A 56,299-nucleotide genomic window follows, 5' to 3' on the forward strand; every position below is an offset into this window, starting at 1 on the left:
CCGCCCCCCGGGGGGGCGTCCCCGCCGGCCCCCTCTTCATGGGGGCCCCCACCCAGGCCCCCGCCTACGCAGAGGACGGCCGGGGCCTCTTCCTCATCGAGGCCCTCACCGACCACGTCCACTACCGCAACCGCACGGGCCGCCGGGGCGCGGTGGTCAGCTTCGACAAGATCCTCAAGTGGCGGGAGGGAGCGGCGCTGCCGATGGCGTCGTGAGGGGTCGGGTGTGAGGGTCGAGCTCTGACCTGCTGAAACCCGCTGATCTGGGTTGATTGAGCGGCGACCGGGCAGTCCACCGCGGACTGCGATCAGGCGGCCAGGGCACACGCAGGGCACATGGCGGAGGGTTCTGCCCCGGTCGGCGTGCCCTCGGAGTTCGCGGGTGCTGCGGTCGGAGTGTCTGTGCCAGCTCGGGCGAATGCCGCATCCATCGCCCGTCGCGTACGGGACTCGCTGTTCGGCATCAGATGCGTGTACGTGCGCAGCGTGAAGCCGGCGTCCGAGTGGCCGAGGTACTCGGACAGCGCCTTGATGCTCTCCCCGGCGTCGAGGAGGACGGACGCATAGGCGTGGCGGTAGGCGTGCATGCCGTCGTCGGGAGCGGCGGCGTAGCGCGGTGAGCCCTTCTCACGCGGCGGGATGACTCCGGCGTCGGCGAGGGCGCCCTTCCAGACGTACTGGTTGAAGACGCTGCGGTGGTAGGCGCGCCCCTGGTCGTCGATGAAGAGCAGCCGGTACGTGCGCGGCTCACCGTCGGGTTTGATCCACGGCAGCGCCACGGGCACCGGCGGGTACTCCTTCATATGGGCCTTGAGCGCGGCAGCGAGCCGGTCCGACATGGGGACGGTGCGAAGCCGATTGCCCTTGGGCGGGGCGAACACCATAGTCGAACGGACCAGCTTGATCTGCTGGTTGATGTGAACCACGCCGCGGTCGAAGTCGAGTTCGTCCTCGCTGAAGCCGAACACCTCGCCCTGGCGCAGCCCGCAGCCGAACGCCAACTTGCCCCCGCACTGCATGCGGTGGGGCAGCGCGGCGGTGACCGCGTGCACGCGCTCCAGACTCCACGGGATGATCTTCCGCTTCGGCTTGCTGGGTAGCTTGACCGAGCTGGACTTGCACGGATTCTTGGGCAGCAGCCCGTCCTCCACAGCGGCGTCCAGCATGGCGGAGAGTACGGAGTTGACCAGGCCGATGGTGGACGCCTCAAGGTCGGCGCCCTGGAGCTTCTTCACCCAACTCTGGATGAGCGAAGGGCGGTTGAGGGCGCGCAGCTCCAGGTGGCCCAAGTGCGGCTCGATGTGGTTGCGGACGATGCCCGTGTACGCGTCCACCGTGCCGATACCGGCGGTCGCGTCGCCGAGCCACTCGCGGGCGTACGTCTTGAGCGTCTTCTTCGCCTCCGTGGGGTCGACGTACTTGCCCTGGCGCAGGTCGTTGTCGACGGCTGCCGCAGCCGCCTCGGCGTCGACCTCGCGGTCGTAGTTCTCCTTGCGCTGCTTGCCGAACGGGTCGCGGTAGCGCAGCTGCCAGCGCTTGCCCTTGCCGTGGTCGGCCGTGGGGACCTTGCCCTTGTGCTCCGGGCACTCGTCGTCGCCTTTTTTGGGGAAGGTCTTGTGCCATCGGTCGTACACCTCAGCCAAGGAGGGCCCCCTGTATGCGGTTGAGGGTCCGGGCTGCGGAGGGAGAGACGACGCCGTGGGCTGTCCACGAGGGCAGCAAGGCAGCTGGCGGCACACCGAGGGCGGTGGCGATGGCGACGAGGTCGTCTACGTCGCAGCGGCGTCGGCCGCGTTCAGTGCGGCTGAGGGCGGTGTTGGTTATGGGGCGCCCGAGGGCGGTGCAGCGCTCGGCGAGCTGCTGCTGGGAGAGGCCGCGCGCGAGGCGCAGGCGCTCGATATTGCGCGCGGTTCGGATTCCGGCGGGGCCTATTTCAATTGGTCGGGTAGCCATGACGGATAGCTGTAACTCGAAAAGACCGGCCATGGCAAGGGGTTGCTCAAGCATCCTGGAAAACTTTTTGGCGCCGGTTATTTAGGCAGCTCGGCGAAGCCGGATTTTCATGGTATGGTCCCGCGCTGCGAAATCGGGGAGGCGTCTGATGGCCTCCGGTCTGGGGGGTCGTGGTGGTTCTGGCCTGGTGCTTCGGTGCCGGCTGGCATGCTCCGCGGGGTGGAGATGATCCGGGAAGAAGCCAGGCGGAGCCTCTCGCTTTCCGGCGTGATTTCGGCAACCGGGGATTCGGGTCTACGGTTTTGATCCCACTCGGTGAAGTGCCGTTTGGTGCGGCCGTGAAATTTCCGCACAATGCCGCTGGACGTCGCAGGCAACCTGTGGCTGTCTTGTCCATCCCGCCATTCCCGTGAAGGAGCCCCTTGCCCCGAAACCCCCACCCCGCAGCCGATGCCGGTGGTGCGGGCCGTGCGCCGCTGGCCACGCCGGAGGAGGTCGCGGTCTACCTCGGCGTGCCGGTGAAGACCCTCTACCAGTGGCGCCACCGCCGGATCGGCCCGAACGCCCTCAAGGTCGGCCGACACCTCCGCTACCGCTGGACGGAGGTGGATGCGTGGCTTACTGCCCAGTCCGCGTACGACCTCACGGCGTAGCCGGCGCCGGAGCAGCGCGGCCCTCGGCGCGCCAACGCCGAGGGCCGGAGATTCCCCTGCGCAGCACCCATCCCTGAACGAACGAGCCTGCAAGGGGCGGGACCTAGCCCGTCCTGCCCCTTGCCAGAGAGGAACGTCTATGGAGGACCCTATGTCCCCCAACACCACGGACACATCCCCCACGGTCTGGCCCACGGCCGCAATCCCCGGCCAGGGCATCCCCCAGCGTCGCGGGGACCAGGCGGATACACAGCCCCCTGCACCGGAAGGTGCGAAGCGATCGGCGGGCGTGGAAGCGCGCGGGAACCAGCGTGCCGCTGACGCGGCGGCGGGGGACCGTCCCCGCAATGTGCCCGGTCCCCGAAAGCCGCGGTCCCGATCTCCACGTCCGCTGGAAACGTGCAGGACAGCGGCGCGAAAACGGGGACCGCTCCCCAAGATGCGGGCGTTGCACCAGGGGACCGCAACGGGGACCGTGAGCCTGATCCGCGGCAGTCGCTGGGGACCGGCGGTCCCGTGGAGGAGACCGTGCAGCACAACGCCTCGGTCCCCGATGAGGGATCGGGCATCGGGGACCATTGAAGGTGCCGGCGTCGAGGCAGCCGGTGACGGTGCCGCGCTGCTGGATGAGTTGCGGGCGGCGATCGGCAAGTACGTGGTGCTGCCCAGCCAGGAGGCGCTGACCGCGGTCACTCTGTGGGTGGCGGCCACGCACATCCAGACCGCTCTGCAGCACGCGCCCCGCCTGGCGGTGATAAGTGCGACCAAGGGATGCGGCAAGTCCCGCGTGCTGGACGTGCTCTACGAGACGGTCCACGACCCGATGATGACGGTGAACACCTCTCCGGCGGTCGTCTTCCGCACGATCGGCAAGATCCCGCCCACCTTGTTGGTGGACGAGGCGGACACCATCTTCGGCCCCAAGGCGAGTGGCGACAGCGAGATCCTGCGCGGTCTGCTGAACGCGGGCCATCAGCGCAACCGGCCCGCCTGGCGGATCTCAGGTCCGGAACACAAGCCCACCCCGTTCCCACCTTCGCGATGGCCGCGATCGCGGGGATCGGTGACCTGCCCGACACCATCACAGACCGGTCGGTCGTGCTGCGGATACAAAAGCGCAAGCCCGGCGAGAAGGTCGCCCCGTTCCGCTCGCGGTACGCAGCACCTGAACTCAACGCGCTGCGCGGCCGGCTGGCCGCCTGGCTGGGGCCGCTGCGGAGCACGGCGGCCCGTACGGTGCCGCAGATGCCGGTGGAGGACCGGGCGGCGGATACCTGGGAGCCGCTGGTCATCATCGCCGACCTGGCCGGCGGTCACTGGCCCGCCCAGGCCCGTGCCGCGTGCGTGGCCATGACCCGCTTCGAGGCGGTCCAGGACGAGCAGACCAACGTGAAGGTGCGGCTGCTGCGCGACATCCACCGCATCTTCGAGCGGGCGAACAACCCCGAGGTCCTGTCCAGCCAGGACCTGGTCGCCGCGCTGATCCAGAACGCCGATGCCCCGTGGGCGGAACACGGCAATAAGGGACTGAACGCCCACCACCTGGGCTTCCTGCTGCGGGACTTCGACATCCGCCCGGCAAACTACCGCTTCGCGGGCGGCAGGCAGGCCAAGGCGTACACACGCAACCGGTTCCTGGACGGCTGGGCCCGCCACTGCCCCCACCTCACCGGGGCGACATCCGAGCCCGCACACGGCGGCGCGCCTGCCTGTCCGGCCCAGGGCAAGCCGCCTGCCGCCCCGGCAGGTTCGTTGCCCGTCGGCCCGCCAGGTGGTCCCTCCAGGGCGAAGCGAACTCTCTGATCCCACCAGGGGCGTAGTCCGTAGCAGTGCGTCGCAACCGTCCCCGCGCAGGTCAGCGCGGGGACGGACTTTCTCGCCGGGACGCTCTTCTCCGTACCTGGGCTCGTGTCCGTACCTGTGCTGACCAGGCATGGGACGCATGCAACGGACGTGACACAGCCCCACCCCCATTGCCACTGGAGCACCACCATGCACACTGACAACGACACCGACCCCGCGTCCTCCCGCCGCTGGGGATGGTTCGGCCTGGCCCGACGAACAGCAGCAAGCTGGAGCGAACGAGCCTCTAACGAGGCTTCGTCCGCGCTTGCCCCCGCCCCAGGGGTGGCGGAGGAAGAGGGGGCCGGGCGCCAGCGGGCACCCGAGCCTGGGGAGGGGAAGGCCGAGCCCAACGCCGCGCCCCACGCCGACAGCGCCGAGCACCCCGCTGTCCCGCATGCCGGCGTGCCTGCCGATGAACGACTGCCTGTCGAGCAGCCCTCGTGGCGTGAGCCTGACGCCCCGGTGCTGCCCACGCGGATGAACCGCAAGCGCACCACCGAGAAGCGCGACCGAGACAAGACCATCCGCTTCACCGCGACCGCCGTACAGACCATCGGTGACGAAGCCAAGCGGCGCGGCCAGACGTTCGCCGGGTTCGTCGGCGATGCCGCGCTCGCGGTCGCGCTAGGCAAGGCGAACATGGTCGGCAGCCCAGAGGACGACCCCATCCGCCCGCTGGTGGAAGCCATCGAGGCACACACCAAGGCGCTGAACCGGATCGGCACCAACCTCAACCAGATCACCATGGCCGTCCACTCCGGTGCGATACCCGAGCGCACCGAGGCCGTACTCGACCACATCGAGCAAGCCGCCGCGGCCAGTTACCGGCTGATGGACCAGCTCGTAGAGGAAGGTGCCGCTCATGGTGCCTGACGTCTCCACCGGCTCCGATACCCGCGGACTGATCGCTTACCTCTTCGGCCCCGGTCGCCGCGACGAACACACCGACCCCCACATCGTCGCCGCCTGGGACCTCACCGGCGCCCCGGACCCCGGCCGCGACCCCGAAGTCACCTACACCCAACTCGCCAACCGTCTCGACCACCACGTCGACCTGCGCACGCGCGAGCTGGGCGGCAAGAAGCCGCCGCAGCACGTGTGGCACTGTCCGGTGCGCACCGCGCCGGGTGACCGCTACCTGACCGATGCCGAGTGGGCCGAGGTCGCCCGCCGCGTCGTCGCCGCCACTGGCATCGCGCCCGAGGGCGACGAGAAAGCCTGCCGGTGGATCGCAGTACGGCACGCGGATGACCACATCCACATCCTGGCCACCAGCGTCCGGGCCGATGGCCGCCGGCCTCGGACGAACCGGGACGGCTGGCGGGCCCAGAAGGAGTGCCGCAGGATCGAGGCCGAGTTCGGGTTGCGCCGCCTGAAGTCCGGCGACCTCACCGCGCCCCGCACGCCGACCGGGGCAGAGCGGGCCAAGGCTGAGCGCCTGGGGCAGGACGTGACCGCGCGGGAGTGGCTGCGCGAGCAGGCGTACGCGGTCGCCGCCTCCGTACGCAGCATCGACGAGTACTTCACCGTGCTGGGCTCGCTCGGCATCCAGGTCAAGCCGCGCATCAGCGCCAAGACCGGCGAAGTGGACGGCTACAGCCTGACCGCACCCGGCGACACCATCTGGTACGGCGGCTCCAAACTCGCCCCCGACCTGTCCTACAACCGCCTGACCGAACGCCTCCCCACCCAGGAGGTGGCCGACCGACCCCAGCAGGTGGCGGACCCAGCCGGCTCGTGGCGCCGTACCGAATCCGCCGTGCGCACGGCGCGCACGGTTCTCGACGCGGGCGACGACGCCGTGGCCCAAGGGCACCTGGAAGCCTACGGTGACATCCTGCACAACCTCGCCCGCGCCACACCCGGCCCGCACCAGGAGCAACTGCAAGCGGCAGCCCAGGCGTTCAACCGCGCCCGCCGCTCGGCGATCCGGGCCGACCACCAAGCCGCCACCGAACTGCGCCGAGCCGCCAAGGAACTCGCGTACGCCCCCAACCTTCCCGGTGGCCTGGCCATCGCTGTGGTCTTCGCGGCCCTGCACGTGGCCCGCGCCGCCGCCAAGTGGCACGCACAGCGCGGCCACGAACAGCAGGCCGCCGCAGCCGAACAAGCCGTCCGCCACCTGCAGGACAGCTACCGCCAAGCGGCCGAGCCGGTCCTGGCGGACCTCACCCGCCGTGCACCCCGCCCTGCCACAGCCCGGCAATTCGAGGCAGACGTGCGGGCAGCTGTCCCCGACCACGCCGACCGCATCCTTGCCGACCCTGCCTGGCACGCCCTGGCCACCACCCTCGCCCGCGCCGAGACCGCCGGCCACCGCCCCCGCCACCTCCTGGCCGAAGTGGCCGCCCACCGAGAACTCGACACCGCAGAACGGCCCGCCGAAGTCCTCAACTGGCGCATCACCGCCCAGCCGAACAGGCGCGCACAGGCCGCCCGCGCCAGCAGCACCTGCCGCACCGCACGCACCACGCTCACACCACAGCCCGCACCCGCGGCGATGGGCGAACAGCTCGCGGATCGCCGCCGACGTCGATGACGAACACGGCCTGCCTCTTCAGCTCGACCTGGCCGAGGACAGCGCGGCCACGAGCTCGTCCTGATCGCCGGTGTAGACGATCACCTCTTCGTCTTCGGCCGGTGGGTCGAAGCGGGCGAAGAAGTCGTCGAGTGCTTCGGGTGTCACGGTGAGGGCATTGGCGTCCTCACGTTGGTTGCGCTCGGTGAGGCGCCGGAGCAGTTCCTCCCGGTCGGCGGGGAGGTAGACGACGAGGGGGTGGCCGCCCGCTTCACGGGCGGCTTGCCTCCAGGCGTCGCGGGCGCTACGGCGCCACAGCCCATGGTCGAGGACGACGTCGTGACCGGCCTCGATCTCCTTGATGAACCGCTCCCGGGTCGCCTCGACGACAGGGCGTTCGCGCTCGAAGTAGGTGTGCTCGGGATAGTCCACGCCGTACCGGCCGTGGAGGCGGTGCACCTCCTCGTCCACGGACAGCCGGATGTAGCCGTGGTCGGCCAGGGTCTTGGCGACGGTGGTCTTCCCGGAGCCGGTCAGGCCGACGAGAAGAACGGCGAGGGGCACGTGGTCATCCCTTCTGTGAGGTATCCGCGAGCTGGGCATTCTCTCTAATCCTGGCCGGTGTGCGCGTACGGCCGCCAGGTGGTGAAGATGCTGCGGGCCTCGTCAGGCCAGCTGAAGGGCATCCGGTCCAGGCTGACCCGGCGGAAGGCGAACCGCGGGTCGCTGGTGTTGATCACGCCCCGATGCTGGCCGACGTGGGCGAGCAGGCGGCTGGCCTCGTCTCGGACGGCTGGCGTCTGTTCCTGCCAGGTGCCGGAGGTGAAGTGGTGGACGCGTCGTCGGAGGTCGTCCAGGATGCCCGAGCGCCACTTGAAGTGGTGAACCGCGCAGATGCGGTCGGTGTCCGGCCGGCGACCGGGTGCCCGGTGGTTTCCGGAGGCCACAGTGACGTCGTGGCGGGCGAGGACGATCTTTCGGGGGTCGCCGTGCAGGAGCCGGTGGGTGAGGTGGCCGCCGAGGGGGTAGGCGAGGTCGAGTCCGTCTTCGGGGCTCCAGCCGGCCAGGTGTCCGCCCGCGGCCACGCGGTCGAGCATCAGCCCACCGACCACGCGGTGGCCGGACCTCTCGGCCTGGGTGATGACCTCCGGGAGCGGGGCGGGGTACTGCTGGAACTCGTCGGCGTCGGCGAGCAGATGCCAGCCCGGTCCGGCCTTGTGGCGAAGAGCGTCGCGGAGCTGGGTGTTGGTGTGCTCGTGCCACGGGCCGGTGCTGGTGCCGGTGGGAATGATGCCCAGCTCGCGGCTGGCGGCCTGGAGTTCGTGCCGACGGGCGTCGGGGACGTGATCGGGGAAGTGGAAGGCGATCAGGATTCGCTCGATGCCCAGCCGCTGGTAGTGGCGGACCCAGGCGGTCAGTAGAGGCGGCTCGACGGGGCCGATGACGGCGATCAGAGCGGGAGGCGTGCTCAGCATCGGGACTCCTTCGTACGCAGTGAGGCGAAGGTCCGGGTGAGGAAGTCGGCTTGCTCGGTGGCGGTCCACATCCCCAGCAGTCCCGGCGCCTCGGGTCCGGGCCGTGCGGGTGGCTGGCGGATCACGGCGTGCAAAGCGTCGGCGAGGCTGTCCGGGTCGCCGACGGGGAAGGTCAGGGCCCAGGGCTGCTCGCGTAGACGGGCAGTGAGATGCGGGTCGTGGTCGGAGACGATCAGGGGGACACCAAGGCGGGCGGCGTCCATCACGAGCCCGGATTCCTTGCCGACGCCTGGGTGCCGGGCTACCAGGGCAGCGTCGGCGGCGCCGTACACCAGCCGCAGCACGCTTTCCGCGACGGGGCCGACCACGAGATGCAGGTGAAGATTAGGCAGGTCCCGCCATCGTTCCAGTACGGCTGTGTCGAGTGGTTGGCCTGTGACCACGAGATGCAGCGGCTCGGTCAGGCGGGTCAGCGCAGCATGGACGGTGGCGATGTCTTTGTACGGCCACCAGCCGCCCATCAGGCACACCACAGCTTCGGCGGCGGGGATGTTGAAGGCCGCCCGGCCGCCCTCGCGTTCGGCGTCGGTCAGGCGGCGGCCGTCGTCGACCGCGAAGGCCCTCAGCACTCCGGGCAACTCAGGGAAGGCCGTGGCGAACTGATCAGCGACGGCCTGAGTCGGGTACACCGCGACAGTCCGCCCCTCGCCTCGGCGGGCGAGCCGGCCGAGCAGCCGCACGGCTGCGTCCTCGGTGGTGACCTGCTCGTGGACGAACCGCAGGTGCGGCTGGCCGCCGAGGAGGGCAGCGGCTCCGTGCAGGGCCTCGCTCGCGGTCAGGATCACCACCGCCTCGGCGCCGGGTTCCAGGTGGCGGGCCGTCCGCAGGACGGACGCTTCGGTCAGGCAGCGGGCCACCAGGGTGACCTGGTGCGGCAGCCTCCGCAGACGGCGGGGCCAGCGGCGCGAGCAGAAGACTCTCTGCCCGATCGTCGAGAGCCCGGCCGCGAGCCGGGAGGCGGCCAGCAGCACGGTCGCCAAGCGCCCAGTCGGTGCGGTCACCAGCCGGGCGCCTGCCTCGCGCAGGGCCGTGACCGCGTCGCGGGCGATCCCGTTCGGAGCGATGACCAGGCTGCCGGGCCGAGCCTGGGCGAGTGCCACCAGCGTGCGCTGATGGTGCCCGCCCAAGCGGTCGGCGTACGGCTCGATGAGTACAAGGGGGCCGCCGGTCATCCGGCCACCGCCTGATCCCCGTGGGCGGCGGCGAACCTGCTCCACAGCCAGGACGGATCGTTGAGGTGGTCGAAAACCTTTGGATCCCGGGCAGCCGCGCGGGCGAAGGCGACGCCCTCACGGGCCCCTGCCGCGGCGTAGGTGGCGAACTCCCCGTCCCGGCTGTTGATCCATGCCGCTACCCGGTGGCGGGCGTCCTCGCCCGCCATGCCGTACTCACTCCCACGCGCGAGCATCGCGCACTCGCGGAAGCCAGCCTTCCAGGCATGGAAGGGGCTCTGATTGAACTGAGTGACACCTGCGGCCTGTTCGGCGAACTCGACACGGCCGGGCAGCGCGGCCAGCACATCCACCGCCTCGCCCATCTCGCGCAGGGCACTGCGGCGGATCAGCTTCAGCCCGCCGTAGCCGTAGGTCAGGCCGTTGACCGGATTGACCGCCCGCCACACCCGCATGGACACGCCCTCGCCCAGCGGCTCGACGGCGGCCGGGTCGAAGCCGGTGTCGACGGCGAAGTCGCCGTCGGCGAGGAAGAACTGCTCGCGGTCGACGACCTCGGCGCACAGCCGGTAGGCCCGGTGCATCCCGTGCACGCCGTGCAGACGCTTGACCGTGCCGCCGAGCGTCCGCTGAAGCCGGGAGCGCAGGCGGTCGGCCATCGGCTCGTCGTAGGAGAGGAAGACCGCATCGAATTCGGTCACGAGAGGGCCTCCAAGTAGCGAGCGGCGACCAGGGCGGGAGCGAAGTCGGCAGTGGAGGCGTGAGCCCGCTTGGCGTGCACGGCGTGGAACTCGTCGTCCGTGGCGAGGCGTTCGGCCAAGGCAACGGCCTCGGCCGGAGTGGTGAAGCACAGCTCGGGGTCGATGTGCTCGGCGAGCCAGCCCAGGCGCGGGGCGATGACCGGCAGGCCCATGCCCTGGCAGTCGATCACGCTCATGGACCACGGGCAGCCGGGCCTGAACGGAGCGATGCCGAAGCGGGCGTCGGCCAGCAGGTTCCTGTAGCGGATGCGGTCGCCGCGGTCGGAGACGATCTGGAGGTGCGGCAGGGCAGCGAGCTGGTCACGCATCCGCTCGGGGCTGTCGTCCAGGCCCGTACGAGCGGCGCGGCGCTGGCCGAACAGATCCATGACCTGGAGATGCACCGCACCGGAGGCCACCAGATCTCGGGCCAGGTGTACGAACTGCTCGGTCCCATAGTGCGCGTACAGCCGGTGGTTGTAGACCCCGATCGCCGCAGCGCCTTGCTGACGGCAGGCCGTGACGGGATCACGAACCAGCCGCTCGTCACGCGGCGCGGGAACGACCCGCAACCGGTCAGCGAGGTCCACCGCCATACGGGCGGCGGCGGCCGACAGCCATGAGGCGGCCGTAGAGGAGTGCACCATCACCCGGTCACAGGCCGCCATCCCGGCGGCGAACGCCAGCAACACCGGGCGCCCCAACCCCACGTCGTTCAGCGACGGATCGAGCAGGAGCTGACCGCCACCGCTGAAGGAGAACGGCAGGTAGTGGCAGTAGCCGGCCAGCAACGCGTCAGATCCGACCTCCAACAGGGCCGTGCGGATCGCCGGCGCCTCCTCAATCTGGTTGGCCACGACGACATCCGGCTTCTCAGCGCGGACCAACGCCACCAACTCGTCGATGTCCGCGGAGAACCGGGCGCGGTACTTCGTTCCCGGCACCTTCGTCTGGTGGAAGCCGCAGCGAGCATCCCCGGCCGCAGCCGGAGCCGCGACGGTCACCTCCGCGCCAGCATCGGCCAGGGCGGGGGCGAGCAGATCCGCGAAGATCCATCCCGAATCCGCGGACAGCTGGTCAGGGTTGGAGATGTTGAGCAGGTACAGCACGCGCATGGAGCGTCGCCTCCTTCGTCTGCCCGGAAGGGTCGATCCGGGTCGGTGAGGGAAGGAAACCGGAGACGTGAGCCGTGACGGGATGATGAACTGGGATCACTCACGGTTCACTCATGCTCACCAACGAGGACGCGGGGCGGGGCTTCGATGGAAGCGCAGGACGACGACATCACCGTCGAGCAGGCGGCCGAGAATTTCGCGGCAGAGGTCGCGCGGTGGCGGGAAGTACGAGGCATGTCCAAGCGGGCCTTGGCGCAGGCCATGGGCTTCGACCCGTCGTACGTCAGCCATGTGGAATCCGGCCGCCACCGGCCCCGTGAAGAGTTCGCCCGGCTCGCCGACGAGGCCCTCAACGCAGGGAAGGCAATCTGGCGACGGTGGTGCGACTACGAGCAGGCCAAAGCCAGAGCGAAGCAGGCCCGGCGTCACCCCGCGACCCCGCCGGCTCCGCGCAGGCCCGAGCAGCCGTACGCGACCGGCTCTGCCCTCGTCGTCGAGCACGACGCCGCCCAACTCCATTACGACGGTCGCTCCTACCGGCTCACGATGCGACGGCGGCTGCGGAACACCGGCGAGGAGCCGGTGACCCGCTACCTGATCCGCATCTCCGTCGACCGCTACCCTGGCGACCCTGAACGGTCGAACGCCCACTACCGAGCACACCCGCTGACCTGGGACGAACTAGACCTCACCGCCACCTGCCGGGGCGAGGCGATGCGCTGGCAGGCCAAGCACGACCGCGACGCCTTCAAGGAAGTCTGGCTGCTCTTCGACAACGAACACGGCCGCTTCCCGCTCTACCCCGGCGAGTCCGTGTGGATCGAGTACGCCTACACCGTCGGCCACGACAAGTGGGGCAACTGGTTCCAACGAGCCGTCCGCCTCCCCACCGAGCAACTCGAAGTGCAGCTCGTCTTCCCCTCCGACCTCGACCCGGCGGTGTGGGGCACCGAGACCTCCATGACCGCCGAAGCCACCCCGCTACGCACACCTCCTGTCCGCAGTGACGACGGCGACCTACGGCAATTCACGTGGATCACGACCACACCCGCCCTGCACGCTCGGTACCGTCTGGAATGGCGGTTCCGGGCACAGCCCGAACCCGACACACAACAAGGGGAGTTCAGGTGATCGACGTGCGGCCCAGCCAGCAGATGCGAGACCTCGGGGTCGTCCAGCGCGGCGCCGGCATCCTCGCCGAACCGGCACGCGCCTTCGAGCTGCCCGCCGAGCGAGACGTAGCTGAGCACGTCGTGGACGAGCTGTTCGCTGCCATGGAGCGGATCGGTCAGGTCCACCCCTTCGCCAAAGGCATGGGTCTAGCCGCCCCGCAGATGGGCATCGGCCGCGCCGCAGCCGTCGTCCAGCCACCCGGCAACGCCCCCGCCATCACCCTGCTCAACCCGCAGATCATCATCCACTCCGAGGAGACGGACGAGCAGTACGAGGGCTGCCTGAGTTTCTTCGACGTCCGCGGCCTCGTCCCCCGACCACTGAAGATCACGGTGGAGACCACGGCCCTGACCGGAGGGACCGTGACCACGGTGTACGAACGTGGCCTCGCCCGCCTAATCCACCACGAGATCGATCACCTCGATGGACTGCTGTACATCGCCCGGATGCGAACCGGCGTCGCTCCGATCCCTGTGGAGAAGTACCGGCAGACCGGCCGAGGCTGGGTATATGACGGTGCCTGATCCAACAGCCGCTGTCCATGCATTACACGTTTGTCAACGGCCACGACGTCCGTCGGACAGGAACTGAGCCTCTGCCATGAGGTGCCATGCAGTGGCTCCTTCTCGGAGGTGAGTCGGTTCGTTGATCAGTTGTCTGAAGCGCCAGCCCATATCCCGGAGTTGCTGATTCACTATCCGTCGAAAGTGCGGACACAACGGGGAGGGGACACCGTGGACCCGACACTCATCGCCTTGGCCAGTGCGGGAGGTACCGCCGTGGTATCGGCGATGGCAACGGACGGATGGAACACGCTTCGATCAGGCGTCGTCACATTGTGGCAACAGTTTCGCCCGAACTCCGCTGGTGAACTGGAACGGGAACTTGAGACGACCCGTTCGACTCTTCTCGCAGCCCCTGCCAGCGAAGTCGAACAGGTCCGTCAGGCTCTTCAGTCCGCCTGGCAAGGGCGGATGCTGACTCTCTTCCTGGAGGATCCGGTGGCTGCATCGGAGTTCGAAGCCTTGCTGTCGAGGCTCGGGGAAGCTGGCTCGCCCCGGACGAATACCAGTTTCCACGCCGAGGTCCGTGATCACGGACGCGTGTATCAAGCCGGTGGGAATCAGTTCATCAGCGAGCGATGAGCACGGGCCACTGGGACCACGAAGACGACGCCCCTTGGCACATGCGCGCCAGCGCCGAGGATGAGGGGCGCGTCTACCAAGCAGGCCGTGATCAACACATCACGGAGTTTCACTTTCATGGCTCACCTCCTGACGTAGACGACGATGACGACGAGGATGAAGACGACGACTGGGGCTACTACGAGACGGGAGGCAGTTCCTGGGGCGGGATCTGGGAGACGTTGCTTAGCGTCCTTCTCGCCTTGGCCCCACTGCTTCCACTTTCGATCGCGGGCGCCAGCACGCGCGCCGTGTGGACCGACAAGTCCGACCCATCGACTTGGTGGTCCGTGCTCTACTCGCTGGGAGCCGTCATCGTGGGTGCAACGTGCTTCATCGTCCTTCGTGAACGCCTGTCCTACAGGTCGCACCTGATCGACAGGTTTTCCTGGCTGTACGTACCTGTGGGCCTTGGCGTCTTCGCCTACTACATCATTGGGGACCCTGCCGGGCTTCAGCTCAAGTTCATCGGTGACATCGGCCTGGAGTGTGCTCGTAAGCTCGGCTCTCTGTGATCCCCCCAAGCAAGTGCTGGCTGTCCACCAGCATCAGGAGAAAGCAGCGATGAAGGCGAAAGGCCGGCACGGTGAAGAGCACTCTCGGTGGAACATGCATGCCCAGGCCGAGGGCGAGGGACGCGTGTATCAAGCCGGTGGCGACCAGCATCTGACGATTCACGTTCAAGGAGTGGAGCCAGACTCCGGGTCAGAACCACACAGGCTGGGCGCACTAATGCCGCTCGTCAGACTGGCCCAGTTTGTATTAGTCCTCGCCTTCGTCGTCTGTGCCATGGCCACCGGTCTGGTCCTCTACAGTGGCGGCTTCACAGTCGAGTTCCTTAAGGGCCTAGGGCTCACCTCAGGAATCCTGGCGCTGCTGTTGGTCGTCGAGCGAATGACAACGGGTCGCTGGCACAGGTGGTCACGCCCGCGCCGGTGAGCAGCGCGCCGGTAGGTGCCTTCCGTGAACTGATCGTTCGAGGGACGATACCGGGTCTCCGACACGGGCGTTCCGGGGGCTTGGGGACTATGAGCTGGTCGCCGGGTCACCGCTCCCAGTACTTCGCCACCGCCTGCGCGTACGCTACCCGGTGGTCGAGCCCGTCACCCGGGACACGGAACCGGCCGCGCGCGGACTCGGTCAGGGCCGCTCGGCTGAAGGGCTCACCCGGTCGCTTCCAGGCCGTTCGCAGTGGGGAGCCGATGCCGTCGAAGGGGACGTCGGAGAGCGCCATGCCAACCAGGTAGAGCAGGACGAACGGCAGCAGCACCAGCCACAAGAGCAGGGATGGCGCAGTCCCTTCCCGACCGCGCAGCACCGTGCCGTCGGGCAGGTGGATCTCGTACGTGGGCCGCCGCCGCTTCTTGCGTGGCGGCAGGCGCAGTTCAGCCAGGTGCTCGTGGTCCGGGGTGAGCACGGCGAGGTGGCCGCCGTTCTGCCGGACGATCACGGCGAGTGGCTCGGCACCGGCAGGGTCGGCGGCGAGGGTGAAGCGTGGCTTGCATCCGTCGGGTAGAGGGTGACCGTTGGGGGCGCCATGGTGTACGTGGACGGCGGCGGCATCTCGGGGGCGCAGTTCGTAGCGCTTGGCGTCGGGGTGGCGGGTGAAGGTGAGCGTCATGGAGTGTCTCGTCTCGTCATGTCGGATCTCCTAACCGAACACCGCGCGCACGTCGCCGGCCGCTGGCGGCTCCGGAAGGTCGTCCGCCTGCTCCGCCGGGCGGATGACCAAGGACTCACCGATCTGCCGCAGGATGCCCGTGTACCGCGGCAGGTCGTCGAAGCACGGCGTCGTGAGAGCGAGCACCACCAGCCAGCCCCGGACCGGAGCGGGTATGTACAACTCGACGTGGGCGAACCCCAGTGACGGAAGGACGGCCTCGCCCTCCGTCTCGGTGGCGTGCAGGGAGAGCACGGCTGGGCCGCAGGGCAGGTCCACCCGGGCGACGCTGCGGTGCTCGTCGAAGGAGAGCGTCTCTTGGAATGATGCGGCGACGATTTCCGGCTCCTCCGGGTCCACGGCATCCGCCCGTACCAGGAGGTGGGCGGTGCTCGCGGCGCCGTCCTCCGTCTCGTAGAGGGCGACGGACGCGTGAAGGACGTTGTCGGCGGTCAGAGCCGTCGTGAGGTCGGAATAAACGACGGCGGTGGTCTCGCGCTGGAACTCCGTACCGCCCGGCCAGATCTTCTCCGCCAGCTCCCACAAGGCGGCGTCGAGAACGTCCGGCGGGAGGTGCAGCGGCAGCTCGTGGAAACCCTCTGGAGTGTCCAGGGTGAGCGACACATTCTGCGGGTACGCGGACATCAGAGCCTCCCCGCAGCCGGCGTACTGGGATCAGTGAGCTGGCTGTGGGCGTCGATGGCCACACCCGGCACCTGCTGGGCCAACTGCGGGCCCTTGGACCACCAGGAGAGCGGGTCGATGGATCCATCGGCTCTCATGGCCCCGCGCAGGGACGTCTTGACAGCTTCGGGCGTGAGGCCGCTGTCGAGAACCTTGGTGAGGCCCTTGCTGAGCCCCGCCTCCTTGAGGCTCGCCCCCGCGACATCCTGGACGTGGCTGGTCCACGCCAGCTTCATGCGGTTGCCGAACCCGGTGGTGGTGAAGACCTCGCTGCCGTGCACGTACTCCGGACCCCTCCCGAAGACTGACCTGCCCGTCAGGGCCCGGCCGGTGAATCCGGCGTCCCGCAGGGCCTCGATCTTCTTGACCTTGTCGATGGAGTTGATGGTGCGGCCTTCAATCTGCGCCACTTTCATGGACACCTTGGCCCCCTTCGCCGCGACGGTGCCGAACTTCCCGAACGGGATCACCCCGATACCGTCGCCCACGAGGTCCATCACCCCTACGTCCGCGCCGCCGAGCTTCGCCGCCCCGTGCGTGGCGAGGGCTCCGAGGGAGGCACCCGCGCTGGCGAGGGCCAAGGCGCCGGAGAGCGGCGGGCACCACAGGGTGAGCAGTGAGGCGACACCCAGGATGCTGGAGGCGATCGAGAGCCAGTCGCCGATCTCTTTCAGCAGGTCGGCGTGTTTGGTGCACCATTCTTGGATGCTGTGGCCCATGCGGGTGAAGAAGTCGCCAAGGCTTTCCCAGAACCCCGGGTCAGGTGCGTTCTCCGTGGCTCGCCGGATGCGGTCGGCGACGCCCCGAGCCTCGTCCTGGTGGTTGCCGAGGAGTTCCTCGGCCTTCTTGACGATCGCCTCCAGCTCGTGGGTGGCGGAGTCCAGACGGCTGCGGGCGGAGTCGAGGGCCGTGTCCGCCTTGTCCAGACGATCGCTCGCCGCGTCTATCCTCTTCTGCGCGGAGTCCAGGGCAGCCTGGTCGGTGTAGTAGGCGCCCGCCAGGCGCAGGTCCGGGTTGGCGGCAGCCTCGTTGTACGCCTTGACCGCGTGCTCGCTCTCGGTTTTTCGGGTGGCCACCGTCTGCTTGGCCGCGGCAGCCTCCGATTCGTACTGACGCCCCTTGGTCTGGTACGAGGAGAGTGCGGTATGCCAGGAGCGGAGCTGGGTGACGGCGTCGCGCATGGCATCGCGGCTGTCGCTCACGTACTTCGGCAGATCGCCGACCTTCTCCGCGAACGCCTTCGCCGCGTCGCCCTCCCAGTCGCCGCCGCCCTTGCCGATGCGGGACAGGACGGCGTGGGCGGAGTCCAGGGAACGCTTGGCCGTGTCGAGCTTGCCGGTGAGGGAGTCGATGGAACCCAGCTCGCCGGGCGCCGGGTTGAAGCCGAGGGCGGGGAAGTCTCGCGTGGTCATGGAGGCACCTGCCGGAGGTCAGAGAGAGGGACGGTTCGGGTGAACGCGAACTGTGCGGCGCCTACTTGGCGTTCTTCGCGAAGGCGTCACGAAGTGCGTGCTCCAACGACTCGTAGTTCTGCTTGACCTGCTTCAGCTTCTCCTCGATCGCCTGGGTACCATCGGCGATCTTCTTGATGGCGTTGTCCCAGCTGTCGTGGAACTCGTCGCAGGCGTTGTCCAGGGCCTCCGCTCCCGTCGACTTCGGGCCGGTGTCCTTCATCGCGCCGAGCGCCTTGCGCATGTTGTCCTGGCTGTCGTGCAGGTCCTTCAGCAGGCGTCCGAGATTGTCCGCCTCGACCTTGAAATAGCCCCCCATACGCCCTCCCCGGCGTTCCCCGTATCTGTGCACAGTCGCCCGACACGCTACCGTCGGATGGATGTTCGGTCGCGCGGGGGTTGTTGGGACTCTGCGGAGTCGAGCAAGTGGCGGGTGTGCCCTCGCAGGGCACACCCAGGGCACAACACACCGAAAAACCGTGCGGACCGGTGAGAACTACCGAGCGTAGTTTTCCCTGGTCCGCAGGGTTTTCGCGGCGAAGTCGCAGGTCAGCCCCCGCCCCACCCCATTTGATCCTCAAGTGGCGCGAGGGGGCGGCGCTGCCGATGGCGTCGTGAGGGGAGCTGTCCGCCACCGGCCCCGCGAAGAGTTCGCCCGGCTCGCCGACGAAGCCCTGAACGCAGGGAAAGCGATCCGGCGACGGTGGTGCGACTACGAGCAGGCCAAGGCCAGGGAGGGGCAGGCCCGGCGCCCTCCCGCAGCCACACCGGCTCAGCGCAGGCCCGAGCAACCGTACGCGACCGGCTCTGCCCTCGTCGTTGAGCAGGACGCCGCCCGGCTCCGGTACGACGGTCGCTGTCACCGGCTCACGATGCGACGGCTGAAGGACTGCTGTACACCGCACGGCTGCGGACCGGTATCGAGCCGATCCCGGTGGAGGAGTACCGCCAGACCGGCCGAGCCTGGGTGTACGACCGCGCCTGACCCTCCTCGCTGTCCCTGCGCAGGCACCGTCCAATCCCACGGAACAGGATCTCGACGAGCTGTGGTCGTAGTTCCGCCTCCTCGATCCGTCCCCCAGCGCGGTAGCGGGCCCGAGCGTACGGTGGGTGGATGGGCCTGACGATGCGTGTGGTCGAGCTGGAGTGCACCGATCCCCTCAAGCTGGGCGAGTTCTGGAGCGCTGTCCTGGAGGCCCCTGTCGGGCCGGGGAAGGACGGGGTGAACATCGCCCCGCGCGGTGGGGGAGAGATGCGGCTTTACCTGGTGGAGGAGCGCGCACCGGGGCATCCGCGGAGCCGAACGCGTCTGTGGCTCAACCCCGTTGAGGGAGCATGGGAGGCGGAGGTAGCCCGACTGACGGGCTTGGGCGCGAGGGTCGTGGAGAAGTACTGGACGAACCGGAGCTGCGGACTGGCCGTGGTGGTGCTGGCCGATCCCGAGGGCAACGGATTCTGCGTCGAGTCCAGCGACAGGGAAGTCGCTGAGGTCGTGCGGCGCTTCGAAGACCCGTCAGATGATCTCGACGGGCTGGGACCCGGGCCCGAGTCCACCGGCTTCGTCGGCATCGATGTCCCCTAGGCAGCCGGCAGCGCCGGGTCTGCGGGGGAACCTCAGAGTACGAACTGAAGGTCGACGGCAAGACGGTCAGCAAGGAGTTCCGTGACTGCTACGGCAAGGGGGGCGAGTCCGCCGGTGACGGCCGCTTCGACGGCTAGCGTGAGGACAAGACCAAGAAGCCGTGGGCGCTGATGGGAGACAGGGGTGGCAAGGACAATCTTTTTGTCACGATGCAGAGCTATATGCCACCCACCCAGCTTGCCTTCTCGGTGAACACCCCTTGCTTCCTGCCGCCCGGCACGAAACAGGAGCAGGTATCCGCCCCGGCACCCGACGCCATCGCCGTCGTACCGGAGGACCCTCGCCGCGCCCCGGCGGAGCCCACCGGGGCCGCATACCCCGACAGCCCCTTCGGGTAGACCACCCGTGCACCGGTCCCGGACCGCCCCGGAGCCGTATGGCACGGACCGCGCGGCGGCCATGTCCTCGGGACATGGCCGCCGGTGGGACTGCGGGCGCTGGGCGGTGGCGGGGTCAGGCGTGCAGGCGTAGTCGCTGGCCCGGGTAGATGTGGTCCGGGCCCTCGTCGAGGGTGGGTTTGTTCAGGTCGTACAGGGCCTGGGTGCCGCCCGGGACGGCGGTGCGCTGGGCGATGGTGGAGAGGCAGTCGCCCGGCTGCACGACGTAGGTGTGGTCGGTGGTGGCGCCGGGTGTGGTGGGGCGGCGGTGGTGCGTACGGGGTGCCGACGGGGACCGGGGAGCGGTGGTGCCGGCGGTGCTTTTGCCGGTGGTGTTACCGGTGTTGCCGCCGGTACTCGTCGCCTGGGGGGACTTGGCGCTCGGTGCGCCGCGGCGTCCGCAGACGGGCCACTGCGTCAGACCACGGTCCTGGGCGATGCGTTCGCCGACGGCGATCTGCTGCTCGCGCGAGGCGAGGTCGGCCCGGGGGGCGTAGCGCTTGCCGCCGTAGGCCCGCCAGGTCGCGGGGGCGATCTGGAGGCCGCCGTGGTAGCCGTTGCCGGTGTTGGTGTGCCAGCGGCCGTTGCTCTCACAGGCGGCGATGGACTCCCAGTCGACTCCTGGTGGAGCGGATGGTCCGAAGTCCGCCGCAGCGCTGCGGCCGGTGGGGCCGAGGACGCTCAGCAGGGCCAGCAATACGGACGCGCTCGTTCCGACGGACCGCTTGGCGAGGGGCGACGACATGAGACTCCTTCGCTGTGCTCCGGCAACACCGTGGCGCAGTGCTCGCCACGGCCGATGGGCACACACCAAGTAACCCGCCAATACGTTTTTCGGCATGTCTGGTGAGTCCGACGGAGCGTGTTTCACTCGGGTGGCCGCATGGATCTGACAGGGCGTCATGGGCGTGGTAGATGCGTTGACGCGGTGTCAGGGCAAGGTGTCGGTGCGCGGCGTTACGGGACGAACGTCACGGGATGGGCGGTAGGGGGTGCGCGGTGCGACACGGGGCGGGCGACGGGGATGGAGGCGGGAACGGGGCGACCGGGAACGGAGGACACGGGACGGGCGTTACGCACAGGTCCCCGCAGGTCCCCGCAGGTCCCCGCAGGTCCCCGCAGGTCCGGGAGCTCGCGTAGGCCCGGAAGCCCCCGCCCGCCCCGCCGACCCCGTAGGCCCCATGCGTCCGTGTCCCCGTCACACCAGACCTACCGGCCCGGCAGCCCCGCCGCGCGGCGCCGGTAGCGGGGTGGTACCAGCCGCTGTGCCCAGACGGGGGCCCGTGGGGTGAAGCGCGGCAGCAGGAGCAGGACCAGGCCGACCGCGCTCAGCAGCACGATGACCAGCACTATCCAGATGCTGGCGTTCCGTACGGAGTAGGCGACGGTGCCGAACGCGAAGAGCGCGGACCAGAAGTACAGGATCAGCACGGTGCGGCTGTGCGAATGGCCGATCTCCAGCAGCCGGTGGTGCAGATGCCCGCGGTCGGCGGCGAACGGGGACTGGCCGTTCCACGTACGGCGCACGATGGCCAGGATCAGGTCGGCGGCCGGGATCGCGATCACGGTGAGCGGCAGCAGGAGCGGGATGTAGACCGGAACCATTCCGCGGGTGGCGGCGCGCTCCGAGCCGGCGAACAGCTTGAGCGCGTCCGGGTCCAGCTGGCCCGTCAGGGAGATCGCGCCCGCCGCCAGCACCAGACCGATCAGCATCGACCCGGAATCGCCCATGAAGATCCGCGCCGGGTGCATGTTGTGCGGCAGGAAGCCCAGGCACATGCCCATCAGGACGACGGAGAAGAGGGTCGCCGGCGCGGCCTCCTGGATGCCGTAGCCGAACCACATCCGGTACGCGTACAGGAAGAACGCCGCGGCAGCGATGCAGACCATGCCGGAGGCCAGCCCGTCCAGGCCGTCGACGAAGTTGACGGCGTTGATGGTGATGACGATCAGAGCGACGGTCAGCAGGGTGCCCAGCGGGCGGTTGAGCGAGACGGTGCCGAGGCCCGGTACCGGGATCCACAGGATCGTCAGCCCCTGGAACACCATCACGCCCGCGGCGATCATCTGGCCGCCCAGTTTCGCCAGTGCGTCCACGCCCCACTTGTCGTCCAGGACCCCGAGCAGCCAGATCAGCGCGGCGCCGGTGAGCAGTGCGCGGGGTTCGTTGTAGTCCTCGAAGACGCGGCGCAGGCCGGGGAGATGGGAAGCGACCAGGAATCCCGCGCACAACCCGCCGAACAGGGCGATCCCGCCGAGTCGCGGGGTCGGCTCGCGGTGCACATCACGCGCCCGGATCTCCGGCATCGCGCCGGCCGCGATCGCGAACTTCCGCACCGGCCCGGTCAGCAGGAAGGTGACCGCAGCGGTGACGCAGAGCGCCAGCAGGTATTCACGCACGGGAACCTCGTGGGTGGAGGGTAAGACGGGTAAGTCGGGTGTGCCGGGTCGGCAGGTAAGACGTCGGTCGTACGGGGATGGTTCGTCTGCCGCTCGTGATCCGGGGTGACGGTTGGCCCGGAGCGCGGTCGGCAGGGGACGTTCGGTGATCGTGGAGGATACGCCACGGCACTCGCCGGGACGGGGTGTACGACACCGCGGCCGGCACCGGCGCCACCGGGCCACGCCCTGCCGAGCGGCGTCTCGCGGTGCCTCGCCGGGCATCGGGCGCCGGTCCGGGGCCGGCCCGAGAGTCATACCTGAGGGTCATCCCCGAGGACATGTCCGGGGGTCATACCTGAGGGTCACTGCGGTGGCATGTCCAGCGGCATACCTGGGGCATGTCCGGCGGCACACCTGCGGATTCCGCACCGACAGGGAACCGGAGGGGACGGGCGAGGGGACAGGCGTGAGGACAGGACAGGGGAGGGGACAGTGGGGGAGGGCACCGGTCCGGCGCCCTCCCCCACTGTCCCCTCTTATCCCCTGCCCGCTTTTACGGCGTGCGGCCCCGACGTTCACGGCTGCACGCAGTCGGGCTTCACCCCTCGGTGCCCGGGGTGACGGCGCTGACGGTGAAGACGCCGCCGCACACCCGGAGCCCCTGGGTACGCAGGGTCATCGCGTCCTTGGAGTTGGGCGCGTAGACGTGCACTATCTTCCCGGTGGTCCAGCACGGGGTGTCGTTGAGGCCCTCGTTGATCGTGCGCAGGGTGGCATGGGCGCTCTTGCCGGGGGCCAGTTCGACCGTCTGCCCCGCAGCGCCCTCGCGGGTCGCGGGCGCGCCGATCTTCTGTCCGTCACCGGCCAGCAGCGAGACGCCGGGGAAGCCGCGGAGCGAGCAGGTGTTCTTGCCCTTGTTGGTGAAGACCAGCGGGTAGCGGATGTTCCCGGCGCCCGGGTCGGAGTCGCCGAGGCGCAGGCCCAGGTCCTTGGCCGCGCAGGTGGCGGACGCGGGCTGCGGGGCGCTGCCGGACTGCGCGGAGGCGGTGCCGGCGGTGACCGCGAGCGCCGTGGCGGCGATCAGCGAGGCGGCGGCGACACGGTGGCCGCGGCGGAAGGCGCTGCTGGTGAGCGACATCAAGCTCTCTCCATGGGGGTGCGTACGTGCTGTCCGTCGGGTTGTGCGCGCCCAGCTTGATCACCCCCGCTGACGATCGGCTAACGCTTCACTAACGGGAACGCGGGACCGAGGGGAAACCGGACACGGCACCAACGGAACGCGCCAACACGGGAGTTGACGGCAGGCGCCCGCCCGGGATCGGGCGTCATGCGACTACCGCTGATCCGGCACGGTGAGTCCGCGCGTACGCGGCTCGGTCGGGTCGCGGGGGAGCGCGGCTGCCCCGGGCCGACCCCGTTCCGCGCACCGCCGCCGCGTCACCCGAACGGCCCCGCTGTGGTCGCCGGGCCGGCCACCCGGTCGCACCGTGGGAGGCCACTGACAGGAGGCCCGCCATGGCCGGTACATCCCCCACCCCGGAGACGCCCGGACCCGGACCCGGAATGGGACCCGGACCCGGAACGGGACCCGGACCCGGAACCGGCAGCAGTGCCGAGCGCGGCAGACACGGCGGCGGCAGGCACGGTGCCGGCCGCCGCGCATGGGCGAGTGGCGGCACGATGTTCGCCGGTGTGCTGATGCTCGTGTACGGCGTGATCGCGGTGCTCGTCGGCATCGTGAGCATCGTCGAGACCGACGTGTACGCCCGGGTCGGCACCTACCTCTTCCGGTTCGACATCGCCATCTGGGGATGGATCCACCTGATCATCGGCGTCATCGTCGCCCTCACCGGACTCAGCATCCTGCGGCACGTACCCGGGGCGAAAACGGTCGGTGTGGGGATCGTGAGCATCGCGCTGATCGCCAACTTCTTGTGGCTGCCGTACCAGCCGCTCTGGGCGCTGGTCGCGATCGCGATCGACATCTTCATCATCTGGGCGCTGTGCACCGACCTCGATCTGCCCACCGCGGACCGTCCGTCCACCGCGGACCGTCCGCCTACTGCAGAGAGCTCGTCCACTGCCGACCGTCCGCCCACTGCCGAGAGCCCGCCCACTGCCGACCGTCCGCCCACCGCCGAGAGCCCGCCCACTGCCGGCGGTCCGCACCCCGGCTGACGGTCCGCACCCAGCCCGAGGGCCCGCAGGCCCGCACTCCGACCGAGCATCCGTATCCTGCCGCGGGCCCGGACTTCCTCCGAGCGCCCGGCCTCCCCCTCCCGATGGCCGTCGTACGCGTATCTCGCCGTACGACGGCCATCCGCACGTTCGTACGGAGTCGCACGGCCCGCGGGTCACGCCGGAGCCCCCGGTCCTTGACCCGGATGGGCCCGGACGTGCCGGGTGATATATGGCGATTGGCGCAATTTCTCTCCCTAACGGGTGGAAGTTCGTGTCGCGTGCACAGTGCGGGGCGTCGCGCGGTATCGATCAACTGTCCGATTCCTCCAACCAGGAGAGACGTATGAGTAAGTTCATCGGCCGCTATGCAGCCGCCGCGGCGCTCGCCGCCGTCGCCATCGTCCCGCTCGCCGGTATAGCCCAGGCGGCCCCCCAGGCCGCCCCGGCCTCGGTGGCGGGTGGCGACCGCGATCGTGACTGCCGCTGGGACTACCGCTGGGACGATTTCCGAGGTGACGGCGGCCGTTTCGATGGTCGCTTTGATGGCCGTTTCGACGGTCGGTTCGACGGTGGCCTCTTCGGTGCCTTCGACGGTGGTCGCTACGGCCGCTTCGACGACGGTCGTTACGGCCGCGATGACGGTCGTTATGGCCGCGATGACGGCCGTGGGTGCCGTGACGGCCGTGAGGGCCGTGAGGGCCGTGACGGCCGCGGTCGCGGTGGCCTGCTCGGCCTCGGCCTGCTGGGCATCCTCTAGCGGTACCGCACCACCTCCACAGACGGGCCGCCGTGGCGAGGCACCTCAGCCTCCGCCAGGGCGGCCCGTCGCATGGAGCGCACATGGCGAGTACGGCCGCACGCGTCGCACGAGCCGTCTCCCGTATCCGTCGCGGACGGACATCGGCGGACGAACGCCGGCGGCCGGGCAGCGGTAATCAGGCAGCGGCAATCAGGCGTCAGCAGTCAGGCACCCGGCGGCCGGGGCATCCAGTGGCCGGAAATCGCCTCATGGGGCGGCGCGCGGCGCGGTCCCGCCGGGAGAGGACCTCCCCCGCGGTGTCCCCGCCCCCGCGGGACCGGCGCGCGTCATTAACGCGAGCTTGCTCGCGTTAATGTGTTTCGGACAATACTTGGCGTGAACTCGCACTGCAATACGGAGCCGCCGTGACCACAGCGCACCCCGCCCCACGGGGCACCCGCCCCGGAGGGCGTACGGCCCGGACCCGGGAGGCCGTACTGGCCGCCGTTTTCGAGGAGTTGGGCGACGGCGGGTACCCCGCGCTCAGCATGGAGAAGATCGCCCAGCGCTCGGGAGTCCATCTCGCCACCCTCTACCGGCGCTGGCGCTGCATGGAGGGCCTGGTCTGCGAGGCGCTGATCGACCGGAGCGCCGCCGTACCGCTGCCCGACACCGGGACGCTGCCCGGCGATCTGCGCGCGCTGGCCCACGCGATCGGCGCCTTCTACGGGGAACCGCGGATGCGCGGCCTGATCGAGGCGGTGGTCGCCGCCGCGGCCCGTGACCCGGAGTCGGCGACGGTGCTGCGGAGCTTCTTCGAGGACCGGCTCAGGACGACCGGCCAGATGGTGGACCGCGCCGTCGCACGCGGCGAACTGCCCGCCGACACCGACGCGGCGGAGGTGCTGGCGGCCCTCGGCGCGCCCTTCTACTACCGGATCCTGATCGCCCGCCGCCCGGTCGACCGGGCCCTGGCCGAGTCCGCGGCCACCGCGGTCTGGGCGGCGGCCCGCGCCGGCGCCTACACCCGCGCCCGCCCGGCCGACGACTGACGCCACACCGGCCACGTACGGCGCCACGCACCTCACACACAACGCAGAACACACAACGCAGCACACAGAAAGCAGAACGCATCGGGTGTGGCGCGCCCCCTGACATACACACCGGCCGGCGCCCCGTCCTCCGAGGCGCCGGCCGGTGTGCGGCGGGGCCGGGCGCTGCCGCCCGGCCCCGTTCCGTCAGCTCTGCTTCCCGAGCAGGGCGGCCATCCAGGACTCCACCTCGTCGGAGCGGCGCGGCAGGCCGGCCGAGAGGTTCCGGTTGCCGTCCTCGGTGACGAGGATGTCGTCCTCGATCCGGACGCCGATACCGCGGTACTCCTCCGGCACCGTCAGATCGTCCGCCTGGAAGTACAGACCGGGCTCGACGGTCAGCACCATGCCGGGCTCCAGCGTGCCGTTCACATACGCCTCGGTGCGCGCCGCGGCGCAGTCGTGGACGTCCAGGCCGAGCATGTGGCCGGTGCCGTGCAGCGTCCAGCGGCGCTGCAACGCGAGCTCCAGCACCCGCTCGACCGGGCCCTCGACCAGGCCCCACTCGACGAGCTTCTCGGCGAGCACCCGCTGCGAGGCGTCGTGGAAGTCGCGGAACTTCGCGCCGGGCCGGACCGCCGCGATGCCCGCCTCCTGGGACTCGTACACCGCGTCGTAGATCTTGCGCTGGAGTGCGGAGTACCGGCCGTTGATCGGCAGCGTGCGGGTCACATCGGCGGTGTAGAGGCTGTTGGTCTCCACGCCGGCGTCCAGCAGCAGCAGGTCGCCGGAGCGGACCTCGCCGTTGTTACGGACCCAGTGCAGGGTGGTGGCGTGCGGGCCCGCGGCGCAGATCGAGCCGTAGCCGACGTCGTTGCCCTCGACGCGGGCGCGCAGGAAGAACGTGCCCTCGATGTAGCGCTCGCTGGTCGCCTCGGCCTTGTCCAGGACCTTCACGACGTCCTCGAAGCCGCGGACGGTGGAGTCGACGGCCTTCTGGAGCTCGCCGATCTCGAACTGGTCCTTCACCGCGCGCGCCTCGGAGAGGTACACCCGCAGCTCTTCGTCCCGCTCGGCGGTGACCTTGTCGGTCAGCGCGGTCTCGATACCGGCGTCGTGCCCGCGTACGACCCGGACCGGGCCGGTGGCCTCGGACAGCCGGCCGGTCAGCTCGCGGACGTCCTTGCAGGGGAGGCCGAGCAGCGCCGCGGACTCGTCGAGGCTGTTCCGGCGGCCGACCCAGAGCTCGCCCATGCCGTTGAGCCAGAACTCGCCGTTCTCACGGTTGGAGCGCGGCAGGCGGTAGACCGTCGCGTCGTGGCCCTCGGCGCCGTTCGGGCGGGGCTCCAGCACCAGGACGCTGTCGTCGGTCTGGTCGCCGGTGAGGTAGACGTACTCCGTCGAGGCACGGAAGCCGTACTCGGTGTCGTTGGAGCGGGTCTTGAGGTTGCCCGCCGGGATCACCAGGCGGTCGCCGGGGAAGCGCCGGGACAGCGCCGCGCGGCGCCGGGCGGCGTGCGGCGCCTGCTCGATGGGCTCCAGGTCGCGCAGCTCGGTGTCCGCCCAGCCGCTCCGCATGCTCTCCGCGAGCTCGTCCGAGACGCCCGGGTAAAGGCCGTTCTTGCGCTGCTTGATCGGCTGCTCGTCCTCGTCCGGGGTCTCCGGTGTGAGCTCGTCGGTCACAATGCCTCCTTTTAAGACTGAACCGCGTTCCATCGTATGTGCGGATCGAAAACGGTCCAGAGGCAGGAACATGTGACCTCTCCGGCACACGGGCACCCCGGCGCACCTGCGCATCGGCACCCGCGTCGGGCCCGTACTCCTCTTACTCCTCGAAGTGGACCGCGAGCAGCACCACGTCCTCCTCCGAGGCGGGGTCGTCCAGGCCCTGCGGCAGCAGGGTGCGCAGGATGTGATCGACGATGGCCTCGGGATCGCGGCGGCTCGCCCCGGGGACGCTCGCGGCGGCGGCGTGCAGCCGGGCGAAGGCGTGGTCCATGGCCTCACCGGTGCGGTGCAGCAGCCCGTCGCTGTAGAGCAGCAGCGTCTCGCCGGGAGCCGGTTCGATCTCCACGCTGGGCGCCTCCCAGCAGGCGAGCATGCCCAGCGGCGCGGAGAGCGAGGTCTCCACGAACTCGGTCCGCAGCGCACCGAGGATCAGCGGCGGGCAGTGCCCCGCCCCGGCGAGCACCAGCTTGCGCGGGAGGGCGCCGGCGAGAGCGCCCGGCAGCGACGGCGCGGGCGGCCCGTCCGGCGCGCCGGACGGCGGCTCGGTGAAGGCGAAGAGTGCGGTGGCGGTGCGGGCCGGTTCGGTCAGCCGCATCAGAAGTTCGAGGTCGGACAGGACCGCGACCGGATCCTCGCCCTCCATCACGGCGTACGCGCGCAGCGAGGCCCGCAGCCGCCCCATGGCGGCCAGCGCGCTCGGCCCGGAACCGGTGACCGAGCCGACGGCCAGGCCCAGCGCGCCGTCGGGCAGCGGCAGCGCGTCGTACCAGTCGCCGCCGCCGCGCGGCCCGGTGCTGTGGCGCACCGCGAGCCGTACGCCGGGAACCTGCGGCAGCCGGCTGGGCAGCAGCTCCTCGCGGAGGGTCGCCGCGGCCCGCTCCCGGCGGTGCAGCGCGAGCAGGCGGGCGAGGTGCTCGGACGCGTGGGAACGGTAGAGGCCGAGGAGGTGGCGCTGCCGCTCGGTGGGGCGGGCGGGCTCGTCGTAGAGCCAGACGGCGGCGCCGGTCCGGCCGACCGGTTCGGCGGTCAGCAGTACGGCGTAGCTGGCGGCGTAGCCGAGCCGCGCGGCGACCTCGCGCAGCCGGGGGTCGAGGTCCTGCCCGCCGGGGATGTCGGGTTCGGCGATCTCGGTACGGGCACCGGCCCCCGGGTACGGGGCCCCGGTGCGGGCGTCCGTCCCGTCGCGGCCCTCGCGTCCCGTACGGGCGCCGCCGGCCGTATCGGCGTCCGGCTCCGGGAAACCGTCCAGGATCCGGCCGTACGACAGCGCGCGGCGCGGGACGGTTTCGAGGTGGCCGATGTCGGCGTGGCCGAGGCCGAGGCCGATGGTGGTGACCGGGCCGAGCCCGTCGGCCGGTTCGAGGACGATCAGGCCGCGCCGGGCGCCGATCAGGGACGCGCCCGCCCGCAGCGTCTCGTGGAGGGCGTCCTCCAGGGTGCGGGTGCGGGCCAGTTGCCCGGTGAGGTCGTGCAGTGTGCTGAGGTCGGAGATCCAGCCGGCCAGCCGGTCCTGGACCGCGGCGATCCGGTCGACGGGCGAGAGGTCGAAGGTGGTGTCCCGCGCGGCGCCGGGGCGGGTGCCCGGGGGCGCGTCCGGGGAGCGGGCCGATGAGGCGTCCGTGGACGCGTCCGGCGAGGTGTCCGCACGGGTTTTCGGCGCGGGCGGATCGGCAGTGTGCGACGGGGCGGGAAGTACTGGTTCGATTCCAGCCACTTTCGGCACATGGGAGGCGGTCATGGCTGGCAGCTATCGTCGGACCAGGTATTTCCCCAGGTCAGGCCGCATTTTGGTGGGGAGTGCGGCTTTTTGTTGAGTGATGTTGTGCGGTGCGCTCGACCGCTCAATTCCCTCAATAGCATCGCAAACCCCCATGTCATGCTGCTCCGCTATCAATGCCTCCACATCTACACGCACCGACGATGTAATGTCCAGCATTGTCCCGATGGGGTTTGTGGTGTCAACGAGGTTTGTAGATTGGCCTGAAAATGGCCCCATGGATGTCAATTTGAGGTCGACTGACCGCGATCAACAGCGCGTCATATGCACGATGGCGGGTACGTACTCGGAAAGGTGCGGGGCCAGTTGGGGCCGCGCCGGAACTCTCCGGCGGACACGGGCGTCCTAGAGGACGACGACCGCGACGCACTCTCAAGTGGCGGGATTGCACCACGGAACGGCAAGCGCCAGTCGCCCGCCAACCCGCCGCCACGTTCCACGCTCGGCGTACGGCGTGATGCGCTGCCCTGTACACGCGGTGACCAATGATGATCCATGTGGCGTGATCGACTTCCGGATTGCATGACCAGGTCGCATGAATCGCCACACAGTGGCATGAACCGGCATGTAGTGCGAAGGACATAGCCCTCGGCGTTACGGAAAGGAACGAGCGCTCATGCGCGAGATCCTCGGAAGGCGACGCAAGCTCCTGTTCCGGCGCGGCGGAAGGTCGGCACTGCTCGGTGCGGCGCTCCAGTGCGCCACCGAGTGGCAGTGGCCCGTACTCCCGGGTGTGGGACTCAGGTCCGGCGGCCGGCCGTCGGCGGGTGAGCGGCTCGGCCTCGGCGAGCGGACCGCCCGGCGGTGCAGCTGTCCCGACCCCGACTGCGTGGTGCCCGGCGCGCACCCCTTCGACCCCGGCCTGCTGGCCGCGACCACCGATCCCCGGATGGTGCGTTGGTGGTGGGCCAACCGGCCCGATGCCCCGGTGGTGCTGGCCACCGGCGGCCACGCGCCGTGCGCGGTGAGCCTGCCGGCCGTCGCGGGCGCGCGGGCGCTGGCGGCCCTGGACCACTTCGGCGTCCGCCTCGGCCCGGTGGTCGCCACCCCCACCCGCTGGTCGCTGCTCGTATCGCCCTACGACCTGGCGGAGTTGGGCGAGCTGCTGCACTCCCGGGACTGGGTGCCCAGCTCGCTGCGGTTCCACGGCGAGGGCGGCTATGTGGTGCTCCCGCCGTCCCAGATCGGCGCAGGCAAGGTGCGCTGGGAGCGCCCGCCGGCCGCCGGCCCGGCCGGACCCTGGCTGCCGACGGTGGCCACGATCGTGGACGCCCTGGTCACCGCGAGCACCAGCACCCCGGACGGCGGCAGCCGGCTCGCGTACTGACCCGCCGGGACGGACGGACCGGAGGAGTCGGGTCGGGACGGGACGGACCGGAGGGGGCCGGGAGCACGGGGACGGCGCCAAGCTCCCTTTCGCGACGGGGCGTTGCGCCTCGGGGAACGGGACACGGCGCGAGGAGAGGACCGGCGGCGCGGGTCGTTGGCGCACGCCCGTAGCGCACGCCCGTGACCCAGAGCCGAGGTCGCGGCCGAAAGGGCGGCGGAAGCCGGCGCCGCCCCGCCCGCCCACCTCGCCGCACGGCTCGTACGACCCGTACGGGCGGATTCACCCGTACGGGTGCGAGCGGCCCGGACGGCTACGGGAAATGGGTGTGCGGACCCCCGGGGACACCGCCGCCGACCGATAGGTTCGGCCCACCGTCAAGCCGCCGTCGTCGGCACGTCAATCGCAGGTGGGGCCCATGCAGCGTGCGCAGAAATTCCGTCTGACCGCGCTCGCCGGCGCGGCCGCGCTCGCCGCCGCCGTCCCCCTGGCCGCCGCCACGGCCGGCCCGGCCGACACCGCGGCCCCGGACGCCCGCCGGACCTCCGCCGCCGCACCGCACGGGTTCACGGGGCAGCGGCCGGGCCGGGACGCGGACGCCGGAGCGGCCCCCGGAGCGGACCGCCGGGGAGACGCCGCGGACGCCGCACGCGCCGAGGACGGGAGCGCCCCCACCGGCCGCCCGCGCACCGCCGCGGCCCCGGACCGGCACCCGCCGCTGCGCGCCGACGGCCGCCGCACCGTCCGCTGCGGCCCCGAACTCGCCTCTCCGCAGCGGATCGAGGCGCAGACCTGCGTCCTCGCCGAGGGCGGCAGGACCTGGGCGGGCACGTACTACCGCAACCCCACGGGTGACCCGTTGCGCGCCGTGCTGACGCTGCTGCGGCCGGACCGCAGCAGCGTCCAGGTGCACTGCGAGCTGGCCGCGGCGGACGGACCGGGGGTGTGCGAGACACCGGCCGCGGCGACCGTAGGGCCCGCGGACGCGCGGCAGGACCGGTGGCCGTACGACGCGGTGGCGGAGTTCTCCGACGCGGCGGGCGAGCGGCTGCTGCTCCGCGCGGGCAGCAACTCGGCCTAGCGGGGCGGTGGTTCGGCGAGCCGAGGGCCTACGCGGTGGTTGGACCAATGACGGTGCCGGGGCGCTGCGGGGGCGGGCTGCCGGTGGAGCTGCGACCGGTCCGGCCGGGGAAGATCGTCCGGCGCCGGACATGGAAGCGCCCGGTCGCTGGCGACGGGGGATGCACCAGCGACCGGGCTCCTAGAACGGTAACAAGAGATTGGCGGTTCGCAAATTCGATCGTGGAATTCCGGACGCTCAATCAGGGGTGTGCACCGGGTGTTGTGACGGGTTTCACGTCCCGGGCGGCCGGAACGCGACCGCCACGGGCACCGTGACCGCCGCCATCAGCTCAGCGTGATCTGACGGTTGGTGAGGCCGCCGCGGGCCCGGCGCTCCTCGGCCGTCAGCGGCGCGTCCGTCGCCAGGGCCTTCGCGAGCCGCTCACCGAACGCGGCAGCCGGCGCCGCGACCTCGTCGGCGCCCATCCCGGACGGCAGGTCCCAGACCGGTACGACCAAGCCGTGGGCGCGGAACGACCCGACGAGCCGGGTGTCCTCGCCGAGCGCGGCGGTGCCGGCGGCGTGCAGCCGGGCGAGCGCGTCCAGCAGCTGCTCCTCGGGGTACGGGGTGACCCAGCGCAGATGGTTCTTCTCCGGGGCCTCGCACCAGTAGGCGCCCTCCAGACCGGGGATCCGGGCGGTCGGGACGGCCGCGGCGTTGGCCCGCTCCAGGGAGGCGGCGACCTCGCCCGTCGCGTTCTCGGCGTTCTCCACCCAGAACTCGAAGCCGGTGTGGACGATCGGCTCGAAAGCGGCGTCCGGGTCCAGCAGATCCTGGAGGCGCGGTCCGTCGGCGGCGGGCCGGCCGGCGGCGACCGGACTGCCCGGCTCCGCGGTCAGCGCGCGCCGCAGGGTGTCCGCGAGATCGCGGCTGAGGTCGCCGGAGGCGGTGTCGTTCTGGAGGCCGAGCAGCACCGCGCCGTTGTCGCGGCGCAGCGCGGGCCAGGCCATCGGCAGCACCGTCGCGAGCGTCACCGAGGGCACGCCGTCGGGCAGCCCGCCCGCCAGCTTCAGCTCGGCCGTGGCGGCGGGCACCAGCTCGCGCAGCGCGACCCAGTCGCACTCGCCGGCCAGTCCCTCGAAGGGGCGCTGGACCAGTTCGGTGGCGGCGTGTGCGGCGCTGCGGCCGTGGCACGCCTTGTAGCGGCGGCCCGAACCGCAGGGGCAGGGCTCACGGGCGCCGACGACCGGGTAGTTGCCCTCGGCGGCGGCACCGTCCTTGCGTCGGGTGGCTGCTGCGGCCTGGGGCTGGGGACGGCGCTTCTTGGCCATGGCGGCGGTGTCTCCTGGTCGTTCCGGGGCGTGCGGACGCGTTTCGGCGCGAGCCTAGAGGATGCCCGGAGCGTTGCGCGGCAGGGCCGTTGCACCCCGCTCCGTACCGTTCAGACCGTCCCCGCCCGCCCCTGTCCGGAGCCGCCTGCCCCTGTCCCGGACCCGCACCGCGCTGCGGCCCGGTGGCCGCGCGGCGCCCGTCACACCGGGTCGTCGAGGTCCGCGAAGGCCAGCTCGGGCGGCAGACCGGCGGCCGGCCCGCGGCCGAGCGCGGGCGACAGGCCCATGGGTCCGTGGACCAGTTCCGGGGAGAGGCCCACCCGCGCGGCGAAGGCGTCTTGGAGGGAGAGGACGGCCCAGACCGTCACCTCGCCGGCGGCGGCGTCCCGTACGCCCCAGTCCTTGGCGAGCGAGCGGATGATCGCCAGCCCGCGGCCACCGCGGGCCGTGACCGAAGGAGTGGCCGGAAGTGGCCGGGTCGGGCCGCCACCGTCCGTCACCGAGACCGTCAGTCCGCCCTGGGCGTCGATGCGCCAGGACGCGCGGACGGACTCGGGCGGTGTGCTTCGGCCTGCGGACCGTGCGGAATCCGGCGATCCGTTTTCGTATATCGGACGCGCATGCCGACACGAATTGCTCAGCAGCTCCGAAAGAATAAGAACCGCGTCATCGACGACTGTGTCCTGAACTCCACTTGCCAACAGCTCTTCACGCATGCGCCGTCTGGCCATGCCCACACCCGCTGGACCATGGGGTACGGCCATGATCGACGACGTCGGCACCTCTTGTGCCACCATCAACGCCACCCCCGAGACCTCCTTTGCCCCACGCCACGGGATGAATGCCCCATTGGACTGGACCGGAAACCGGCCAAGCGTTACGTGGTGACGCATTCGACACGATCGCCTACAGGCCGAATGCGCCGGTGCACACCCCGTAAGGGATCTCAGCCGAGCCCGAGCTGATTTCGTACCTGTTTCGGGCGGTTTGTGATGACGGCGTCCACGCCCAGGTCCCGGCACAGCTCGACGTCCGCAGCCTCGTTCACCGTCCAGACATGGACCTGGTGGCCCGCGCGATGGGCCCTGGCGACGTAGTCGGGGTGCGCGCGCAGGATCCGGATGCCGGGGCCCGCGATACCGACGCCGGGCGGCAGCCGGCCGTCGCGGTACCGGGGCGTGAGGAACTGCATCAGATAGACGGCCGGGATCTCCGGCGCCGCGGCCCGCAGCCGGTGCAGCGAGCGCGCCGAGAAACTCATGACCCGGACCGGCGGCGGCACCGAGGCGTCTTTGGCCGGATCTGTGTGCCCGAACCGGCCGAGCAGTTCGACCAGCCGCTCTTCCACCTGTCCGGCCCAGCGGGTCGGATGTTTGGTCTCGATGGCCAGTTCGACCCGGCGGTCCGCGTCGGCGACCAGCTCCAACAGCCGCTCCAGGGTCAGCACGGACGTCCGCTCGGGATCCTCGTGCTGCCGGTCGGGGGCCTCGTGGTCGTCCGCGTCCGCCTTCCAGGAGCCGAAGTCGAGGGTGGCGAGATCGGCCAGTTCCAGGGCGGAGACGGCGCCACGCCCGTTGGAGGTGCGGTTCACCCGCCGGTCGTGGACGCAGACCAGATGGCCGTCGGCGGTCAGCCGGACATCGCACTCCAGGGCGTCCGCGCCGTCCTCGATCGCCTTGCGGTAGGCGGCCAGGGTGTGTTCCGGAGCGTCTTCGGAGGCGCCCCGGTGGGCGACGACGGAAATGGCGGAAGGCCCCGGACGGGCGTCCTGGACGGGGCGTGCAGAGGTCACCGCGTTATCGTGCCATCCACCGCCGCCGGCGGCCCGCGCGCTACCGGGAGGCGCGGACCAGGGGATGCGCCGGGCCCGCCCGGCACCGATGATCCGGCGTAACGGGCGAGCGCGGGAACCGGGGCGCGCGCCCCCACGGGAGACCCGGACGCGCGGGGCAACGGAGGGTGCGTGGTGATCAGGGACGGTCCGCCGCCGGGGAAGAGCCGCGAAAGCCCGTAAACGGGGCGCGAGAACCCGTGTACGGGGGCGCGCCCCGGAGGAAAGTCACAGCCTCGGCTTACGGTGCCCTGACGCACGGTGGGAAAAGCTGGGGGACGGAGACTCGCCCGTACCGCCCGGATCCTGAATCCTGGAGTACCGGGCCCGCACTCCCGGGGCACCGGGCCGAGGAACCGACCGAGGAACCAACGGCCCGGAAGAAGACAGCAAGGCCGCAGAACCGCAGTACCGCAAAACCGCCGGACACGGCCGCGGGCCGTGGGCCGGCACCGTCGTGAAGTTGAGGAGAGAGCTGTGAGCACCGAGAACGAGGGCGCCGCCGTCCCGCCGGAGGCCGAGCCGCCGGCGGCGGGCCAGGCATCGGACGGCGCGGCCGCGTCCGCCTCCGGCGCCCGGACTCCCCAGACCCCGCCGGCCGCGCCCCCGCCGCCGGACTTCGCTCCCGCCGTCACCACCCCCGGCGGCGCCACCCCGGCCGACCAGGACCGTACGGCCGCGCACCCGCAGCAGCCCGCGCCGCAGGGATACCCCCCGCAGCCTCCGCAGCCCGCGCAGTCCCCGTACGCCGGAGCCGCCCCCGCCGGTCCGGGTGGTCCGGCGGCACCGGGCGGGCCGGCCGACCAGACCGCTCAGGTGCCCGTGTACGGGACCGCGTACGCCGCGCCCGGTGGCGGCTGGGGCCAGCAGCCTCCCTACGGGGGCGGCGGTGACCCCTGGGGCGCGCCCGGCCAGCAGGCGCCCAAGCCGCGGCGCAACGGCGGACTGATCGCCGCCGTCCTGGTGGCCGCGCTGGTCGCCGGCGGTGTCGGCGGCGGTATCGGCTTCTGGGCCGCGGGCCGCGAGGACTCGACGACGGTCTCCGCGTCCGGCGACCCGGAGGCGCTGAACCGCAAGCCCACCTCGGTCGCCGGGATAGCGCGCAAGGCGCTGCCCAGCGTCGTCACCATCGAGGCGCAGGGCGCGTCCGGCGAGGGCGGCACGGGCACCGGCTTCGTCTACGACAAGCAGGGCCACATCCTCACCAACAACCACGTCGTCGCCAGCGCGGCCGATGGCGGCAAGCTCACCGCGACGTTCTCCAACGGCAAGAAGTACGACGCCGAGGTCATCGGCCGCGCCCAGGGCTACGACGTCGCCGTCATCAAGCTCAAGAACGTCTCGGACGCCTCGCTCAGCCCGCTGCCGCTCGGCAAGTCCGCCGATGTCCAGGTCGGCGACGCCACGATTGCGATCGGCGCGCCCTTCGGCCTGTCCGGCACGGTCACCACCGGCATCATCAGCGCCAAGGACCGCCCGGTGGCCTCCAGCGACGGCGGCCGCTCCAGCGCCTCGTACATGAGCGCCCTCCAGACGGACGCCTCGATAAACCCCGGCAACTCCGGCGGCCCGCTGCTGGACGCCGGCGGCAACGTCATCGGCATCAACTCCGCCATCCAGTCGGCCGGCAACGGCGGAGGCGGCGGCCTGGGCGGCGAGGCGCAGCAGTCCGGCAGCATCGGCCTGGGCTTCGCGATCCCGATCGACCAGGCGAAGCGGGTCGCACAGGACCTGATCAAGACGGGCAAGCCGGTCTATCCGCAGATCGGCGTCCAGGTCGACATGCGGGGCTCCGGCAACGGCGCGACGATCGCCCAGGGCGGCAACGACGGCTCCGACCCGGTGACCGCGAACGGCCCGGCCGACAAGGCGGGCCTCAAGCCCGGCGACACCATCACCAAGCTCGACAACACGGTGATCGACAGCGGCCCCACCCTGATCAGCGAGATCTGGCAGCACAAGCCCGGCGATCAGATCACCCTGACCTACCAGCGCGGCGGCAAGGAGCACACCACCCAGGTCACCCTGGGCCAGCGCACGGGCGACAAGTGACGCGCTAGTCTGAACCCCGCGACACCGCCGGGCGATGTCGCGGGGAGGCTTGCCCGAGCGGCCTAAGGGAACAGTCTTGAAAACTGTCGTGAGGTAACCCCTCACCGTGGGTTCAAATCCCACAGCCTCCGCACGTGGACGGCCCCCGACCAGGGGAAATCTGGTCGGGGGCCGTTTCCTTTCCCGGTAGCCGTTGATCTGTGGCTGACGCGTGCTTGGCCGTGTTTGGCCGCGCTGTCCGGCACGGGGTCGGCCTCCGCGGCCGCCGCGTGCGCGTCTCATGGCCAGGCTGTGGACGGCAGTGGTCCGTGAGGGCCGGCCGCCTTGGCTGACGCATCGTCGCAGTGGTCAGGCACCGAGTACCTCGTCGGCGCTGCGCGGCTCCGTTCGCGGCTGCTGGTTGAGCTTGTGGCGCGCGATGGAGGATCGCCGGTAGACCTCCTTGCGGGCCCGCATGATGTTGCCCAGGGGCGCGTGCTCGGCGGTGACCCGCCAGGGCGTGAAGGACAGCGCGTCCATCTTCTCCAGGTTTTCCGGGCCGGAGATGTCCTGCCGCGGCAGCCGCAGCTTCGCCACGGTGACGGACGGCGAGAGCTGCTCGGGCCACTCCACGGTGGTGTCCTCCACCGGCATGCGCTCCAGGTCGGTGCAGAGCTGGACCTGGATGTCGAAGGCGTAGGGCCGCTCCTGCAACTCGGCTTGCAGGGCGGGTCGGAAGACCTCCGCTGCCGAGGCCGGGTCGATGGTGTGCCGGACCACCGCGGCGGCGGAAGACGGGTCGGGGGTGATGCGCACCTTCGCGATGTAGTCCCCGTGCCGGACCGCGCCCATCGTCCAGTAGCTCGACAGCAGCAGGTTTTCCGGAGGGGTTTTGGACAGGCGCAGGAAGGCCAGGAACTCGTCCCACGCCCAGTTGTCCTGGTCCAGCGTTCCCTTCCCGGTCACGAACTCGGTGAAGAATCGACGTGCACCGGGTCGGCCCTGCGAGAAGTAGGCCGGCGCGTTCAGGAACAGTTCCTGGATGAACAGGTAGTGCTCGACCGTATTGCAGAAGAAGACCGGTCCGTTGATGTTGGCGTAGTCGAAGGTGCCGGTGTCCGGCTCGTCTTCCAGCAGGGTCGGGCCGGGGATGTCGAACATCTTCAGCGCCAGTCCGGTGGCGGCGCCCAGTCGCGCGTCCGATCCGGCGTGCGGCGAGCCGTTGGAGAAGCGGATGAGCGCGTCGTGGATTCCCGGTGTCGCGTAGATGCCCTGGGCGTACTCGGGGGGCAGCCCGTCCAGGATCTCCACCTGCCCTCGGACCAGCCCGTAGCCCTTGGCGTGGGCGTCGCGGAGGGCGCGTCCGGTGCCACCGGCGCCGACCGACTCGGCGATGTAGCTCTCGGTCTTTTCGATCACCGTCTGCACGTTGCGGTCGAAGTCCGGGTCGTCGTCTTCGACGTCAGGCGTGTAGCGGACGAACTGTGCTGCCATGACTTCGACCTCTCCTCGGAGAGCGTGATCGGACCTCAGGGTGGGAATCGCCTTCAGCCCTCCAGTTCGGTGAGCCATCGCAGGGCGCGCAGGCCCGGGAGGAAGCAGTATTCGCCGCCGCGGGTGACCACGAAGCCGGGCAGGTTCTGCAGGCGGCGTCGGACCGGTTTCTCCGGGATGGTGACGCTGCCGGTTCCGTCGTGATGCCCGGCCACCGGGTCCTTCTCGCCGGGGTAGCCGATGAAGTTGCCGTCGTTGACCCACTCGGCCTTGATGAATTCGAATTGCCGTTGCAGATGGGCTCCGATGAAGACGCCGACGAGGCCCCGATCGGCGCCGTCGTCCTCCAGCACGCCATCCGGCAGAGGTGGGCCGTAGGTGGTGCCGCGGCGGATGAGACGGTGCATCCGTGCGTCGCCGATGATGGTGGCATCGCGGGGGTTGGTGCGCCGGATGTGCGCACCGGCGGGGCACCGGAAGCCGCGATCATCGTTCTCCCGGTACAGGAAGTTGTTGTTGCGGTGGGGATCGGCCGCCAGTTCCGGGTCGTCGTGTTCCGGGGTCAGGGTCAGTGGCGCTCCGCTGGGCCAGCGTCCGACCATCTTCGCCGCCAGGAGCGCCTCCTCCTGGGCGCTGGAGGTGTTCGCGCGCAGGTACCGGCGCCAGGCCGCCACGTTGGTGTGGAGCTTGCGCACGGCCACGTAGGTCCCGTTGCGTCCCAGCACATCGGGGCTGGGCATGGGCGGCAGACTGCCGGTTTCGTCGGGGTAGCCGAGGAGGAACTCACCGGCCTTGATGGGCACTTCCTGCGGGTTGGAACCGGGCAGTCCTACACCCTCGATGTTCGGATGGCTGATGCCGTCGCGGAAGCCGAAGGTGGTGCGCCCGGTGGGGAGCTGGTGGACGTCCTGCTGCCAGATCACCTGGACACCGGGCGTGTCCTCGTAGGCGACGCGGGCCCGCTCCAGTTCCTTGTCCAGCAGCGCCGAGTCGGAGGAGAGAGCGCTCAGCGCGATATGGACATCGCCCGTTCCGAACGGTGTTTCCCAGTGGGCGGGAGCGCTTTGGCCCACGTCGCCGATCAGCTCCGCGCGGGCGGCCATGCCCTCACGGAACGCCCGCGGAAAGCTCTCCAGCGACTCCTGAGGTACTCCCAGGGCCCTCAGCCCCTGGTAGGTGAACGCCACGGCCACCCAGGCGTCCCGGCTCCGGTCCGCACTGGGCAGACCACCTGAGGTCACCGGGAGCAGCCGCCGCAGCAAGGCACGCCCGGCGTGCCGGTCATCGACGCGCAGGAAGATGAACCTTCCCTCGTACGGCACCGGCCGTGGACGCAGTGCCCCGCTCTGGACGTCGTCAATCTCGACGTGCACGCCGACCGTGCTGCTGCTGTCCGTGGTGTCCATGATCCGTTGTGCCTCCGCATCGGTCTCTGCCGGGCAGCCCTGCACCGGCCTGCCTGTGCCCGCCGGCGCGGTCCACCGATGGGGGCGGCTCTGAAAATCGGTTGTGTCCGGGCTCTAGGCAGCGGCCTCCTCCAGCAGCTTCTGGAAGGCGGGCGTGGCCACCAGCTCCGCGTTGGCCGGGTTGTCCAGCGCCGCCCGGAACTCCGGGGTGTCCAGCACCTCCTGGAAGGCGTCGTCCACGCGCTGGTCCTTGTAGATCTGCTGAACGGTCAGATCGGGATAGGCGCTGACGAAGACCCCCGCGGGCGCCTGGTGGGCGACGAACCAGTCCTTCGCCCCTGGATCGCTGACGCCGGGGAACCCTTCGCTGTGCGAGAAGACCTTGTCGAAGCGGGCCCCGACCACCGTCTGGGCGAAGTCGTCGATGTAGGTGTCCCAGGAGCCGTCGAAGACGCTGGCGAACATGAACCGGGTGTCATTGTCGAAGATCACGTGCCGTGCGTCGTGCAGGGTGCCGATCTGGCGCACCGCCGCATGGACGCGTTCGTCGTCCGCCGCGTCGGCGAGCGTGGCGAGATCCTCACGCAGCGCATCGGCCTCGCCCGGCTTGATCTTGGTAAATACGGTGAACTCGCTGCACACCCCGTCCGACCGGCCTGGCCGCTCGGGGTGAGCTGACTGGGCTGCACCTGTCGTCGCAGTCATCGTGAGATTCTCCTGCCACGGATCGGTGCGAGGGTCACCCAGCGCCCGAATACGGGCCGCCATCGCCCCCACCTCTTCATCCTCACCGCCCGTGCGCTGCCTTGCATCTTCGGCCCGGGGGGATGCGGAGCGCAGCCTCGGGCGCCGGCCGGTCAAGGGTCCTCGCGTGCTGCGGAGCTCCCGAGGACAGATGCGCAGAGGCGCGGGAAGATGACAGGGAACGTTCCGGGTGCGACGTCGTCACGCTCCCGGGCAGCCGCTTCCGCCTGGCCGAGAAGCCGGGCGCTCGGCCGGCCGAGTAACAGCCTGCGGCTGCACTCTGGCGCCGTTCCCGCCGCCCCGTGAGCGGAGTGGTGAAGGCGCTCAGCGGTCCGGATGGCTGAGCGCCGGAGAGACCGCCGTTCGGAAGAGCCGGTTCCGGGACGGCGGCGACCGCGCCGGGGCTCTTCGCCAGGCCCGGGGCACGTCCACGACAGGCCGGCGGCTGCCCGCGCCGGCCTTCCTCGACCCGGTCGCCGCCCCGACCCCGCTGGAGGTAGCCATGGGCAAAGTTCTCGGTGACGTGCTGGGTCTTGCGGCCGGTGTGGCGATCAGCCCGCTCCCGATCATCGCCATCATCCTCATCCTCGCCACGCCTCGGGGACGTCTCAACGGACAGCTGTTCGCCGTCGGCTGGATCCTGGGACTTTCGGCGCTGGGCGCGGTGATGCTGGCGATCGCTTCCCCTGCGGGTGCCTCCACCCCTCATCACCCGGCCACCTGGGCGGGAGCTCTCAAGCTCGCTCTGGGTGTGCTCCTGGTCCTCTTCGGTGCCCGGCAGTGGCACCGGCGCCCGGCGGATCCCTCGCAGGCCCAGCTGCCGAAGTGGATGGGCGCGATCGACCGCCTCACGCCGGTCAAGGTCTTCGGACTCGGACTGGCCCTGGCCGCGCTCAACGCCAAGAACGCCCCGCTGACCATCGCCGCGGGCGCCTCGATCGGCTCAGCCGGACTGCCGGTCGGGCAGCAGATCGCATCGCTGGCGATCTTCGTCTTGATCGCCACCCTCGGCCTGCTGGCACCGCTGGGAGTCTTCCTGCTCGGAGGTGAGCGAGCGCAGACCACGCTCGGCGGTTGGAAGGACTGGGCAGCCCAGCACAATGTCGCCGTGATGGCGGTCTTGTTCTTCGTTCTCGGGCTGAAACTGCTCGGAGACGGCATCTCCATCCTCGCCTCCTGACAGTGGCCCACGCGTAGTGGTGTGGTTCGAACGCGGTATTCCTTCTGCGTTCGGGGTGTAAGCGGCGGGCACGGCCGTGCCCGCCGCCTGTACGTCGCAGGTGCGGTCGGCTCCGGGGTGGGGCAGAGGCAGGGTATGAACTCCGTGCGCAGCATCGAGCCGGGGGCGGGCGGCGGGCCCTCGCCGGGGCGGGTCTGGTACATGTCGTACGGGTCGAACATGTACCTGGAGAGGCTTGCCTGCTATCTCGCCGGGGGCCGGCCGCCCGGGGCGGCGCGGGGGTATCCGGGGTGCCGGGATCGTGGCATGCCCGCCGCGTCGGTGCCCGTCGAGGTGTCCGGGGCCGTGTACTTCGCGACCGAGTCGCCGGTGTGGGGAGGGGGCAGGGCCTTCTACGACCCCGGGGCGGCGGGGCGTGTTCTCGCGCGGGCGCATCTGGTGTCGGCGGGGCAGTTCGCCGATATCGCGGCGCAGGAGATGTACCGGGAGCCGGGCGCCGACCTGGACCTGAGCGAGGTGCTGGCGCGGGGGCGGGCGGTGCTGGGGGAGGGGCGCTACGAGACTCTGGTGTGCGCCGGGCAGTTGGACGGCCTGCCCGTGCTCACCTTCACCGCGCCGTGGGGTATCGACGAGGTGGCCTGGGTCCCGCCGTCCGCGGCGTATGTGCGGTTTCTGTGTCTGGGGCTTCTGGAGGCGGGGGCGTGGGACGCCGAGACGGTGGCCGCTTATGTCGCGAGCCGTCCGGGGGCGGCCGGATATTGGACGGCGCGGGCGGTCGGAGAGCTGATCCACGGGTCGGGGCCGGGGGGAACGGTGGTCTGAAGCCGACGCCGGGAGCCCGAGCCGTCGGCGGATCAGAGGGGTTCAGAAGCAGTTCAGAGTTTCAGAGGGAGCTGCGCGTCCCCCGGTAAGTGACCGTCGCGAGCGTGAGTACGGCCAGGGCGGCGGCGCCGATGAGGATCGCGGGCGGGGAGAAGGCATGGGCGAGCAGGGTGATCGCGTACGGGGTGATGAAGCCGAGGTAGCACAGGGCCCAGAAGCGCGCGGTGAGGCGGGCCAGCCGGTGGGCGGGGGCGAGGGCGGCGACCTCGGTCAGGCCGTACGCCACGCACAGGCCGTATCCGGCGCCGAGCAGCGCCGCGGCGGCGAGGGCGACGGCGGGCTGGGTGTGGACGACGGCGAGCGCGGCGACGAGGAGGCCGAGGGCGATGGCGGCCAGTCCGGCGGCGGCCGTGGCGATGCGGTGCCGGGCGGCGAGGCGGCGGGCGAGCGGTGCCACGAGGAGGCCGGCGCCGGGGGTGACGGCGGTGGCGACACCGGCGTAGATGGTCTGCCAGCCGTCCAGATGGGCGTCGACGAGGCCGGGCAGTGTGGCGAAGGCGATGGTCGGGGCGGCGAACACCCAGGGGGCGACGGGCACCACGAGGCGGCGGAAGGCGGTGGCGGAACCACCAGACACGGGAGCAGGAGCGGGTACGGGAGCGGAGGCCGGAGTGGTGGCGATACGGGCCGCGGCCGGCTCCCCGGTGGTGCGTGCGGAAACCGCCGCGCAAGCGGGTGCGGAGGTGGGTTCCGAAGTGGTGGCGGTACGCGCCGCGGCGGAATCCCCGATGAGGTGTGCAGGAGCCGCTTCCGTCGTGGGGTGTACGGGAGCCGCCTCCCCGCCGACGCGTGCGGCAGCCGCAGCCGCAGCGGCGATGCGGACCGGCGACGTTTCCGGCGCGTGGGCGGCGAAGCGGGCGGCCGCCGCGGCGAGGGCGAGGTGGGGCAGGTACGCCGTGATCATGGGGTGTGGGGCCCACTGGGCGATGAGCGCGGCGGCCAGGCCGCCGGAGGCGAAGCCCGCGGAGAGGAAGAGGCCGGCGCGGCGGGCCGCGGCGCCGGGGGTGGCGGCCGTGCCGTACGGCGGGGTGGAGAGTTCCTTGATCCAGACGCTGCCGGCGGTGAGCAGGGCGCCCGCGCCGAGGCCGGTGAGGAAGCGTCCGGGCCAGAGCGCCCAGGTGGCGGCGGGGCCCGCCATCAGGAGGCAGGTCGCGAGGACGGAGACGGCGAGGGCGGTGAAGACGACGGGGCGGCGGCCGCGGCGGTCGGCGAGCGGGCCGCCCAGGAGGAGGCCCGGGATCAGGCCGAGGACGTAGACCGCGAAGAGGGCGGTGGTGGTGGCGGTGGTCAGGCCCAGATCGGTGCGGTAGGCGCCGAGGAGGGCGGAGAACTGGTTGGCGCTCCAGCCGGAGGCGGTCATCAGCCAGCCCGCGCGCAGCCAGTGCCGGTGCGCGGACGGGGCAGGCCCGGCGGATGTGCCGGATATACCGGATGAGCCAGATGTGGCGGACGTGATGAACGTAGCGGACGCGATGGATGCGATGGAGGCGCCCATAGGGCCGTGAAGGGGCGGCGTGCTCATAGGGACGTTTCTACGGCCGGGTGGGCGTGGGCACCGTCCCCGTTCAGGAAATGTGAACGGCCCCGGACCGTTCCCGGGCCGCGGCCTATCGTGGGCCGTATGGATCTGCGACGGCTGTCCTCCTTCCTGGCGGTGGTCGAGGAGGAACACTTCGGGCGGGCCGCCGCGCGGCTCTTCCTGTCACCGGCCGCGGTCACCCAGCACGTTCAGCAGCTGGAGCGCGAGTTCGGGACGCGGCTGCTGGACCGCGGGCACGGCCCGGTGGTGCCCACCGCGGCCGGGCAGCGGCTGGTCTCCCACGCCCGTACCCTGCTGGCCGCCGCGAACGCCGCCGTGGAGGACGTGACCGAGGCCGCCCACACCACGTCGGCGGCGGTCGCCGCGGCGGCGCGCGGGCTGCGGGTCGGGGTGATGGGGCACGGGTCGGCCGAGGTCACCCCGGCGGCCGTCAGCGCCTTCCGCCGCGCCCGGCCCGACGTACCGCTGCGACTGGTGCAGCTGACCTTCACCGAGCACGTCAGCGCGTTGCGCGAGAACCGGGTGGACGTGGCCTTCGTACGGCCGGCGGTGACGGCCGACGGCATCGAGGTGGACGTGCTGACGACCGAGCGGCGGATCGTGGCGGTCTCGGCGGGCTCACCGCTCGCGGACGCGGCGCGGGTGGGGGTGCGGATCGCGGACGTCATCGATCTGCCGTATCTGCGGCTGCCCCGGCACACCCCGCGGCCCTTCACCGACTACCTGTACTTCGACGCCGGGGAGCGGCGCGCGCCCGACTGCGCGCTGACCCCGCACGATGTGCTGACGAGCGTCGCGGCGGGGCGCGGCGCGGGCTCCGGGCTGAAGTCCTTCGCCCGCTACTACCCCTGGCCGGGGACGGTGTACGTACCGGTGCTGGACGCGCCGTGCGCGCACAGCGTGCTGGAGACCCGGGCCGCGGACACCAACCCGGAGGTACGGATCTTCCGCGCGCTGACGGTGGCGCTGGCGCGTGAGCTGGGGCCGCTGGCCTCGCGGTAGCCGGTAGCCGGCCGGTGGCACCCGTCGGCCGTGGCAGCGTGGGAGAGCCCCCGTCGCGGGGCGCGAGGCACCCACCAGCCGCGAGTACGAGCCGACCACCAGCCGCGACTGCGAGCCGACCACCAGCCGCGAGCACGAGACGACCGCCGGCCGCGGGGCGCGAGGCGACCACCGGACCCGGGAACAGGCGCACCGGCCGGATATGGCAGCGTGGGAAGCGGCCGCCGGACGGTGGCCTCATGGAGACGGGCACGGAGACGGGCACAGGCATGAACATCAAGACGGGGGCGGCGCGGACGAGCCGCGATGCGGTGGAGATCCGGCGGGCCGTGGCCGGGGACTCGAAGCGGCTCACGCGGATGGTGCGGACGTCCGGCGCCTACGAGGGGCACTACGCCTCGATGGTGGCCGGGTACCAGGTGGGGCCCGACTACATCGAGGCGCATCCGGTGTTCGTGGCCGTGGCGGGGGACGGCGGGCCGGGCGACGGGGGCCGGGTGCTCGGGTTCTACGGGCTCCTCCTCGACCAGGCCGAGCTGGACCTGATGTTCGTCGCGGACGATGCGCAGGGGTACGGGATCGGCCGCCGCCTGATCACGCACATGCTGGGTGAGGCGCGGCGGGCCGGGCTGACGGACGTACGGGTCGTCTCGCACCCGCCGTCCGAGGGCTTCTACCGGAGCGTGGGCGCGGTGCGCACCGGGACGGTACCGCCGAATCTTCCGGTGGTGCCGTGGGAACGGCCGGAGCTCTCCTTCCCGGTGGGGGACGAGCCGCGGTAGCCGCCCGCAGCGGGGTGCCGCGGCCCCGGCGTCCGGCGAGGCGTTACGGCCCGGCGTCCGGTGGGGCGTCGTAACGGCCCGGCATCCGGTGAGGCGACACGGCCCGGCGTCCAGCGAGGCGATACGCCCCGGCGTCCGGCGGGCCGCGCGTTGGCGCATTCACCCGATTGCCGGGAAAATTCAGGTATGTCCAGAAGTTTTGAGGAACTGGTGGACGAGGCCGGGGCCGTATCGGTCGAGGGCTGGGACTTCTCCTGGCTCGACGGGCGGGCCACCGAAGAGCGGCCTTCGTGGGGGTACCACCGGGCCATGAGCGACCGGCTGGCGCGGGCCTCGGCGGCACTGGACATCGAGACGGGCGGCGGCGAGGTGCTCGCGGCGGCGCCGAAGCTGCCGCGGCTGATGGTCGCCACGGAGTCCTGGCCGCCGAACGTCGCGAAGGCGACCGCGCGGCTGCACCCCCTAGGGGTGGCCGTGGTGGCGAACGCGGACGAGCCGCCGCTGCCGTTCGGGGACGCGGCCTTCGACCTGGTGACCAGCCGCCATCCGGTGACCGTGTGGTGGTCGGAGATCGCCCGGGTACTGCGGCCCGGCGGCACGTACTTCTCCCAACAGGTCGGCCCGGCCAGCGTGTTCGAGCTGGTCGAGTACTTCCTCGGGACGCAGTCGGAGGAGGTCCGGCGCCACCGGCACCCCGATGACGCCCGCCGGGACGCGGAGGCGGTCGGTCTGGCGGTGGTCGATCTGCGCTCGGAGTCGCTGCGGACCGAGTTCTTCGACATCGGCGCCGTCATCTACTTCCTGCGGAAGGTGATCTGGATGGTCCCCGGGTTCACCGTCGGCAAATACCGGGAACGGCTGCGGGAGTTGGACGAACGGATCCGCCGCGAGGGCTCCTTCGTCGCCCATACGACCCGCTTCCTGATCGAGGCCCGCAAACGGGACGCCTGACGGAACGGCTGACGGGGCCCGCAAGCGGGACGCCTGACGGGACGGCTGACCGGTCTGCCAGCGGAACGGCTGACGGGACCGCCAACGAGCCCGCAATCGGAACGGCTAACGGGCCCGCATCCGAACCGCATCCGGACGGCAAGCGGAACCGCCAACGGGACGACAAGCGGCACAAGCGGCACAAGCGGCACAGCAAGCCGCACAACAACAGCGCCGAGCCAACGGCGCGACCGGCACCGAAACACCAGCCGCCCCCCCCACCAGCCGTCCGCCACCCGCCACCCCCACCCCCTCAAGCCAACGCCACCAACTCCAAATGCTCCGGGCTCCAAAGGTCCTCCGTGCCGTCCGGCAGCAGCAGGACGCGGTCCGGGCGGAGGGCCTCGATGGCGCCCGGGTCGTGGGTGACCATCACGATCGCGCCCGGGTAGCTGTCCACCGCCGACAGCACCTCGCCGCGGGAGGCCGGGTCGAGGTTGTTGGTCGGCTCGTCCAGCAGCAGCACGTTCGCCCCGGAGTGGACCAGACCGGCCAGCGCCAGCCGGGTCTTCTCGCCGCCGGAGAGCACCCGGGCGGGTTTGTCGGCGTCATCGCCGGTGAACAGGAACGAGCCCAGCACCTGCCGCACCTCGCCGTCGCTCAGCTGCGGCGCGGCGGCGGTCAGGTTCTGCCGGACGGTGCGGGCGGGGTCGAGGGTGTCGTGCTCCTGGGCGAAGTAGCCGAGCCGCAGCCCGTGCCCGGGGACGACGCGGCCCGTGTCGGGGGTCTCGTGCCCGGCGAGGATTCGCAACAGGGTCGTCTTGCCCGCGCCGTTGAGGCCGAGGACGACCAGCCGGCTGCCCCGGTCGACCGCCAGGTCCACCCCGGTCAGCACCTGGAGGCTGCCGTACGCCTTGGTCAGGCTGACGGCGCCCAGCGGGGTCCGGCCGCAGGGCGCGGGCTCCGGCAGCCGGATCCGGGCGACCTTCTCGCTGCGCCGGGCCGGTTCCAGACCGGCGAGCAGCCGGTCGGCGCGGCGGACCATGTTCTTGGCGGCGACGGCGGTCGCCACATGGGACCGCATCTTGTCCGCCTGGGTGCGCAGCGCCGCCGCCTTGCGTTCGGCGTTGGCGCGTTCGCGGGTGCGGCGCCGCTCGTCGGCCGCGCGCTGGGCGAGGTACGCGTTCCAGGTGGTGTTGTGCACATCGATCGTGGTGCGCTGCGGGTCCAGGTGGAAGACCCGGTTGACGATGCCGGACAGGAGACCGGAGTCGTGGCTGATGATCACCAGGCCGCCCCGGTAGCTCGTCAGGAAGGTGCGCAGCCAGGTGATGGAGTCGAGGTCCAGGTGGTTGGTGGGCTCGTCGAGCAGCAGGGTGTCGTGGTCGGCGACGAGGATGCGGGCCAGTTCGACGCGGCGCCGCTGGCCGCCGGAGAGGGTGCCCACCGGCTGGTCCATGACGCGCGGCGGCAGCCCCACGCCCGCGGCGACCCGGGCCGCCTCGGCCTCGGCCGCGTAACCGCCGCCCGCCTGGAAGGCGGCGTCCGCGCGGGCGTAGGCGGCCATCGCCTTCTCCTGGGCGGCCGGCCGCTCGGCCGCGGCCATCGCGCTCTCGGCGGCCCGGAGCGCCCGCACCGCCCGGTCCAGGCCGCGGGCGGACAGGATGCGGTCGGTGACGGTGACGTCCGGGTCGGCCGTACGGGAGTCCTGTGCCAGATGGCCGAGGGAGCCGGTACGGGTGATGGACCCGTCGGCCGGCGGGAGTTGGCCGGTCAGGGTGTGCATGAGGGTGGTCTTGCCGGCGCCGTTGCGGCCGACGAGACCGATGCGGTCGCCGGGGGCGATGTGGAAGGAGAGGTCGGACAGCAGAAGCCGGGCGCCGACGCGTACGTTGATACCACGCACGGTGATCATGGAAAACACTCCGGAAAAGCTCACGGGCCGCGGCCGGGAACGCGATCGACGAGCCCCGATCACCAGCAGGTGATCTTCAGGGGGCGATCTCCACGACGCACATTCAAGGCCGAGCCCAAGGACACCAGCTCTAGGACAGGAACCCGGGCGGCAGCGCCCGCAGGGGCGGCAGCAGACACACGGGTGGCGTGAAAGCGGGTGTCCTGGCTAGGAAATCCGGGGTGTAGACATAGTTCGAAGGATAGCGGGGGGCGGGCGCGGACCGCATCAGAATTCTTTCCGGCGGCCGCACGGGCGGAGCGGCGAGGCCGGAGCGGGCCGGGGAGACCGGAGTGGGCCGGGGGCGTGCGGCGGTCCGCGGCGGAAATCCGTGGCGCGCCCGGCACCCGGCGAGCGGCGGATCGTCGCAGGTACGAGGCGGTGTGCGCGGGGGCGTCGGGGCGCGGCAGGGGTTTATCCGGGATTTCTCATACTTACGAGGGAACGGGCCCTTCCCGGCGGATTCGCCGGGGATTCGTTGGGCAATTCTGAATCCGCGACGCCGGGAAGGAAGTCGTGGAGGACGGCCAACTTCCCGGCGCGCAACCGGAGTTGATGCGGTCCCCGGTGGTTTCCACCGGGCCTCGGCCGGCTCCGGCAGAGACAGCGTCCGCAGCGTTGTCGCGTTGTTGTTCCGTTCCGCAGGAGGAAGAAACATGGCAAGCATCCGTACCGCCCGCGTCCTGGCCGTCGCCGCCGCACTGCCGCTCGCGGCGGCCCTCTTCAGCGGTGTGGCGGTGGCCGACAACGGCGGCCTTGCGACCGACGGATCGAACGCGGCGGCCACCAGCCAGTCGGGCACGGGCGTCGGCGGCAGCAACCACGGCAACTCGACCTCCACCCAACAGGTGGCCAACGGTCCCGGGGCGTCGAACCAGAACAACACCGCCAGTGTGAACGGCGGCGGTCCCGCCTGTATCGACCAGTCCAACGCCACCGTGTCCTTCAGCAGCCTCTGGTGACGCACCGCGCCGCCCGGGAGGGGCGGCGCCCGGCCGGAGGTGAATGAGGCGGCGCGGGGTGCTGGGCTGCGCTGGCGTTCCCCGCGCCGACCTTGACAGCGAGAGGGTTTCTGACGGACAGTCAGGAATCCTCTCGCTCGTTGTCGTGCCCGCCCGTTCGCACCCTCTCGACCGGCCTGTACGCGAGGCCGGCCGGTGCGTCCGTCGGCCCGGCCGGGTGCCCGCGCCGCCACCAGAAGGGGAGCCCGCCGCCGTGCACCTCGCCCCCACCGCGCGCCAGCAGCAACTGCGCGCCGAACTCCGCGCCTACTTCAAGAAGTTGCTGCCCGACGGACCGGTCGAAGGGGCCGCCGCGCAGCGCGCGGTGCTCCGCCGGATCGGCGCCGACGGGCTGCTGGGCCTGGGCTGGCCGACCGCGTACGGCGGCCAGGGGCGCGGGCCCGACGAGCAGTTCGTCTTCTTCGACGAGGCGTACCGCGCGGGCGCGCCGGTCTCCATGGTCACCCTGAACACCGTCGGCCCGACCTTGATGAAGTACGGCACCCGGCGCCAGAAGGACTACTTCCTGCCGCGCATCCTCAGCGGCGCGGTCGTCTTCGCCATCGGCTACACCGAACCCGATGCCGGTACCGACCTCGCCGCGCTGCGCACCCGCGCGGTCAGGGACGGCGAGGACTGGCTGATCGACGGTGGCAAGAGCTTCACCAGCAACGCCCAGCACGCGGACTGGATCTGGCTCGCCTGCCGCACCGACCCCGGCGCGCCCAAACACCGCGGTATCTCGATCGTCCTGGTACCGACCGACGCGCCCGGGTTCTCCTGGACGCCGATCGAGACGGTCGGCGGGCTGACGACCACCGCGACGTACTACGACGGCGTCCGCGTTCCGGCCGGGAATCTCGTCGGCGAGGAGAACACCGGCTGGGGACTGATCACCCACCAGCTCAACCATGAACGCGTCGCGCTGGCCGCCATCGGGATGCAGGCCGAGGACGCCTTCGAGGCGGCGCTGCGGCACGCCCGTACGCGGGACCCGGTCACCGGCCGACGGCCCGCGGAACGGCCGTGGGTGCGGTCCCGGCTCGCGGAGGCGCACGCCAGGCTGGCCGCCACCCGGCTGCTGAACTGGCGGCTGGTCGGCGATGTCGGCGCGGGCACGCTCGGCCCCGGGGACGCCGCCGGGGTCAAGTTCGCCGGGACCGAGAGCACCGTCGAGGTCTACCGGATGTGCCAGGAGGTGGTGGGCGACGCCGCGTCGATCCGCGCCGGATCGCCGGGCGCCTTCGGGGACGGCGAGCTGGAGCGGATGAACCGCGCGGCGCAGATCAACACCTTCGGGGGCGGCGTGAGCGAGGTCCAGCGGGAGATCGTGGCGACGATGGGGCTGGGGATGCGGAGGGGACGCCGGTGAACAGGGAAGCAGGGGAGCGGGACGGTACGCCGGTGAACAGAGAAGCAGGGGAGCGGGACGGCACGCAGAACGGTCCGCCGGACGGCTCGTCGGGCGACGCGCTGTACGCCGCGCTGAAGCGTTACGAGGGGCGGGCCGCGGCGACCGCCGGGACCGGCAAGGACGCCGTCAACGAGCCGATGATCCGGCACTGGTGCGAGGCGATGGGCGATGCCCACCCCGCCTACCGGGGCCCGGCCGCCGTCGCCCCGCCGACGATGCTCCAGGCGTGGACGATGGGCGGACTGTCCGGCCACACCGACCGCTCGGCGGCGTACGACGAACTGTTCGGGCTGCTGGACGGCGCCGGGTTCCGCTCCGTCGTCGCCACCGACTGCGAGCAGGAGTATCTCCGTCCGCTGCGGCCCGGTGACCGGATCACCTTCGACGCGGTCATCGAATCGGTGTCGGCGCGCAAGACGACGAAGCTGGGCACCGGGTACTTCGTGACGACGCGGATGGACGTACGGGCGGACGGGGAGCCGGCCGGGACGCACCGCTTCCGGATTCTCAAGTACGCACCCGCGGCCAGGACGTCCGGTCCCGGAGTGCCATCCGAGCCCACTCCCACCCCCGACCCCGCCGCCGTCCCCAGACGGCCGCGCCCCGTCATCAACCGGGACAACGCCGGGTTCTGGGCCGGGGTCGCCGAGCACAGGCTGCTGATCCAGCGGTGCGGCGGGTGCGGGCGGCTGCGGTTCCCCTGGCTGCCGGGGTGCCAGGCGTGCGGATCGCCGGAGTGGGACACCGTCGAGGCGGGCGGCGCGGGGTCCGTCTACTCGTACGTGGTGATGCACCACCCGCCGTTCCCCGCCTTCGCCACGCCCGGACCGGTGGAGGACGCCCCGGCCCCGCACCCCGCGAGCCCGTACGCGGTGGCACTGGTCGAGCTGGCGGAAGGGGTGCGGATCCTCGGCAACGTGGTCGGGGTGGCGCACGACGAGGTGCGGATCGGGATGCCCGTGCGGCTGGAATTCCGGCGGGTGGACCCCGAGTTGGAGCTGCCTTTCTTCCGGGCCGGGGGTGCGGGCTGAGATGGACTTCACGGCTACCGAGGAGCAGCGCGCCGCGAGCGGACTGGCGGCGGAGATCTTCGCCGAGCTCTCCACGCCCGAGCGGCTGGCCGCGCTGGGCACGGCCACCGACACCGGGCTGTGGCGGGCGCTCTGCGCGGCCGGGCTGCCGGGCGCGGTCGAGGACATCGGGCTGCTCGGACTCGCCCTGCTGCTGGAGGAGCAGGGCCGGACGACCGCACAGGTACCGTTCGCCGCGACCTGCGTCTACGGCCTGCTCGCGATCGGCGGACACGGCACCGCCGAACAGCGGGACCGGCTGCTGCCGGGGCTGCGGGACGGGTCGGCGGTGGCGACCGGCGCGTTCCCGGGGGACGTGGGAGGCGCCCTGCCGGTGGCGGTACGGGACGCGGCCGGTCCGGGGGCGCGGCTGACCGGCACCGTCCCCCTGGTCCCCTGGCTGGACGCGGCCACCCTGCTCCTGGTCCCGGACGCCGACCGCCGGCTGTGGCTCGTACGGGCCACAGCTCCCGGCGTCGGCATCGAACCGGTGGCGACCACCGCCCCCTGGTCGGCGGGCCGCCTGACGCTGCGCGACGCCCCGGCCGAACCGCTGGGAGAGCCGGGGCAGTCGGGGGCGGCGCCGTACGACGATGTCCTCGCCACCGCCCGTACCGCCTTCGCCGCCCTCCAGGCCGGGGTCTGCGCGGGTGCGCTGGCGCGCGCGGTCAGCCACACCGCCACCCGCGAACAGTTCGGCCGCCCGCTCTCCACCAACCAGGGCGTCCTGCTGCGCGCCGCCGACGCCCACCTGGACACCGAGGCGATCCGGGTGACCGTCTACGAGGCCGCCTGGCGCCGGGACGCGGGCCTGGACGCCGCCCCGCACGCGCTGACCGCCGCCTGGTGGGCGTCCGAGGCGGGCAAGCGGGTGGTACACACCGGTCAGCATCTGCACGGCGGCCTGGGCGCCGATACCGGCCACCCCGTCCACCGCCACTTCCTGTGGGGCCGCCAACTGGATGCGTACCTCGGCTCCGGCGCCCAACTGCTGGAGGAATTGGGGACGTTGCTCACGGAAGGGGAAGGCGAAGGCGTGGACGGCAGAGACGCGGACGCCGGCGGCGGCCCGGCGACCGGCGAAGGGATCCCCGTATGACCGCGACCGGCACGACCGCGCCCGGTGACGAACTCCCCCCGCTCACCGTCCCCATCACCCGCACCCTGATCGTCGCCGGGGCCCTCGCCTCGCGCGACTACCAGGATGTGCACCACGACGCCGAGGCCGCCCGGCAGAAGGGCTCCCCGGACATCTTCATGAACATCCTGACCACCAACGGCCTCGTCGGCCGCTACCTCACCGACCACTTCGGCCCGCACACCGTCCTGCGCAAGCTCGCGATCCGCCTCGGCGCGCCCAACTACCCGGGCGACACCATGGTGTTGCGCGGCACGGTCACCGCCGTCGAGGGCGCCACGGCCCAGGTCCGGATCACCGGTACGAACGGCCTCGGCCACCACGTCACCGGCACCGCGACCCTCACCGTCACCGCTCCGGAGAACGCCGCCACCCCCGAGACCACCCCCGATACGGCCCCCGATACCGCCCCCACCCGCCAGGGAGCAGCGCCCCGATGAGCATCCACCGCGCGGACTCACTCGGCGGCCGGGCCGCCATCGTCGGTATCGGCGCCACCGAGTTCTCCAAGGACTCCGGCCGCAGTGAGCTGAAACTCGCCGTCGAGGCGGTGCGGGCCGCGCTGGACGACGCCGGGCTCACCCCCGCCGACGTGGACGGCCTCGTCACCTTCACCATGGACACCAGCCCGGAGATCACCGTCGCGCAGGCGGCCGGTATCGGCGAGCTGTCGTTCTTCTCCCGCGTCCACTACGGGGGCGGCGCGGCCTGCGCCACCGTCCAGCAGGCGGCGCTGGCGGTCGCGTCCGGTGTCGCCGAGGTGGTCGTCTGCTACCGGGCCTTCAACGAACGCTCCGGCCGCCGCTTCGGTTCCGGCGTCCAGCGGCGCGAGCCCTCCGCCGAGGGCACCGCGCTCGGCTGGAACCTCCCCGCCGGACTGCTCACCCCCGCCTCCTGGGTCGCCATGGCCGCGCAGCGCTACCTCCATACGTACGGGCTGACGCCGGACGCCTTCGGGCATGTCGCCGTCACCGACCGCCGGTACGCCGCCCGCAACCCCGCCGCGTACTTCTACGGCCGGCCGATCACCCTCGCCGAGCACGCCGCCTCCCGCTGGATCGTCGAACCGCTGCGGCTGCTGGACTGCTGCCAGGAGACCGACGGCGGCCAGGCGATCGTCGTCACCTCCACCGAGCGGGCCCGCACGCTGCGCCGTCCGCCCGCGGTGATCACGGCCGCGGCGCAGGGCGCGGGCCGCGCCCAGGAGCAGATGACCAGCTTCTACCGGGACGAGCTGACCGGCCTGCCCGAGATGGGCGTGGTGGCCCGCCAGCTGTGGCGGACCGCCGGATTGGCCCCCGCCGATATCGATGTCGCCATCCTCTACGACCACTTCACGCCGTTCGTCCTGATGCAGCTGGAGGAGTTCGGCTTCTGCGGGCCCGGTGAGGCCGCCGACTTCGTCGCGGCGGACGCGCTGCCGCTGAACACCCACGGCGGCCAGCTCGGCGAGGCGTATCTGCACGGCATGAACGGCATCGCCGAGGCCGTCCGCCAGCTGCGCGGCTCCTCCGTCAACCAGGTCCCGGACGCGGCCCGCGTCCTGGTCACCGCCGGGACCGGCGTCCCCACCTCGGGCCTGATCCTCGGCACGGACGGCTGACGTCCGGCGCCGCCTGCTGAGCGCGTCCCCGGCGGGCGAGGAGGAGCGCCACCAGGGCGAGCGCGGCGACCGAGGCGGCGGAGACGGCCGCGACGAGCGCGATGTCCCCGGCGCCGTCGCCGGACGAGGCGGACTCGGCCGACGGGGAGGGGGCGGCGGAGACGGGCGGTACGGCATGACCCGGCCGGGCCGCCCCGGTGATCTCGACCTTGATCGGCGCGGAGTTGTTGGCGGCGTCGGTGTCGCCGTTGGCGGGTTCGGGTACCGAGAGCCGTCCCTCGGCGCCCTCGACCCGCCGGTCGATCCGCACCCGCAGGGTGCTCCAGTTGACGTCCCCGCAGTAGATGTTCCCGTCCTGGTCGTCGCGTGCGCAGTAGGTCACCTCGGACGGGGTGCCCTCCCGCTCCTCCCGTGAGAGCGGGGCGAGGGTCGTGCCCGGCGGCACCTCCACGCGCACCCGCTGCGGGCCCGGCCCCGGTGTGGCACGGGGCCGCGGTACACCCACCTCCGCGTACTCCCCGATCCGGCCGCGGATCGTGACGCCGGTGACGGACCAGTCCGCCGGGCCCTCGTAGCCGGCCCACCGGAAGCGCAGCTCCCCGCCGTCCCCGTGCGGGCCGAGGACCGTCGGCCGGAGGCGGAGCGCGGGGTCCGTGCCCCGCCGGTAGTGCGCGCGGTAGTCCTCGGTGCGGGCGGGGGCGGCACCCCCCAGCGGCCAGACGGCATAGGCGTACGACCCGGTGAGCTCCTGGTAGCCCGCGAGGACCTTCGGGAGGGGCTCGGCGGTCTCGAACGCGGCGCCGACGGGGACGCGGTCCGGGAACTCGCAGTAGACGGTGCGGTGGTTCTCCGCGTAGTAGCAGTTGCGGTAGCCGCCGGCGGTGTCGAACCGGGCATCGGTGAGCGTGACGCGCAAGACCACCCCACGGTCCGCCGCGCCGCGCCCGGTGTTCTCGAACGCGGGTGTCAGCCGCGGCACGGCCGTGGGGTTCGCCCACTCGATGACGTACGGGTCATGGGAGCGCAGGGTGAACAAC

Annotated in this window: 50 protein-coding genes, 1 tRNA gene and 3 pseudogenes (1 of these 54 cut by a window edge); 29 read left to right on the forward strand and 25 right to left on the reverse strand. The window is 71.3% G+C overall.

All coding sequences use genetic code 11. The annotated features are described in order from the left end of the window. Positions 1-215, forward strand: a pseudogene (locus IH09_RS24885) (ATP-binding protein); the annotation flags it as partial. A gap of 92 nt (positions 216-307) precedes the next feature. Here IH09_RS24885 and IH09_RS24890 read toward each other — a convergent pair. Beyond that, positions 308-1,642 (reverse strand): tyrosine-type recombinase/integrase, encoded by a 1,335-nt coding sequence (locus tag IH09_RS24890; RefSeq protein WP_205379092.1) that lies wholly within the window; start codon positions 1,640-1,642, stop codon positions 308-310. Beyond that, on the reverse strand, positions 1,635-1,952 hold the full coding sequence (locus tag IH09_RS24895; protein WP_052859769.1) for a helix-turn-helix domain-containing protein: 318 nt from the start codon (positions 1,950-1,952) through the stop codon (positions 1,635-1,637). The genes IH09_RS24890 and IH09_RS24895 overlap by 8 nt, the downstream gene beginning before the upstream one ends. 422 nt (positions 1,953-2,374) lie before the next feature. On the opposite strand from IH09_RS24895, the gene IH09_RS24900 reads away from it, so the two are divergent. The 4 genes and pseudogenes from IH09_RS24900 (at position 2,375) to IH09_RS24915 (ending at position 6,989) form a co-directional block, all read left to right on the forward strand. Then, entirely contained in the window at positions 2,375-2,605 is a 231-nt protein-coding gene (locus IH09_RS24900; protein WP_172450984.1) for a helix-turn-helix domain-containing protein, read from the forward strand. Between the two features lie 567 nt (positions 2,606-3,172). Beyond that, positions 3,173-4,408, forward strand: a pseudogene (locus IH09_RS24905) (DUF3631 domain-containing protein). A 444-nt stretch (positions 4,409-4,852) separates the two neighbouring features. Then, complete coding sequence (locus IH09_RS24910; protein ID WP_318279538.1) at positions 4,853-5,323, forward strand: MobC domain-containing protein; 471 nt, start codon at positions 4,853-4,855, stop codon at positions 5,321-5,323. Next, positions 5,313-6,989 carry a relaxase/mobilization nuclease domain-containing protein gene (locus IH09_RS24915; protein WP_052859714.1) on the forward strand — a complete coding sequence of 559 codons (1,677 nt, stop codon included), beginning with the start codon at positions 5,313-5,315 and terminating at the stop codon, positions 6,987-6,989. Before IH09_RS24910 ends, IH09_RS24915 begins: the two co-directional genes overlap by 11 nt. An 18-nt stretch (positions 6,990-7,007) precedes the next feature. Here the strand turns inward: IH09_RS24915 and IH09_RS24920 are convergent, their stop codons facing one another. The 5 genes from IH09_RS24920 to IH09_RS24940 are packed head-to-tail and all read right to left on the reverse strand — an operon-like array spanning position 7,008 to position 11,530. Beyond that, on the reverse strand, positions 7,008-7,532 hold the full coding sequence (locus IH09_RS24920) for an AAA family ATPase (RefSeq protein ID WP_318279539.1): 525 nt from the start codon (positions 7,530-7,532) through the stop codon (positions 7,008-7,010). A gap of 44 nt (positions 7,533-7,576) precedes the next feature. Continuing rightward, on the reverse strand, positions 7,577-8,443 hold the full coding sequence (locus IH09_RS24925) for a glycosyltransferase family 2 protein (protein WP_052859716.1): 867 nt from the start codon (positions 8,441-8,443) through the stop codon (positions 7,577-7,579). Beyond that, positions 8,437-9,675 carry a glycosyltransferase gene (locus IH09_RS24930; protein WP_052859717.1) on the reverse strand — a complete coding sequence of 413 codons (1,239 nt, stop codon included), beginning with the start codon at positions 9,673-9,675 and terminating at the stop codon, positions 8,437-8,439. Before IH09_RS24930 ends, IH09_RS24925 begins: the two co-directional genes overlap by 7 nt. Then, positions 9,672-10,376: a hypothetical protein gene (locus IH09_RS24935; RefSeq protein ID WP_110952560.1), complete on the reverse strand. Its 705-nt coding sequence runs from the start codon at positions 10,374-10,376 to the stop codon at positions 9,672-9,674. Before IH09_RS24935 ends, IH09_RS24930 begins: the two co-directional genes overlap by 4 nt. Further along, the gene (locus IH09_RS24940; protein WP_052859718.1) at positions 10,373-11,530 is read right to left on the reverse strand and encodes a glycosyltransferase; all 1,158 of its coding nucleotides are present in this window, start codon (positions 11,528-11,530) and stop codon (positions 10,373-10,375) included. Before IH09_RS24940 ends, IH09_RS24935 begins: the two co-directional genes overlap by 4 nt. A gap of 147 nt (positions 11,531-11,677) precedes the next feature. Here IH09_RS24940 and IH09_RS40165 point away from each other — a divergent pair, with 147 nt between their 5' ends. The 4 genes from IH09_RS40165 (at position 11,678) to IH09_RS24955 (ending at position 14,402) form a co-directional block, all read left to right on the forward strand. Beyond that, positions 11,678-12,661, forward strand: a complete 984-nt coding sequence (locus IH09_RS40165) for a helix-turn-helix domain-containing protein (RefSeq protein ID WP_052859719.1) — start codon at positions 11,678-11,680, stop codon at positions 12,659-12,661. Beyond that, positions 12,658-13,227, forward strand: coding sequence for a peptide deformylase (locus IH09_RS40170; RefSeq protein WP_052859720.1), 570 nt, complete (start codon positions 12,658-12,660; stop codon positions 13,225-13,227). Before IH09_RS40165 ends, IH09_RS40170 begins: the two co-directional genes overlap by 4 nt. 210 nt (positions 13,228-13,437) lie before the next feature. Continuing rightward, positions 13,438-13,848 carry a hypothetical protein gene (locus tag IH09_RS39310; RefSeq protein WP_143682201.1) on the forward strand — a complete coding sequence of 137 codons (411 nt, stop codon included), beginning with the start codon at positions 13,438-13,440 and terminating at the stop codon, positions 13,846-13,848. Beyond that, positions 13,845-14,402 (forward strand): hypothetical protein, encoded by a 558-nt coding sequence (locus tag IH09_RS24955; protein WP_052859721.1) that lies wholly within the window; start codon positions 13,845-13,847, stop codon positions 14,400-14,402. Before IH09_RS39310 ends, IH09_RS24955 begins: the two co-directional genes overlap by 4 nt. 530 nt (positions 14,403-14,932) lie before the next feature. Here the strand turns inward: IH09_RS24955 and IH09_RS24965 are convergent. From IH09_RS24965 to IH09_RS24980, 4 genes are all read right to left on the reverse strand, one after another. Further along, positions 14,933-15,508, reverse strand: a complete 576-nt coding sequence (locus IH09_RS24965; protein ID WP_052859723.1) for a hypothetical protein — start codon at positions 15,506-15,508, stop codon at positions 14,933-14,935. A gap of 30 nt (positions 15,509-15,538) precedes the next feature. Then, the gene (locus tag IH09_RS24970; RefSeq protein WP_052859724.1) at positions 15,539-16,192 is read right to left on the reverse strand and encodes a hypothetical protein; all 654 of its coding nucleotides are present in this window, start codon (positions 16,190-16,192) and stop codon (positions 15,539-15,541) included. Further along, positions 16,192-17,643, reverse strand: coding sequence for a putative T7SS-secreted protein (locus IH09_RS24975; RefSeq protein WP_052859725.1), 1,452 nt, complete (start codon positions 17,641-17,643; stop codon positions 16,192-16,194). The genes IH09_RS24970 and IH09_RS24975 overlap by 1 nt, the downstream gene beginning before the upstream one ends. 61 nt (positions 17,644-17,704) lie before the next feature. Beyond that, positions 17,705-18,001 (reverse strand): hypothetical protein, encoded by a 297-nt coding sequence (locus IH09_RS24980; protein WP_052859726.1) that lies wholly within the window; start codon positions 17,999-18,001, stop codon positions 17,705-17,707. A 795-nt stretch (positions 18,002-18,796) separates the two neighbouring features. Here IH09_RS24980 and IH09_RS24985 point away from each other — a divergent pair. Beyond that, on the forward strand, positions 18,797-19,264 hold the full coding sequence (locus IH09_RS24985; RefSeq protein ID WP_052859727.1) for a VOC family protein: 468 nt from the start codon (positions 18,797-18,799) through the stop codon (positions 19,262-19,264). Between the two features lie 170 nt (positions 19,265-19,434). Further along, positions 19,435-19,662: a hypothetical protein gene (locus tag IH09_RS24990; RefSeq protein ID WP_052859728.1), complete on the forward strand. Its 228-nt coding sequence runs from the start codon at positions 19,435-19,437 to the stop codon at positions 19,660-19,662. Positions 19,663-19,777: 115 nt separating this feature from the next. On the opposite strand, the gene IH09_RS24995 is transcribed toward IH09_RS24990, so the two are convergent. The 3 genes from IH09_RS24995 to IH09_RS25005 form a co-directional block, all read right to left on the reverse strand. Continuing rightward, a complete protein-coding gene (locus IH09_RS24995; protein ID WP_052859729.1) occupies positions 19,778-20,446 on the reverse strand; it encodes a LysM peptidoglycan-binding domain-containing protein in 669 nt (222 codons plus the stop codon). Positions 20,447-20,910: 464 nt separating this feature from the next. Continuing rightward, complete coding sequence (locus tag IH09_RS25000) at positions 20,911-22,101, reverse strand: MraY family glycosyltransferase (RefSeq protein ID WP_094793671.1); 1,191 nt, start codon at positions 22,099-22,101, stop codon at positions 20,911-20,913. A 580-nt stretch (positions 22,102-22,681) separates the two neighbouring features. Beyond that, positions 22,682-23,221, reverse strand: coding sequence for a DUF4232 domain-containing protein (locus tag IH09_RS25005; protein ID WP_052859730.1), 540 nt, complete (start codon positions 23,219-23,221; stop codon positions 22,682-22,684). Between the two features lie 377 nt (positions 23,222-23,598). Here IH09_RS25005 and IH09_RS40705 point away from each other — a divergent pair. The 3 genes and pseudogenes from IH09_RS40705 to IH09_RS25020 all read left to right on the forward strand — a co-directional run. Continuing rightward, positions 23,599-24,096: pseudogene (locus IH09_RS40705) on the forward strand (DUF7144 family membrane protein); the annotation flags it as partial. 511 nt (positions 24,097-24,607) lie between these two features. Then, positions 24,608-25,021 (forward strand): hypothetical protein, encoded by a 414-nt coding sequence (locus IH09_RS25015; protein ID WP_052859731.1) that lies wholly within the window; start codon positions 24,608-24,610, stop codon positions 25,019-25,021. Positions 25,022-25,428: 407 nt separating this feature from the next. After that, positions 25,429-26,055 carry a TetR/AcrR family transcriptional regulator gene (locus IH09_RS25020; protein ID WP_052859732.1) on the forward strand — a complete coding sequence of 209 codons (627 nt, stop codon included), beginning with the start codon at positions 25,429-25,431 and terminating at the stop codon, positions 26,053-26,055. Positions 26,056-26,241: 186 nt separating this feature from the next. On the opposite strand, the gene IH09_RS25025 is transcribed toward IH09_RS25020, so the two are convergent. Continuing rightward, positions 26,242-27,717 (reverse strand): aminopeptidase P family protein, encoded by a 1,476-nt coding sequence (locus tag IH09_RS25025; protein ID WP_052859733.1) that lies wholly within the window; start codon positions 27,715-27,717, stop codon positions 26,242-26,244. 142 nt (positions 27,718-27,859) lie between these two features. After that, the gene (locus tag IH09_RS25030; RefSeq protein ID WP_052859772.1) at positions 27,860-29,476 is read right to left on the reverse strand and encodes a SpoIIE family protein phosphatase; all 1,617 of its coding nucleotides are present in this window, start codon (positions 29,474-29,476) and stop codon (positions 27,860-27,862) included. Positions 29,477-30,155: 679 nt separating this feature from the next. On the opposite strand from IH09_RS25030, the gene IH09_RS25035 reads away from it, so the two are divergent. Both IH09_RS25035 and IH09_RS25040 read left to right on the forward strand, forming a co-directional pair. Next, positions 30,156-30,866, forward strand: a complete 711-nt coding sequence (locus tag IH09_RS25035; protein WP_052859734.1) for a bifunctional DNA primase/polymerase — start codon at positions 30,156-30,158, stop codon at positions 30,864-30,866. Between the two features lie 418 nt (positions 30,867-31,284). Beyond that, complete coding sequence (locus IH09_RS25040) at positions 31,285-31,947, forward strand: hypothetical protein (protein WP_052859735.1); 663 nt, start codon at positions 31,285-31,287, stop codon at positions 31,945-31,947. A 326-nt stretch (positions 31,948-32,273) separates the two neighbouring features. Here the strand turns inward: IH09_RS25040 and IH09_RS25045 are convergent, their stop codons facing one another. The 3 genes from IH09_RS25045 to IH09_RS25055 all read right to left on the reverse strand — a co-directional run bounded on the left by IH09_RS25045 (position 32,274) and on the right by IH09_RS25055 (position 35,052). Next, positions 32,274-33,260 carry a DUF5926 family protein gene (locus IH09_RS25045; RefSeq protein WP_052859736.1) on the reverse strand — a complete coding sequence of 329 codons (987 nt, stop codon included), beginning with the start codon at positions 33,258-33,260 and terminating at the stop codon, positions 32,274-32,276. A 200-nt stretch (positions 33,261-33,460) separates the two neighbouring features. Then, positions 33,461-34,153, reverse strand: a complete 693-nt coding sequence (locus IH09_RS37880; protein WP_094793679.1) for an ATP-binding protein — start codon at positions 34,151-34,153, stop codon at positions 33,461-33,463. 53 nt (positions 34,154-34,206) lie between these two features. Further along, positions 34,207-35,052, reverse strand: a complete 846-nt coding sequence (locus IH09_RS25055; RefSeq protein WP_052859737.1) for a glycerophosphodiester phosphodiesterase — start codon at positions 35,050-35,052, stop codon at positions 34,207-34,209. A gap of 516 nt (positions 35,053-35,568) precedes the next feature. On the opposite strand from IH09_RS25055, the gene IH09_RS25060 reads away from it, so the two are divergent. Further along, complete coding sequence (locus tag IH09_RS25060; RefSeq protein WP_052859738.1) at positions 35,569-37,143, forward strand: trypsin-like peptidase domain-containing protein; 1,575 nt, start codon at positions 35,569-35,571, stop codon at positions 37,141-37,143. Positions 37,144-37,186: 43 nt separating this feature from the next. After that, positions 37,187-37,274 (forward strand) — tRNA-Ser (locus IH09_RS25065). Positions 37,275-37,491: 217 nt separating this feature from the next. Here the strand turns inward: IH09_RS25065 and IH09_RS25070 are convergent. From IH09_RS25070 to IH09_RS25080, 3 genes are all read right to left on the reverse strand, one after another. Next, on the reverse strand, positions 37,492-38,616 hold the full coding sequence (locus IH09_RS25070; protein ID WP_052859739.1) for a catalase family protein: 1,125 nt from the start codon (positions 38,614-38,616) through the stop codon (positions 37,492-37,494). Between the two features lie 53 nt (positions 38,617-38,669). Next, positions 38,670-40,022, reverse strand: coding sequence for a Dyp-type peroxidase (locus IH09_RS25075; RefSeq protein WP_052859740.1), 1,353 nt, complete (start codon positions 40,020-40,022; stop codon positions 38,670-38,672). A 114-nt stretch (positions 40,023-40,136) separates the two neighbouring features. Further along, positions 40,137-40,727 carry a hypothetical protein gene (locus tag IH09_RS25080; RefSeq protein WP_240150395.1) on the reverse strand — a complete coding sequence of 197 codons (591 nt, stop codon included), beginning with the start codon at positions 40,725-40,727 and terminating at the stop codon, positions 40,137-40,139. A gap of 541 nt (positions 40,728-41,268) precedes the next feature. On the opposite strand from IH09_RS25080, the gene IH09_RS25085 reads away from it, so the two are divergent. Next, complete coding sequence (locus IH09_RS25085; protein WP_052859742.1) at positions 41,269-41,946, forward strand: GAP family protein; 678 nt, start codon at positions 41,269-41,271, stop codon at positions 41,944-41,946. 135 nt (positions 41,947-42,081) lie between these two features. Then, positions 42,082-42,768, forward strand: a complete 687-nt coding sequence (locus tag IH09_RS25090) for a hypothetical protein (RefSeq protein WP_052859773.1) — start codon at positions 42,082-42,084, stop codon at positions 42,766-42,768. Between the two features lie 61 nt (positions 42,769-42,829). On the opposite strand, the gene IH09_RS25095 is transcribed toward IH09_RS25090, so the two are convergent. Beyond that, positions 42,830-44,188: an MFS transporter gene (locus IH09_RS25095; protein ID WP_052859774.1), complete on the reverse strand. Its 1,359-nt coding sequence runs from the start codon at positions 44,186-44,188 to the stop codon at positions 42,830-42,832. Between the two features lie 261 nt (positions 44,189-44,449). On the opposite strand from IH09_RS25095, the gene IH09_RS25100 reads away from it, so the two are divergent. The 3 genes from IH09_RS25100 (at position 44,450) to IH09_RS25110 (ending at position 47,103) form a co-directional block, all read left to right on the forward strand. After that, positions 44,450-45,370 carry a LysR family transcriptional regulator gene (locus IH09_RS25100; RefSeq protein ID WP_052859743.1) on the forward strand — a complete coding sequence of 307 codons (921 nt, stop codon included), beginning with the start codon at positions 44,450-44,452 and terminating at the stop codon, positions 45,368-45,370. A gap of 269 nt (positions 45,371-45,639) precedes the next feature. Next, a complete protein-coding gene (locus tag IH09_RS25105; RefSeq protein WP_052859744.1) occupies positions 45,640-46,152 on the forward strand; it encodes a GNAT family N-acetyltransferase in 513 nt (170 codons plus the stop codon). 186 nt (positions 46,153-46,338) lie between these two features. Then, complete coding sequence (locus tag IH09_RS25110; RefSeq protein ID WP_052859745.1) at positions 46,339-47,103, forward strand: class I SAM-dependent methyltransferase; 765 nt, start codon at positions 46,339-46,341, stop codon at positions 47,101-47,103. A gap of 292 nt (positions 47,104-47,395) precedes the next feature. On the opposite strand, the gene IH09_RS25115 is transcribed toward IH09_RS25110, so the two are convergent. Next, the gene (locus tag IH09_RS25115) at positions 47,396-48,997 is read right to left on the reverse strand and encodes an ABC-F family ATP-binding cassette domain-containing protein (RefSeq protein WP_052859746.1); all 1,602 of its coding nucleotides are present in this window, start codon (positions 48,995-48,997) and stop codon (positions 47,396-47,398) included. 695 nt (positions 48,998-49,692) lie between these two features. Here IH09_RS25115 and IH09_RS25120 point away from each other — a divergent pair. The 6 genes from IH09_RS25120 (at position 49,693) to IH09_RS25145 (ending at position 55,262) form a co-directional block, all read left to right on the forward strand. Next, the gene (locus tag IH09_RS25120) at positions 49,693-49,998 is read left to right on the forward strand and encodes a hypothetical protein (RefSeq protein ID WP_052859747.1); all 306 of its coding nucleotides are present in this window, start codon (positions 49,693-49,695) and stop codon (positions 49,996-49,998) included. A 253-nt stretch (positions 49,999-50,251) separates the two neighbouring features. Further along, positions 50,252-51,409 (forward strand): acyl-CoA dehydrogenase family protein, encoded by a 1,158-nt coding sequence (locus tag IH09_RS25125; protein WP_052859748.1) that lies wholly within the window; start codon positions 50,252-50,254, stop codon positions 51,407-51,409. 32 nt (positions 51,410-51,441) lie between these two features. Next, positions 51,442-52,482: a bifunctional MaoC family dehydratase N-terminal/OB-fold nucleic acid binding domain-containing protein gene (locus IH09_RS25130; RefSeq protein ID WP_052859749.1), complete on the forward strand. Its 1,041-nt coding sequence runs from the start codon at positions 51,442-51,444 to the stop codon at positions 52,480-52,482. A 1-nt stretch (position 52,483) separates the two neighbouring features. Next, entirely contained in the window at positions 52,484-53,620 is a 1,137-nt protein-coding gene (locus IH09_RS25135) for an acyl-CoA dehydrogenase family protein (protein ID WP_110952562.1), read from the forward strand. Beyond that, positions 53,617-54,099, forward strand: a complete 483-nt coding sequence (locus tag IH09_RS25140; protein WP_052859750.1) for a MaoC family dehydratase — start codon at positions 53,617-53,619, stop codon at positions 54,097-54,099. Before IH09_RS25135 ends, IH09_RS25140 begins: the two co-directional genes overlap by 4 nt. Further along, positions 54,096-55,262: a lipid-transfer protein gene (locus tag IH09_RS25145; protein ID WP_052859751.1), complete on the forward strand. Its 1,167-nt coding sequence runs from the start codon at positions 54,096-54,098 to the stop codon at positions 55,260-55,262. The genes IH09_RS25140 and IH09_RS25145 overlap by 4 nt, the downstream gene beginning before the upstream one ends. Here the strand turns inward: IH09_RS25145 and IH09_RS25150 are convergent. Beyond that, on the reverse strand, positions 55,207-56,299 hold the 3' portion of the coding sequence (locus IH09_RS25150; RefSeq protein ID WP_190233398.1) for a hypothetical protein. It continues 185 nt past the right edge of the window; only the last 1,093 of its 1,278 coding nucleotides appear in the window; the start codon falls outside the window, past its right edge; its stop codon occupies positions 55,207-55,209. The genes IH09_RS25145 and IH09_RS25150 overlap by 56 nt on opposite strands.

Source organism: Streptomyces celluloflavus, from assembly GCA_000720995.1.
GTDB lineage: Bacteria > Actinomycetota > Actinomycetes > Streptomycetales > Streptomycetaceae > Streptomyces > Streptomyces celluloflavus.

Bases quoted from the DNA above. Each gene is read 5' to 3' on its own strand.
- IH09_RS24895 (WP_052859769.1), bottom strand. From the start codon at position 1,952: ATGGCTACCCGACCAATTGAAATAGGCCCCGCCGGAATCCGAACCGCG.
- IH09_RS24915 (WP_052859714.1), top strand. From the start codon at position 5,313: ATGGTGCCTGACGTCTCCACCGGCTCCGATACCCGCGGACTGATCGCT.
- IH09_RS24925 (WP_052859716.1), bottom strand. From the start codon at position 8,443: ATGCTGAGCACGCCTCCCGCTCTGATCGCCGTCATCGGCCCCGTCGAG.
- IH09_RS24930 (WP_052859717.1), bottom strand. From the start codon at position 9,675: ATGACCGGCGGCCCCCTTGTACTCATCGAGCCGTACGCCGACCGCTTG.
- IH09_RS24940 (WP_052859718.1), bottom strand. From the start codon at position 11,530: ATGCGCGTGCTGTACCTGCTCAACATCTCCAACCCTGACCAGCTGTCC.
- IH09_RS40165 (WP_052859719.1), top strand. From the start codon at position 11,678: ATGGAAGCGCAGGACGACGACATCACCGTCGAGCAGGCGGCCGAGAAT.
- IH09_RS24955 (WP_052859721.1), top strand. From the start codon at position 13,845: ATGAGCACGGGCCACTGGGACCACGAAGACGACGCCCCTTGGCACATG.
- IH09_RS24965 (WP_052859723.1), bottom strand. From the start codon at position 15,508: ATGACGCTCACCTTCACCCGCCACCCCGACGCCAAGCGCTACGAACTG.
- IH09_RS24970 (WP_052859724.1), bottom strand. From the start codon at position 16,192: ATGTCCGCGTACCCGCAGAATGTGTCGCTCACCCTGGACACTCCAGAG.
- IH09_RS24975 (WP_052859725.1), bottom strand. From the start codon at position 17,643: ATGACCACGCGAGACTTCCCCGCCCTCGGCTTCAACCCGGCGCCCGGC.
- IH09_RS24980 (WP_052859726.1), bottom strand. From the start codon at position 18,001: ATGGGGGGCTATTTCAAGGTCGAGGCGGACAATCTCGGACGCCTGCTG.
- IH09_RS24985 (WP_052859727.1), top strand. From the start codon at position 18,797: ATGGGCCTGACGATGCGTGTGGTCGAGCTGGAGTGCACCGATCCCCTC.
- IH09_RS24990 (WP_052859728.1), top strand. From the start codon at position 19,435: ATGGGAGACAGGGGTGGCAAGGACAATCTTTTTGTCACGATGCAGAGC.
- IH09_RS24995 (WP_052859729.1), bottom strand. From the start codon at position 20,446: ATGTCGTCGCCCCTCGCCAAGCGGTCCGTCGGAACGAGCGCGTCCGTA.
- IH09_RS25005 (WP_052859730.1), bottom strand. From the start codon at position 23,221: ATGTCGCTCACCAGCAGCGCCTTCCGCCGCGGCCACCGTGTCGCCGCC.
- IH09_RS25015 (WP_052859731.1), top strand. From the start codon at position 24,608: ATGAGTAAGTTCATCGGCCGCTATGCAGCCGCCGCGGCGCTCGCCGCC.
- IH09_RS25035 (WP_052859734.1), top strand. From the start codon at position 30,156: ATGCGCGAGATCCTCGGAAGGCGACGCAAGCTCCTGTTCCGGCGCGGC.
- IH09_RS25040 (WP_052859735.1), top strand. From the start codon at position 31,285: ATGCAGCGTGCGCAGAAATTCCGTCTGACCGCGCTCGCCGGCGCGGCC.
- IH09_RS25045 (WP_052859736.1), bottom strand. From the start codon at position 33,260: ATGGCCAAGAAGCGCCGTCCCCAGCCCCAGGCCGCAGCAGCCACCCGA.
- IH09_RS37880 (WP_094793679.1), bottom strand. From the start codon at position 34,153: ATGCGTCACCACGTAACGCTTGGCCGGTTTCCGGTCCAGTCCAATGGG.
- IH09_RS25070 (WP_052859739.1), bottom strand. From the start codon at position 38,616: ATGGCAGCACAGTTCGTCCGCTACACGCCTGACGTCGAAGACGACGAC.
- IH09_RS25075 (WP_052859740.1), bottom strand. From the start codon at position 40,022: ATGGACACCACGGACAGCAGCAGCACGGTCGGCGTGCACGTCGAGATT.
- IH09_RS25080 (WP_240150395.1), bottom strand. From the start codon at position 40,727: ATGACTGCGACGACAGGTGCAGCCCAGTCAGCTCACCCCGAGCGGCCA.
- IH09_RS25085 (WP_052859742.1), top strand. From the start codon at position 41,269: ATGGGCAAAGTTCTCGGTGACGTGCTGGGTCTTGCGGCCGGTGTGGCG.
- IH09_RS25090 (WP_052859773.1), top strand. From the start codon at position 42,082: ATGAACTCCGTGCGCAGCATCGAGCCGGGGGCGGGCGGCGGGCCCTCG.
- IH09_RS25095 (WP_052859774.1), bottom strand. From the start codon at position 44,188: ATGACCGCCTCCGGCTGGAGCGCCAACCAGTTCTCCGCCCTCCTCGGC.
- IH09_RS25100 (WP_052859743.1), top strand. From the start codon at position 44,450: ATGGATCTGCGACGGCTGTCCTCCTTCCTGGCGGTGGTCGAGGAGGAA.
- IH09_RS25105 (WP_052859744.1), top strand. From the start codon at position 45,640: ATGAACATCAAGACGGGGGCGGCGCGGACGAGCCGCGATGCGGTGGAG.
- IH09_RS25110 (WP_052859745.1), top strand. From the start codon at position 46,339: ATGTCCAGAAGTTTTGAGGAACTGGTGGACGAGGCCGGGGCCGTATCG.
- IH09_RS25115 (WP_052859746.1), bottom strand. From the start codon at position 48,997: ATGATCACCGTGCGTGGTATCAACGTACGCGTCGGCGCCCGGCTTCTG.
- IH09_RS25120 (WP_052859747.1), top strand. From the start codon at position 49,693: ATGGCAAGCATCCGTACCGCCCGCGTCCTGGCCGTCGCCGCCGCACTG.
- IH09_RS25135 (WP_110952562.1), top strand. From the start codon at position 52,484: ATGGACTTCACGGCTACCGAGGAGCAGCGCGCCGCGAGCGGACTGGCG.
- IH09_RS25140 (WP_052859750.1), top strand. From the start codon at position 53,617: ATGACCGCGACCGGCACGACCGCGCCCGGTGACGAACTCCCCCCGCTC.
- IH09_RS25145 (WP_052859751.1), top strand. From the start codon at position 54,096: ATGAGCATCCACCGCGCGGACTCACTCGGCGGCCGGGCCGCCATCGTC.